Here is a 57,236-nt window from a genome sequence, read left to right as displayed (position 1 = left end):
GGCGGCCGGCGGCACGCTGCTGTCGGCCGGCATGGCACCGGCCGTGCATCTCGCGCTTGCGGCGGCCGTCAGCGCGGCGGTGCTGCTCGCCGCGAGCCCCTCCGTGCTGCCGCACGTCCCGCATCACGAACACGCGCACGGCGGCGGCAACCGCTGGCGCTCGCCCGCGCTGTGGATGCTCGGTGGCATCGCGCTGATCGCGCTGATCGCCGAAGGTGCGATGTACGACTGGGCGACGGTCTATATGCGCGACGTCGTCGCGGCGAGCCCCGCGCTCGCGAGCGCCGCCTATGCGGCGTTCTCCGGCGGGATGGCGATCGCGCGTTTCGCCGGCGACGCGGTGCGCGCGCGTTTCGGCGCGCCGCAACTCGTGTTCGCGAGCGCGTCGCTCGCATGCGCCGGGATGATCGGCGCACTGCTGTTGCCGAACCCGATCGCCGTGCTGACGGGCTTCACGCTGATGGGCCTCGGCCTCGCGAACATGATGCCCGTGCTGTTCGCCGCCGCTGCACGCGTGAAAGGCATCCACGCGGCCGAAGGCCTCGCGCACGTGGCCGGGCTCGCGTATTTCGGACTGCTGTTCGGTCCGGTCGTGATCGGCGCGGTCGCGCAGACCGCGAACCTGACCGTCGGCCTGTCCGTCGTCGCGCTGTGCGCGGCGCTCGTCGCGGCCGTCGCGCCGAAGGTCCTCGCACACCTGAAGATCTGACCGCACGGCGGGCACGCCGCCCGCTGCGAGGCCGCCAAAAAGAAAGCGCGCCTGCGTTGCCGCAGGCGCGCTTTCACCCCTTCTGTCGACCGCTTTTCAGCTTACATCTTCACTTCGTCGAGCAGCGTCTTCTTGCCGCTCTTGTAGTTGTACAGCGAGATCACGCCGTGCTGCAGGTCGCCCTTCGAGTCGAAGGTCGTCGTGCCGATCACGCCCGTGTAGTTCGTCGCCGGCATCGCGGACAGGATCTTCGCCGGATCCGTCGAGTTCGAGCGCTTCATCGCGTCGACGACGATGTACACCGCGTCATACGTGAACGGCGCGTAGATCTGGATCGGCTGGCCGAAGCGCTTCTCGTACTTCGCCTTGAACGCGCCGCCGCCCGGCATCTTCTCGAGCGATGCACCGGCTTCCGAGCACACGATGTTGTCGGTCGCGTCGCCGGCCAGGTCGGCCAGCTTCTCCGTGCACACGCCGTCGCCCGCGAAGATCTTCGCGCGCAGGCCGAGCTGCTTCGCCTGTTTCGCGAACGGGCCGCCGGTGGCGTCCATGCCGCCGTACATGATCGCGTCCGGATTCTCGCCCTTGATCTTGGTCAGAATCGCGCGGAAGTCGACCGCCTTGTCGTTGGTCGCGTCGTGCGACAGCACCTTCAGGCCGAGCGCCTTTGCCTTCTTTTCGAATTCGTTCGCGAGGCCCTGGCCGTATGCGGTCGAATCGTCGACCACCGCGACGCTCTTGATGCCCTTCGAGTGCGCGTAGTTCGCGAGTGCCGGGCCTTGCTGCGCATCGGTCGCCACCACGCGATACGTGGTCTTGAAGCCTTGCTGCGTGTAAGCCGGGTTGGTCGCCGACGGCGAGATCTGCACGATGCCCGCATCGCTGTAGATCTTCGAGGCCGGGATCGACGTACCCGAGTTCAGGTGGCCGATGACGGCGACGACCTTGTCGTCGACGAGCTTCTGCGCAACCTGCGTGGCCTGGCGCGGGTCGGCCGCGTCATCCTGCGCATCGAGTTGCAGCGTGATTTTCTGGCCGCCGATCGTGAGACCCTTGGCGTTGACCTCCTCGACTGCGAGACGCGCACCGTTTTCGTTGTCCTTGCCCAGGTGTGCAATGCCGCCCGTCAACGGCGCGACGTGGCCGATCTTGACGACTTGATCGGCGGCTGCGTTGCCTGCAGCTGCAGCGCACAGCATCGCAGCTGCGGTGATCGGCAACAGCTTTTGCATCTTGATATTCATGTAAGTCTCCAGTTTCGGTCCCAATAAACGCCATCGCCCGGTGCCCCGCTGCCATCCCTGTGTTTGCATCACTGGACGATTCGCCGGTTGCATCGTTCATGCACTTGGCCTCAAGCACGTGGGAAGCAGCCGCTTTTAGCAGCCGCCCACCCGTACTTGCGCGCAAGTGTAGGTGATCAAATTAATTTGTGGGACTTTTTTAGGGTAGTGGTAACACTACCGATACGGGCACTTTGGAATGACTGCTCGAATATCGCCGCGAGCCCCGCCGGATAAGGGTTTCCGCTAATTCCGGACGGCCGGATGAAAGGTTGATTTAAAGCATTCCCGTGTCATTTCGATTCGGTATTTTGTGCGCGGGATCATTGAATGAAACGCGCGTGACAACGCGCGCGTTTCGGGTTTCGATACGAACCGGTCAGGCGGCCGTTGCACGCCATTCGGCGTCGAGCGCGTCAACGAGTTGCGACGTCGTCAGCGCGGCGTCGCGCCGCCGCGCGAGCGGCGCGCCCTGCCCGGCCCACAGCGACAGGTAGTCGCCGTCGTTCGCGCGCGCGGCTGCCTGGCGCAGCGGCTGGGTCAGCGCATTCTGCACCGGATACGGCGCGGCATCGGCCACGCGTTCGCCGAGCCGCATCATCAGCGTATTGCGCAATCCGCGCGCATGGCGGCCGGTGATCGCGCGCGTGACCTGCGTCGACGTATCGGCACTCGCGAGCAGCCGCGCTTTCCAGTCCGCCGCGATCGCGCTTTCCGCACACGTCAGGAACGCGGTGCCGAGCTGCGCGCCCTGCGCGCCGAGTGCGAGCGCGGCCGCGATCCCGCGGCCATCCATGATGCCGCCCGCGGCGAGCACGGGCAGGCCGGTCGCATCGACGAGCTGCGGCACCAGCGCGAGCGTGCCGATCAGCGCGTCGTCGGCCGAGCCGATGAAGGTGCCGCGATGGCCGCCAGCTTCGGCGCCCTGCGCGGACAGCGCGTCGGCGCCGGCCGCCTGCCACGCGAGCCCTTCGGCGACGTGCGTCGCGGTACCGATTACATAGGTGCCGGCGGCCTTCAGGCGCTCGACGTCGGCCGCGTCGAGCACGCCGAACGTGAAACTCGCGACCGGCACGCGCAGCGCGACGAGCGCGTCGAGCTGCGCGCGGAAGTCGGGCGCGTAACGCGCGGGCACGGTGCCGGGCGGCAGCCCGAGCGTCGCGTTCAACGGATCGATCGCGGCGAGCGCGCGTGCGACGGTCGCCGCGTCGGGCGCGGCCTCGGGCAACACGAACAGGTTCACGGCGAACGGACGCGCGGTCGCCGCGCGAATCGCGGCGACTTCGGTCGCGAGACGGTCCGGCTCGAACGCGCCGGCGCCGAGGCTGCCGAGCGCGCCGGCATTGGATGCGGCCGCGACCATCGCGGCCGTGGTCGCGCCGACCATCGGTGCCTGCACGAGCGGCAGGCGCAGGCCGAAGCGTTCGGAAAACGGGGTGGAAAATGCACGGGCTGGCATGGCGAATCCTTCGATGACGATACGCGAAAGCGCTTTGTAAAAGCCGACATATCGACTCTATCGAAGCCGCTCACCGCCGAAAAATGAATAATCGAGATCAAAACGATCGCTGCGCGAGAAGCGCGTTCGGGACGCGGATTCGACACGCGCGCACGCCCGGCAGGCGCGCCGCTTGCGCGCGCTGCAGCGCCACAGGATTGGTGGCACACTAGGCCGCCCCTTTTTCCATCCGCGGCGCGCAGGTCGCGCGCCCGTTCGCCAGGAGTTCAAACGTGACTGCCCAATGGATCGACATCCCGACCGGTAACGACAGCTTCGGCGGCTATCTCGCGCTGCCCAAGCGCGGCAAGGGCCCCGCCGTCATCATCATCCAGGAGATCTTCGGCGTGAACACGCACATCCGCGCGGTCGCCGACCAGTACGCGGCCGACGGCTTCGTCGCGCTCGCGCCGGACGTGTTCTGGCGCACGCAGCCGCGCGTCGAGCTGACCTATGAAGGCGCCGATCGCGACAAAGGCATCGAGCTGATGAAGAAGACCGACGTCGGCCTCGCGGTCGCGGACATCGGCGCGGCCGCCGATGCGTTGCGCGCGCGCCCCGAGGTCGCCGGCAAGGTCGCCGCGATCGGCTACTGCTTCGGCGGTCAGCTCGCGTACCGCGCGGCCGCTGCTGCCAAGGTCGATGCGGCGGTCGCCTATTACGGCGGCGGCATCCAGAATGCGCTCGACCTCGCCGGCAAGGTCACGCAGCCGATCCTGTTCCACTACGCGGAGAACGACCACGGGATCCCGCTCGACGCCGTCGAGCAGGTGAAGGCCGCGTTCGCGGGCCGCCACAACGCGTCGTTCCACCTGTACCCGGGCGCCGAGCACGGCTTCAACTGCACCGACCGCGCGTCGTACAACCAGCGCGCATCGGCGCTCGCGCACGGCCGCACGCTGACGTTCCTCGCCGAGCACCTGTAAAGGCAGTCGGCAGCGGGCCCGGTGCGCCGGGCCCGCGTTATCCTCCTTTCATCGCCACAGGTCGCAACGGGGGTGACCGCGATGCACTCGGACTATCTCGCGCATGACGCGATCGGCCTCGCCGCACTCGTGCGCGAGCGCAAGGCGAGCCCGCGCGAACTGCTCGACGCCGCGATCGGCCAGGCCGAAGCGGTGAACGGCGCGATCAACGCAGTCGTGCTGCAGGACTACGATGCCGCGCGCAAGCGGACGGAGGCGGCACGCGATACCGGCACCGACGCGCCCTTCGCGGGCGTTCCGTATCTCGTCAAGGATCTCGGCGCGGCGGTCGCCGGGCTGCCGCTGTCGATGGGCAGCCGCCACTATCGCTACTTCATCCCCGCCGACGACTCACCGGTGATCGCGCGCAGTCGCGCGGCGGGGCTCAACGTGTTCGGCAAGACCAACACGTCGGAAATCGGCCAGATGCCGTACACCGAACCCGAACTGTTCGGCGCGTGCCGCAATCCGTGGAACCTCGATCACACACCCGGCGGCTCGAGCGGCGGTGCGGCCGCAGCCGTCGCGGCCGGCATCGTGCCGCTCGCGCATGCGTCGGACGGCGGTGGCTCGATCCGGATTCCGGCGTCGTGTTGCGGGCTGTTCGGCCTGAAGCCGAGCCGCAATCCGGTACTGGTCGACCTGCCGTCGAACGGCGAGCTGGTCGTCCAGCATGCGGTTTCGCGCAGCGTGCGCGACAGCGCGCTGCTGCTCGACGTGACGACCGGCCAGACGCTGCCGCCCGGCGCGCCCGGCACCTTTCTGGGCGAGCTCGACACGCCGCCCGGCCCGCTGCGGATCGGCCTCATCGTCGACCCGATGCTCGCGCCGGCGCTCGCCGACGACGTACGCGCGGCGCTCGACGATGCGGCCGCGCTCGTCGAATCGCTCGGCCATCACGTCGAACCGGCGACGCTGCACATCGACTACGCGCGCGCGGCCGAAACCTTTCTCACGCTGTGGGCGACGATCGCCGAGGAGATGGTGCTCGGCGCGCGCGCGCTGACCGGGCGCACGCCGATGCGCGCGGAGTTCGAGCCGGCGACGTGGGCGATGGCCGTCGTCGGCAGGCGCGTCGCCCGCGCGCGCCTGCCGGACGTGCTCGAATGGCAGCGCCAACTCACCGTGCAGGTCGCGGGCCTCGTGTCGCGGTACGACGCGATCCTGTGCGCGACGCTCGCGGGGCCGCCGGTCAAGATCGGCGAGCTGCAGCCGACGCCGCTCGAAGCCGCGCAGATGAAGCTGCTCGGCGCGCTGCCGGTGAAGCCGCTGCTGCGCGAAATGCTCGCGAAGGCGTCGGAGAAGGCGTTCGCATGGGCCGGCTGCACCGAGTTGTTCAACCTGACGGGCCAGCCGGCGATGTCGGTGCCGCTCTGGTGGAACGCGCGCGGGCTGCCGATCGGCGTGCAGTTCGTCGCGCGCCACGCCGACGATGCGTTGCTGCTGAAACTCGCGCGCCAGCTCGAACAGGCGCGGCCGTGGTTCGACCGGCGCCCGCCGCTGATGCAGGCGCAGCGCTGACGCCGGCGCCATCGGCCGGCCGCGAAAAAAAGCCCCGCCGGTTTTGCCGGCGGGGCTTTTACGCATGCAACCGCGTGATGACGCTTACATGGAGAGCCGTTCGCAGATCGTCCGCGTCGCGGTCGCCGCGTTCAGCGTGTAGAAGTGCAGGCCCGGCACGCCCGCATCGATCAGGCGCTGGCACAGGCTCGTGACGACGTCCGCGCCGAACGCGCGGATCGCCTCGCGATCGTCGCCGAAGCTTTCGAGCCGGCGCGCGACCCAGCGCGGCACTTCCGCGCCGCACATTTCCGAGAAGCGCATCAGCTGCGAGAAGTTCGTGATCGGCATGATGCCCGGCACGATCGGCACGTCCACACCCAGCTTGCGCGCATCGTCGACGAAGCGGAAATACGCGTCGGCGTTGAAGAAGTACTGCGTGATCGCGGAATTCGCACCGGCTTTCACCTTGCGCGCGAAGTTCTCGAGATCGGCCTTCGGCGAACGCGATTGCGGGTGGTATTCCGGATAGCCGGCGACTTCGATGTGGAACCAGTCGCCATGCTCGGCGCGGATGAAGCTGACGAGCTCGGACGCATAGCGCAGCTCGCCGACCTCGCCCATCCCCGACGGCAGGTCGCCGCGTAGCGCGACGATATGCCGGATGCCGTGCGAGCGGTACTGGTCGAGGATCGCGCGCAGGTTGTCGCGCGACGAGCCGATGCACGACAGGTGCGGCGCGGCCTCGAGGCCGTCCTTCTGCATGTCGAGCACGGTGTCGAGCGTGCCTTGCTGCGTCGAGCCGCCGGCGCCGAACGTCACGGAGACGAATTTCGGCTTCAGCGGCAGCAGCTGTGCACGCGTCGCGCGCAGCTTCTCGACGCCGTCCGCCGTCTTGGGCGGGAAGAATTCAAACGAGAGTTCGATCGGTTTCATGATTCGCAAGAGTGGGCCCGGCCGTCAGCCGATGTCGCGCTGCCCGAAGATCAGCGCGGACAGCAGCCACGACACGATGCTGTACAGGATCGAACCGAAGAACGCCGACCAGAAACCCGACACCTCGAAACCCTTCAGCAGCGACGACGCGAACCAGAAGCACAGCGCGTTCACGACGAGGATGAACACCCCGAGCGTGACGATCGTGACCGGCAGCGTCAGCAGGATCAGCACCGGACGGATCACCGTGTTGATCAGGCCAAGCACGACCGCGATGATCAGCGCGGTGCCGAAGCTCTTGATGTGAATCGACGGCACGAGGTACGTGATGATCAGCAGCGCGAGGGCGTTGATGACCCAGGTGAGGATGACGCTCATGGAGGGCTCCGGTTCGGTTGTCGATCTGTACGGTCGATGCGTTCGGTAACCGCCGCCGGCCGCCACGCATGCCCGCGGGCACGACGCGACGGCCGGCGATCCGGCACCGTGCCGCCGACCCGCGCACGCCCGATGCGGGGCACGCGCGGCACGGCGGCGGCGGCGCATCAATAGCGGTAGTGGTTCGGCTTGAACGGGCCGTCCTTCTGCACGCCGATGTACGAAGCCTGCTCGTCCGACAGCACGGACAGGTTCGCGCCGATGCGCGCGAGGTGCAGGCGCGCGACCTTTTCATCGAGATGCTTCGGCAGCACGTACACCTTGTTCTCGTACTCGCCGCCGCGCACGAACAGCTCGATCTGCGCGAGCGTCTGGTTCGCGAACGAGTTCGACATCACGAACGACGGGTGGCCGGTCGCGCAGCCGAGGTTCACGAGGCGGCCTTCGGCCAGCAGGATCACGCGCTTGCCGTCCGGGAAGATGATGTGGTCGACCTGCGGCTTGATGTTTTCCCACTGGTACTGGCGGGTCGACGCGACGTCGATTTCCGAGTCGAAGTGGCCGATGTTGCAGACGATCGCGTTGTGGCGCATCGCCTTCATGTGATCGTGGTTGATCACGTGATAGTTGCCGGTCGCCGTCACGAAGATGTCGGCCTTGTCGGCCGCATATTCCATCGTCACGACGCGGTAGCCTTCCATCGCCGCCTGCAGCGCGCAGATCGGATCGATTTCGGTGACCCACACGGTCGCGCCGAGGCCGCGCAGCGATTGCGCGCAGCCCTTGCCCACGTCGCCGTAGCCCGCGACGACCGCGACCTTGCCCGCGATCATCACGTCGGTCGCGCGCTTGATGCCGTCGACGAGCGACTCGCGGCAGCCGTACAGGTTGTCGAACTTCGACTTGGTGACCGAGTCGTTGACGTTGAACGCCGGGAACGGCAGGCGGCCGTCTTTTTCCATCTGGTACAGGCGGTGCACGCCGGTCGTGGTTTCTTCGGTCACGCCCTTGATGTGCGCGAGGCGCGTCGAGTACCAGGTCGGGTCGGCGTCGAGGTGCTTCGCGATCGACTTGTACAGCGCGACTTCTTCCTCGTTGGTCGGCTTCGCGATCACCGAACGGTCCTTCTCCGCCTTCGAGCCGAGGATCAGCAGCAGCGTTGCATCGCCGCCGTCGTCCAGGATCATGTTCGCGAATTCGCCGTTCGGCCATTCGAAGATGCGGTGCGAGAACTCCCAGTATTCGTCGAGCGACTCGCCCTTGAACGCGAACACCGGCGTGCCGGCTTCAACGATCGCGGCAGCGGCGTGGTCCTGCGTCGAGAAGATGTTGCACGACGCCCAGCGGACATCGGCGCCGAGCGCCTTCAGCGTCTCGATCAGCACGCCGGTCTGGATCGTCATGTGCAGCGAACCTGCGATGCGCGCGCCCTTCAGCGGCTGCTGCGCCTTGTATTCGTCGCGGATCTGCACGAGGCCCGGCATTTCGGTCTCGGCGATGTTCAGTTCCTTGCGGCCCCAGCCGGCAAGCGCCATGTCGGCGACGATGTAATCCTTGGAAGCCTGGGAATCGATAATGGCGTTCATCACGCCCTCCTTTCTAAAAAAGTTCTAGAAATTGGTGACGTGAGCGCCGTTCAGGAAGCGGGGCCGGCGCGAATGTCGCCGCACGGCTGCTTGGTGAAGCTTTCCGAGCCTGGCGGACGCAGGATGGTCCGTCGCAACGCTCCTCGGAAAACGGGAGGGATTGTAGCAAATCGGCGCGGGAAATGCGCGCCACGCGCGGCGTCGGCGCGCGTGGCCGCAATGAAAGGGTCAGTTCTCCGCGCCGACCCACGCCTGTTCGCGCAACCGCGCGCGCAGGCGCGCGACGGCCTGGCTGTGCAGCTGGCACACGCGCGACTCGCTGACCTCGAGCACCGCGCCGATCTCGCGCAGGTTCAGCCCGCGCTCGTAGTACAGCGACATCAGCAGCTTCTCGCGCTCGGGCAGCCGGTCGATCGCGTCGACAAGCGCCTCGCGCAGGTGGTCGTCCAGCAGCGACGACAGCGGATCGGCATGATCGACGCGATAGCGGTCGAGGAACGGCTCGTCGTCGGCCGCGCGGTCGAAATCCTCGTAGTAGATGAGCTGGCTGCCGTGCAGGTCCTGCAGCATCCCCTGGTATTCGTCGAGCGGCATCTTCAGGTGCTGCGCGATCTCGGTCTCGCTCGCCGAGCGGCCGAGCTGCTGCTCGACCTGGTGCACCGCGGACTCGACCTCGCGCGACGTCTTGCGCAGGCTGCGCGGCAGCCAGTCGTTGCTGCGCAGCTCGTCGAGCATCGCGCCGCGGATGCGCTGGGTCGCGTAGGTCTCGAACTGCGCGCCCTGGTCTTCCTTGTAGCGGCCGGCCGCGTCCATCAGGCCGATCATGCCGGCCTGGATCAGGTCGTCGAGATCGACGCTCGCCGGCATCTTCGCGACGAGCTGCAGCCCCAGGCGCCGCACGAGCGGCGCGTATTGCGCGAGCACGTCGGCCTGGGTCATCTTTCCTTGAGCGTTGTACATCATGGCTCTCTCCTTCCGGTGGCGCTCACGCGGCGTGCGCCGCACCCGCCTCGTACGACGGCTTGCCGCCCGCATGCACGGCGCGGCCGGCGCCCAGGCCGGGGCGCATCGGCCAGTAAAGCAGGTCGGCGGCAATCTGCCGGTAATCGCGCGCGGCGGCCGACGACGGGAACGCGTCGACCACGGCATGCATCAGGTCGCGCGCATGCTCGACGAGCGGATCGGCGCTCACGCAGCCGGCGTCGGCGATCGACACCGTCAGGTAGCGGCTCGCGACGCCCGCGAGGTTGTCGAATGCGGTCCTGGCGTCGGCGTGACTGCCGACGTGATTGGTCAGCACGCGGAACTGCGCGACCGCGTGCGCGAAATGCAGGCGCTTCATGCACGCATACGCCTCGGTGATCGCCTGCGCGGCGACCCGCGTGACGATCAGCACGTCGTGCGCCTCGCGCGCGAGCGCGGAGAACGCGCCGTCGGCACCGAGCTGCGCGTCGACCAGCACGATGTCGGCCTGGCCGTCGATGAAGTCGCTCAGTTGCGTGTCGCTGTAGCCGTCGCGCGCGAGCCGCGCGGCCGCGCACAGGCCGAACCCGGCGGCGACGCGCGTGCGTTCGCCGTCGCGCAGCCAGGCGCCCGCGAGCGTCGCCGCGGCCGAATCCACATCGGCGCGCTCGTCGACGACGAGCACGTCCTTGCCGAGCGCGGTCAGCGCGGCCGCGACGTTCACGACGGTGGACGTGCAGCCGACACCCGCCGGCCCGCCCGTCACCGCGACGATGCGCGACGCGCGCCCGGCCAGCAGGCGCCGCAGCCCTTCGGCCTGGTCGATGATCCGTTTATCCAAATCGCACCTCGTGCAGCTCGGCGGTGGAACGTGCGGTCAATGCGGAAAGCAGCGTCGGCATGTCCTCGTCCTGCGGCACGAAGGGCGAGCCGTCGCGCGGCACACAGAACGCGCTTTTCAGCAGGAATTTGGTCGACGCGACGTACAGGTTCTCCGGCACCTTCTGGCCGGTCGACACGTAGTGGACCGGCAGCTTGTAGCGGATCACCGTGTCGAGCACGCCGCCCAGGTGGGTCGCCTCGTCGAGCTTGGTCAGGATGCAGCCGGCGAGATCCGGGGTAGGCCCCTGCGGATGCTCGCCCGCGCCGCGGTACGCCTGGACGACCTCGTTGAGCGTGTCGCCGTGGCTCGTCGCGTTGAGCAGCAACAGACGCTGCACCGGCGCGTTCGCGCCGTGCAGCATCGCGATCTGGTCCGACAGCGCGCGGTCGCGCTGGCTCATGCCGATCGTGTCGATCAGCACGATGTGCTTGTTGCGCAGCTCGGACAGCGCGAGCTCGAGGTCGCCCGCATCCTTCACCGCGTGCACCGGCACGCCGAGGATCTTGCCGAAGATACGCAGCTGCTCGTGGCCGCCGATCCGGTAGCTGTCGGTGGTCAGCAGCGCGACCTTGCTCGCGCCGAAGCGCATCACGCAGCGCGCGGCGAGCTTCGCGGTGGTGGTCGTCTTGCCGACACCGGTCGGCCCCATCAGCGCGAACACGCCGCCGCGCTCCATCAGCGCGTCCTCGCTCTCGAGCACCGGCAGGTTCGCCGCGAGCACCGACTGCGCCCATTCGGCAGCCTGCTCGAAGGTCTGCTCACCGTCGCCGCTCGGCAGGTTGTCGACCAGCATGCGCACCAGCTGCGCGGAGAAGCCGGCCGAGAACAGGTGCTTGGTCAGCGCGCCGTGCACCGGGCTGCGGCGCTGGCGATCGTGCCACATCAGGCTGTCGAACTGCTCTTCCATCATCCCGCGCATCGCGCCGAGCTCGTGCATCACCGTGTCGTTGACGATGCTCTCGATGCGCGCCTTCACCGCGTCGGCCACCGCGGCGGCCGCGTCGGCGGACAGGCGCGTGCGTTCGGCCGGCTTCGCGGCGCTCGTTTCGCTCTGGCGGGCTGCTGCGGCGGCGGACGGCATCCGGCGTTCGGCATCGCGCACGATGTCGCGCGCCCAGCCGGCCGGCGTCGCGGGTGCGGCGTCCTGCTGCGGGCGGGCCGGTGCTTGCGGTGCGGCCGGTGCCGCGTGCGCGCGGGCGATCAGCGCTTCGCGCTGCTGCGTCAGGCGCTTCGCGTGCTCGACGAGCCACGGCGCGGGTTCGGACGATGCCGCCGGCGTGCCGGCAGCGGGCGCCGGCGCGGCCGGCGACGGCGATGCCGCGTCCGTCGCGTGCGCGTCGGCGTCGAAGGCGGCCGGTTCCACGGCCGGCTGCGTCGCCTCGGCGCTCGCGCCGAACACCGACGAGAACACGTCCGGGAGCCCGCCCTCGCCTGCCGCATACGGATTGGCGGCCGGGCGCGCGAGCGCGGCAGCCGGGCGCGACACGATGCCCGGGACGGCTGCGGCCGGCACGGATTCCGGCGCGCGCGGCGCGAGACCGCGCACTCGGGCGGCGGCCGGCGGCGTGACCGCGGCGAGGTCCGAATCGGCGAGTGCGACGATTTCGACGCTGCCGTCATCGAGCGTGCGGTTCGACAGCACGACGGCATCGGCGCCCAGTGCCTCGCGCACGAGGCGAAGCGCGTCGCGGCTGGTCGCGCCGGTGAATTTGCGAATGTTCAAGCGGAACCCCCGATGACGTTAACGACTTTGATCGTGCGCGTGTCCGGCACTTCGGCATACGACAGCACTTTCAGTTGCGGCAGGCTGCGGCGCAGGAAACGCGCGAGCATCGCGCGCAGCGCGTGCTGCACCAGCAGCACGGGCGGCAGCCCGAGATTCTGTTGACGCAGCATCGCCTGTTGCGTGCCGGTCAGAAGGTTGTGCGCGAGGCCGGGTTCGAGGCCCGGGTTCGCGCCGGTGGCGAGCGCCTGCGACAGCACGCGCTCGAGATTCGAATCGAGGCCCATCACCTGCATCTCGCCCGAGCCCGGATACCACTGCTGCGTGATCGCGCGGCCGAGCGACAGCCGCACCGCGGCGGTGATCTCGTACGCGTCGCCGCGGCCCGCGTGTTCGGACACGGCCTCGAGGATCGTGCGCATGTCGCGGATCGGCACGCCTTCCTCGAGCAGGTTCTGCAGCACTTTCTGCAGCGTCGTCAGCGAGATCGTCTTCGGCACGAGATCCTCGACGAGCGACGGCGCATCCTTGCCGGTGCGCTCGACGAGCGCCTGCACTTCCTGGCGGCCGAGCAGTTCGGCCGCGTGCTGCACGACGAGATGGTTCAGGTGCGTCGCGACGACCGTGCTCGCATCGACCACCGTATAGCCGTACACCTGCGCCTGCTCGCGCATCGCGACGTCGATCCACACGGCCGGCAGCCCGAACGCCGGGTCCTGCGTCACGACGCCTGGCAGCGCGGCCGTCACCTGGCCCGGGTTGATCGCGAGCCACTGGCCCGGGAACACTTCGCCCACGCCGATCTCGACGCCCTTCAGCGCGATCCGGTATGCATTCGGCCGCAGCTCGAGGTTGTCGCGGATGTGGATCACCGGCGGCAGGAAGCCGATTTCCTGCGCGAATTTCTTGCGGATGCCCTTGATGCGCTTCAGCAGCTCGCCGTCGCTGTTCTTGTCGACGAGCGGAATCAGCCGGTAGCCGACTTCGAGGCCGAGCGGATCGATCAGCTGCACGTCGTCCCAGGTCGCCTCGTGGCTGTCGCCCGGCAGCGCGGCGGGTGGTGCGATATCGGTCACGTCGCCGGCCGCCACGCGGGCCGCCGCGCGGCGGATCTGCGTGCGGGCCAGCCAGATCGCGCCGCCGCCGAGCGCGAGGAACGCGAAGTGCGGCATGCCCGGGATCAGCCCCATCAGCACGATGATCGCGCCGGTGATGGTCAGCACGCGCGGGTTGGTGAACAGCTGGCCGGTGATCTGCGTGCCGATGTCCTCGTCGGTCGCGACGCGCGACACGATCACGCCGGCCGCCGTCGAGATCACGAGCGACGGGATCTGCGCGACGAGGCCGTCGCCGATCGTCAGCAGCGTGTAGTTGGTGCCGGCCGCGGCGAAGCTCATGTCATGCTGCACCATCCCGACGATCAGCCCGCCGATCACGTTGATCGCCATGATGATCAGGCCCGCGATCGCGTCGCCGCGCACGAACTTCGACGCGCCGTCCATCGACCCGTAGAACTCGGCTTCCTGCGACACGGCGAGGCGCCGCTTGCGTGCCTGTTCCTCGTTGATGAGGCCCGCGTTCAGGTCGGCATCGATCGCCATCTGCTTGCCGGGCATCGCGTCGAGCGTGAAGCGCGCGGACACTTCGGCGATCCGCCCCGCGCCCTTCGTGATCACCATGAAGTTGATGATCATCAGGATCACGAACACGACGATGCCGACCGCGAAGTTGCCGCCGACGAGGAAGTGGCCGAACGCCTCGATCACCTGGCCGGCCGCGTCGGGGCCGGTGTGGCCCTCGAGCAGCACCACGCGCGTCGACGCGACGTTCAGCGACAGCCGCAGCAGCGTCGAGAACAGCAGCACGCTCGGGAACGCCGCGAAGTCGAGCGGCTTCATCGTGTACATGCTGACGAGCAGCACCATCACCGACAGCGCGATGTTGAAGGTGAACAGCAGATCCAGCAGCAGCGGCGGCAGCGGCAGGATCATCATCCCCAGGATCATGCAGATGAGGATCGGACCCGCGAGCGCGCGCAGGTTGGTGCCCGCGAACGGGTTCGGGCGTTTGGCGAACAGGCCGGTGGTCGGGGTGCTCATGCTGCGTTCCCTTGCTTGCCGAGCGTGTCTTCGGCTTCTTCACGCTCGTCGTCGGCCGATACCGACGACCCCTTGTCGAGTTCGGCCGGCACGTCGAGATCGACCGGCGCGGCGGGGAAGGCGCCGCCTTCCGAGCGGAAGCGCCGCAACTGGTAGACCCACGCGAGCACCTCGGCGACGGCCGAGTACAGCGAGCCGGGAATCTCGCGTTCGAGTTCGACGTTGTGATACAGCGCACGCGCGAGCGGCGGCGCCTCGAGCAGCGGCACGTTGTGCTCGGCCGCGAGTTCGCGGATGCGCGCGGCGACGAGGTTCACGCCCTTCGCGACGACCTTCGGCGCGCGCATCTCGCCGTCCGTGTACTGCAGCGCGACGGCGAAGTGCGTCGGGTTCGTGACGACCACGTCGGCCTTCGGCACGGCGGCCATCATCCGGCGCCGCGCGATCGCGCGCTGCTGCTGGCGAATACGGCCCTTCACGTGCGGATCGCCTTCGTTCTCGCGATGCTCGCGCTTCACTTCTTCCTTCGTCATGCGCAACTTCTTGTTGTACTGCCAGAGTTGGTAAGGCACATCGAGCGCGGCGACCACCAGCATCCCGGCGACCGTCGTGCCGCAGCACACGGCGACCAGATGCATCGCATCGGCGAGCGCCGAGCCGAGCGGCTGGGTCGCGAGACCGAGCAGTTCGTCCTTGCTGCGCCAGATCGCGATCCCGCCGATCCCGCCGACGACGAGCGTCTTCGCGAGCGACATCCCGAGCTGGATCGGCCCCTGGATCGAGAAGATGCGGCCGAGGCCCGAGATCGGGTTCAGGCGGTCGAACTTCAGCTCGAAGGTCTTCTGCGAGATCAGCCAGCCGCCGAGCGCCATCGGCGCGAGCAGCGCGGCGAGGCCGGTGAGCGCGAGGATCGGCAGCAGCGCGGCGAAACCTTCGAGGCTCGCACTGCCGGCCGCCGACAGCATCCGGTGCGTGTCGAACGCGGTGGCGCGGTCGAACGCGAACGCGCCGCGCAGCATCGTCTGGAGGTGCGCACCCGACGGACCCGCGAGCAGCCACGCGCCGTAGAACCCGGCCGCGAGCAGCGCGAACGAAGCCAGTTCGCGCGAACGCGCGACCTGCCCTTCCTCGCGCGCCTTCTCGCGGCGCCTCGGAGTGGCGGCTTCGGTTCTGTCGAGATCGCTCTCGTCTGCCACGGGGCCTCCAGTCGGGTACGGCGAAATGCCGCTTTCCAGTGACACCGATTATTCATGCGCACGTCAAACACCGATCGGTCGAGCAAAGCCGGGAAAGGGGGGTATTTCGGGGAATCGGGCGAGCGGGTGCGGCGGGCGGTGGCGGGCAGGTGCGGCGCGCGGGGGGAGACGATGGAAACCGCGTTCGCGGGCGGGCGCGGTGAAGCGGATGAAGGGGTGAAGCGGATGAGGGGGTGAAGCGGATGACGGGGGAAGCGGGGAATCGAGGCGGCCGTGAAGCGATCCGAGCCCGCCCCACCCCGACGCGACGGCGTCGCGCGTCGGGGCGGGCGGCGCTCAGATCGCCGGAATCGGATCCGAGCCGAAACGGTTCGGGCCGTTGGTGCCGCGCGAGCACATCCATACGAGCAGCAGGATCCCGCCGACGATCGGAATGAACGCGATCAGCAGGAACCAGCCGGAGCGGCCCGTATCGTGCAGGCGTCGGACGGTGACCGCGAGGCTCGGCAGCACCAGCGCGAGCGACACGACGGCCGCGACGATCATCAGCAGCAGCGAGATTGCGCTCGCTTCGCGCCCCACCATGGTGATCACCTGGCAGAGGATCGACACGACGCTCGTGAGCAACGCGAAATACCAGTATTCCGCGCGGCGCGCGCGGCCCTCGAATTTCGCGTATTGATTGAGTGCGGAACGAACGGCTTCACTGAAATTCATCTTATTGCCCTCATGTTTTATATCTGCGACCCCGGAAACAACGCGGGCATTATAAGTTTGATTTTCTTCGCATTGCATCTCTTTTCGTGCGCCGACCGGTTCGCACGCCGGCTCTCGCAGCACTGGAGCGGCCGCGGTGGTGGCATGCCGTATCACCGATGCGCATGTCACATCATTTTTATAATCGTTATTCCCTGATAGAAACAACAGCCTGATAATCCACGACTTGATTACACCAGCATGAAACTCGTCGCGATCGATAATCGAATCGATCGTTCGGCACGCATTTACCGGCCGGCCGGGAATATCGCCGGGCGTCGCGTTCACACGTCGAAAGCGGCGCGTCCCGGCCGGTGTTCGCGCTAGCCGGCCGCCGCCTGCTCGAGCGCGCGGAGATCGAGCTTCTTCATCTGCATCACCTGCGCCATCACGCGTTCGGCGCGCGCCGGGTCGCCCGCCATCAGTTCGGGCATCTGCACGGGCACCACCTGCCACGACACGCCGAAGCGGTCGCGCAGCCAGCCGCACTGCTGCGCGCGCTCGTCGCCGCCGTCGGCCAGGGCCGCCCAGTAGCGGTCGATCTCCCGCTGGTCGCGGCAGTTGACGACGAACGACACTGCCGGCGTGAGCGGGAACGCAGGGCCGCCGTTCAGCGCGAGAAACGCCTGTCCGTCCAGCTCGAACGACACCGTCATCACCGTGCCCTCCGCCCGCCCGGACGCCTGTGCACCGGACTTGCCGTAGCGGGAGACGTGCAGGATGCGCGCGTCGTCGAACACCGACACGTAGAAGCGGGCGGCCGCCTCGGCGTCGTGGTCGAACCACAGAAACGGCGTGATGCGTTGAATACGCTGGCTCATGGCGCTGTCTCCTCGATGTCGTGCCGGCACCGGTGCCGGTCTTGTATCGTAGGCGCTGGCGCGGCGGCCCGATGCGTGACGCTCGAAGCCCGGCCGCGAACGGCGCAAAAAAAGGGGCGATCGCTCGCCCCCTTCCTGCTGCTGCCGTTCGTGCGCGATCAGAACGCGACGTAAGGCTGCGCGCCGCCGCTCCCGGTCCGGTCCATCCCGAAGTAGATCGTCTTGCCGTAGAAGTGCGGCATGCCGAGATCGAGCCAGCCGGCCGTGCCGAACGGGCCGGCAATGTCGTTGAACGCGAACGTCGACGAATTCGCGAACAGCGCATCTGCGTTCGCGACGGGCATCGACACGCCGCCCGTCTTGCCGTTCTGGCCGGTCAGCGTCGCCGTATAGGTGGTCGTCGACGACGGGCAGTAGAACTGCGTGCTGGTCGTGCAGGTCTTCTGCGCCGAATCGTTGAAGAAGTACGCGTTCGAGCCCGTATCGAAGAACGCGGTCACGGCGCCGCCGAGGAACGTCGCAGCGACGTCGCCCGTCGTCGTCGATGTCAGCACCGTCGACGCCCCGAGCGCGTTGTTGCTCTGCGTGCCGATCCCGAACGTCAGCTGGCCCGTCGCGCTGCCCTGCCCGCTGCTCGAGATGTTTGGCATCTGCACGATCACGCCGTTGTTGTCGGTCGCGAAGTGATGGACCGGGTTGGCCACCTGCTGCGCAACCGGCACCAGCGCCACCGCGCAGCTCGAATTGCCGTTCGGGCACGCGTAGTAGTTGTTGGACGTCGCCGACGTCGACGTCGCGCAGCTCGTGCCGCAATCGACCGGCGCCGGCCCGATGCCGAGGATGCCGTTCGCGCCGAGGTCGCTTGCCGTGTTGGCCGACGTCCTGGCACCGTTGTTCGAGCACGAGCTCGGCACGTTGGTCGTGCCGAGATCGCCGATGATCTGCACCGGCAGCGAACCCGCCTGCTCGGTACCGATCGACAGGTCGACGGTACGCACCGAGCCCCAGGTGAAGCTCGTCACGAACTTGCCGCACTCGGCGACCGGCGCGCCGCCGCTCGTCGTCTGCGGCAGGTTGTTCAACACGCCCGACGACAGCGCACTGCTGACCAGTCGCAGCCCGTACGACGCCGTATCGACGAGCACGTTGTTGACCACCTGGCAGTTCGTCGTGCCCGGCACGCAGATCTTCACGTTGACGGTCGGGATGTTGATCACGTGCGCGACGCCGGTGCCGACCGTGATCACGGCCGTGTTCGCGGTATTGCCGTCCGATACGTTGGAGCCGCCGCCACTGCCGCCGCTGCCGCCGTTGTTGCCGTCGCCGCCGCCGCAGGCGGTCACGAGCATGGCCGTCGCGGCCGCGACGCTCAGCAGGCCGAGCCAGCGCTTGAAGGTTTGAGGAATTCTCAAGATCGCTCTCCCGCTGTCACTGGATGTCGTTGCCGGTCAGCCCGGCGGGCAGCACCGTCGGCAGCCACGCCTGGCCCGCGAAGGCGCCCATGTGGCCGCCCGTGCGGATCACGAGGCCGCTCGTCTCGACGGACACGGGCGCGCGCCAGCCGCGTGCCGCATGCGCGGCCTGCACGCCGGCGGTGTACTGCGGGAAATAGCTGCCGAGCAGCGACTCGAGGTCCGGCATGCTCGGCCCGCGCCAGGCGAGGCCGAACACGGTGCCGGCCGTGGTCGTGTATTCGTGGATGACGGTGCCCGATGCGAGCGTGATCTCGCGGACGGTGTAGGCGGCCGCGCTCGCCTGCGCGCCGTCGGCGGAACGCATCGCGCGCTGCAGCGCGCGTACCGTGGCGGCATGATCGTCCGCCGGCGGCGACATCGGCGCGCCGCCCAGTTCGGCCTGTGCGTGGACGGCCCACAGCACACCCATTGCAGCCGTCGCGTGCGCGGCGGCCCAGCCCAAGCGTTTCAGCTTCACGTTCCCCCCCAAGGGACTGGCTTTGTTGCCTGGCGTCGCCGCTATCAGGCCCGGCCCGGCAGGTCAACAAATGAAAGTCTTAAGAATGACGCTTCGTTGCTGCTGACACGTAGTATGCCTGCTGAGTGTGTCGGAGTGTCAAATCAACATTGCATGACGCGGCGCAGCATGACATGCGGCACCGCCCGCGCGCGGGGATCAGCGGAAGAAGCATGGTGAAAGCCACGCGCACCGGGCCACTCCGCGATCGGGCGCGGCGCCGGCGCGACGCGGCAGGATCAAAAGCCGAGACTCGCGAGCAGGTCGTCGACCTGCGCCTGGTCCTGCACGACGTCGGACTTGCCTTCCGGTGCGATCTGCGGCCCGTTCAGCAGCGACTCGGGGCTGCCGGTCGCGCTGATCTGCTCAGCCGCGAGCGCGGCCGCGGTCGCCGCGAACTGCTCGCGCCGCTCGGGCGCGATGTTCTCGACGAGCACGGTGAGCAACTGCTGCTCGATCAGGTAGACCATGTCCATGATCTTCTTGATCACCTGCCCGGTCAGGTCCTGGAAGTCCTGCGCGAGCATGATCTCGAGCAGCTGCGCACTGGTCGCCGACGCGGCTTCGGGCAGCGCGCGCAGGAACGTGCGCGTGTCGTCCATCAGCTCGCGCACCTCGGCGTGCTCGATCGGCGCCGCATACCACTGCGCCCAGCGCGCGTCGAGCGCCTCGGCCTCGTTCTGGATGCGCTCCTGCACCGGCTTCGCGACCTCGATCGCGTTCAGCACGCGCTCGGCCGCCTGCTCGGTCATCGTCGCGACGTAGCGCAGCCGGTCGCGCGCATCGGGCACGGCTTCCGCCGCGCGCTCGACATGCTTGTCGAGCCCGAGCTCGCGCATCGAGTCGCGCAGCGTGCGCGTGACGTGGCCGATGCGCGCGAGGATCCGGTCGCTCGCGTAGTCGGCGCCTTCGGCGTGGCCGTCGGCGCTGAACGCCGCGCCGGCGAGCGCCGCATGGATCGGCTCGTTCACGTCAGCTCCCGGCCTTGGCCATCTTGTCGATGATCTTGTTCAGCTTCTCGTCGAGCGTCGCGGCCGTGAACGGCTTCACGACGTAGCCGCTCGCGCCCGCCTGCGCGGCCGCGATGATGTTCTCCTTCTTCGACTCGGCCGTGACCATCAGCACCGGCAGGTGCGTGAGCGTCGCGTCCGCGCGGATTTCCTTCAGCATCGCGAGGCCGTCGAGGTTCGGCATGTTCCAGTCGGAGATCACGAAGTCGAAGCCGCCGCCGCGCAACCGCGCGAGGCCGGCCGCGCCGTCCTCGGCTTCGTCGACGTTCGTGTAGCCCAGTTCCTTGAGCAGGTTGCGGACGATCCGGCGCATCGTCGGGAAATCGTCCACCACCAGGATTTTCATGCTCTTGTCCATCGTCGTTCCTTTGCAGATTCGTTACCGTCGGAGCCCGCAGCTTCGCACGTGCCCCGTGACATTTCATTCAGACGCGTTGCACGCGGTCGCCCATCGTCGCCAGTCGCGCCATCACGCGCCGGCTCATCTCGGCAAGCGGCGCGATCTCGTCCGCGCCGCCGAGCGCGATCGCCTCGCGCGGCATCCCGAACACGATGCAGCTCGCCTCGTCCTGCGCGAACGTGTGGGCGCCCGCGCGCTTCATGTCCAGCAGGCCGGCCGCACCGTCGCGGCCCATCCCCGTGAGGATCACGCCGATCGCGTTCTTGCCCGCGTGCTGAGCCGCCGAGCGGAACAGCACGTCGACCGACGGCCGGTGACGGTTCACCGGCGGCTCGTCGGACAACTGCGCGATGTAGTTCGCGCCGCTGCGCGCGAGCAACAGGTGCGCATGGCCCGGCGCGATGTACGCATGGCCCGGCAGCACCCGCTCGCCGTGCTCGGCTTCCTTCACCGCGATCCGGCACAGGCCGTTCAGCCGCTGCGCGAAGGACTTCGTGAAGCCGGGCGGCATGTGCTGCGCGATCAGCACCGCCGGCGCATCCGGCGGCAGCGGCGTCAGCACCTCGCGGATCGCCTCGGTGCCGCCCGTCGATGCGCCGATGATGATCAGCTTCTCGGTACTGACGAGCGGGTTGTTGACCATCGGCGCGGCCGGCTGGCCGCTCGCGGTGCGCGCGGCGGCCTGCGGCTGCGGCGCCTGGCGCACGCGGGCGCGCGACGCCGCGCGGATCTTGTCCGCGAGCTTTTCCGCGTAGTCGAGCATGCCGTCGCGAATCCCGACGCGCGGCTTCGTGACGAAATCCACCGCGCCGAGTTCGAGCGCGCGCAGCGTGATCTCGGAGCCGCGCTCGGTCAGCGACGACACCATCACGACCGGCATCGGCCGCAGGCGCATCAGCTTCTCGAGGAAATCGAGCCCGTCCATGCGCGGCATTTCGACGTCCAGCGTCAGGACGTCCGGGTTGTGCTGCTTGATGAGCTCGCGCGCGACGAGCGGATCGGGCGCGGTCGCGCACACCGTCATGTCGGGCTGGCTGTTGATGATCTCCGTCATCAGGCTACGGATCAGCGCCGAGTCGTCGACGCACAACACTTTGATCTTCTGCACTGCGGTCATGCCTCCTGCTTTCTCGAAAGGTTGGCCGCATACGGGCTGCCGGCGCTCGGGCTGCCGGCCCTCGCGTTCGTCGCCTGCGCGCCTGCGCCGCCGCGTGCGCCGAACAGCTCGATGCGAGGGCGTGCCGGCGGCGGCGCGGCCGGCCGCTTCGCCGCGAACAGCTCGACGTGCGCGCGCGTCCGGGCGGCGCGCACGCGGTCGGCCTCGCTCGCCAGCGCGGCTTCGCGCTCGGTCACGCCCGGCACCTGCAGCCGCAGTTTCTTCACCATCGCGCGGCCGGTGCGCGGCATGAACGCGACCTTGCGCGGATGCACGCCCTGCAGATCCTCCGCGGTGATGCGGATGCGTTCGAGCGCCAGATAGCGGCGTACGAAATCCGCGTTGCGGTCGCCGATGTTGATGGTCGTCATCCCCGCCAGCACGGCCGCGCCGCCGAACACCTTCGCCTCGATGCGCTCACGGCGCCCGCCGGCCTTGATCAGTTCGTTGATCAGCACTTCCATTGCGTACGCGCCGTAGCGCATCGACTCCGATGCGGCCGCGCCGGCGTCGGCGCCGTCGTCGGGCAGCATGAAGTGATTCATTCCGCCGATGCCCGCGAACGGGTCGTGCAGGCACGCGGCGACGCACGAGCCGAGCACGGTCATCAGCACCATGTCCTCGGACGTCGTGTAGAACTCGTTCGGCAGCAGCTTCACGCCGGGGCGTTCGAAGTGGTTGTCGAAGTAGCGATTGGTGGCGATCGGCAGCGCGCTCATCCGCGTTCTCCGTAAGCGGGTGCGGCGCCCGCGGCACGCGCATGGGGGCGCGGCGGCACCGCCGCGGCCGGCGCCGCGCCGCGCGCGCGCAGGCCCGGCGCGGCATCGCGCGTCAGTTCGTACACCGTCTGCCCGCGCAGCCGGAACGCCTGCGAGACGTAGGTGAAATTCTCCGAATGCCCGGCGAACAGCAGCCCGCCCGGCTTCACGAGCGGCTCGAAGCGCGACAGCACCTGCCCCTGCGTCGGCTTGTCGAAATAGATCATCACGTTGCGGCAGAAGATCGCGTCGAACGGCTTCGCGATCCCGTAGTCGGCATCGGTCAGGTTCAGCTGCTCGAAGCGGATCATCGCGCGCAGCTCCGGGCGCACCTTCACGCGGCCGGCCTGCGCGCCGGTGCCCTTCAGGAAGAAGCGCTTGAGCCGCTCCGGGCTCAGGTGCTTGACCTGGTCGATCGTATAGATGCCGGCCTCGGCCTTCGCGAGCACCTGCGTGTCGAGGTCGGTCGCGAGGATCGACGCGCCGCGCGCGGCCGACTCGCCGAGCGCCTCGATCAGCGTGATCGCGATCGAGTACGGCTCCTCGCCGGTCGACGCCGCCGAGCACCACACCGACACGGGCGCCGCGCGCCCCTTCACGAAGTCGGCCAGGATCGGGAAGTGGTGCGACTCGCGGAAGAACGCGGTCAGGTTCGTCGTCAGCGCGTTGGTGAACGCTTCCCACTCGAGCGGATCGTCCTCCTGCTCGAGCAGGTCGAGGTAGTCGCGGAACGTGTCGAGGCCGCGTGCGCGCAGCCGGCGTGCCAGCCGGCTGTATGCCATGTCACGCTTGTGCTCGGACAGCGAGATGCCCGCGCGTTGATGAATCAGCGCGCGGATGCGTGCGAAATCCGCGCTGGTAAACGCGAAGTCGCGCCCCGGCTCGCCCGCGCGGGGCGAGGCATCCGGTGCATCGGGTCGAAACGGTGCGCGCGCGGACGGCATGGCTTAGAAGGTCTCCCAGTCGTCATCGGACGTGCCGGCGGCCGCCAGCGCCGGCTTCTCGCCGTTCAGCGCGGGGCGCACCAGGGCGGGCTTCTCCGCCGGCTTGTGCGCCGGTGCGGCGGCAGCCTTCGCGAGACGCGGGCCGTAGCCGCCCGCGGCCGGCGCGTCCTTCGATGCGCGTGCAGCAGCATCCGTCGCGCGCTTCGCCTCGTGGCTCGCGGCCGGTGCCGCGGCATGCGGCGCCGGCGCGGGCGCGGCGCGGCGTGCCGGGTGCGCGGCAGCCTGCGGTGCCGGCAGTGCGGCCGGCGCGGCTTCGTGACGGCGCTCCGACGGCAACGCCGGCGCCGGTGCGTGCGCGGCCGGGCCTGCTGCGCCGCGCGCCGGCGCGAGCACGATGCCGCCCGCGACGCGCCACGCAGACACGACCGACTTCATCTGGCGCGTCTGCTCCTCGAGCGACGCGGCCGCCGCCGCGGCCTGCTCGACGAGCGCCGCGTTCTGCTGCGTGACCGCATCCATCTGGCCGACCGCGCGATTGACCTGCTCGATGCCGGTCGACTGCTCGTCCGACGCGGCGCTGATCTCGCCCATGATGTCGGTCACGCGGCGCACGGCCTGCACGATCTCGTCCATCGTCGAACCGGCCCGCGCGACGAGCGCCGACCCGCTGTCGACCTTCTCGGCCGAATCGCCGATCAGCTGCTTGATTTCCTTCGCGGCGCTCGCGCTGCGCTGCGCGAGCGAGCGCACTTCGCCCGCGACCACCGCGAAGCCGCGGCCCTGCTCGCCCGCACGCGCGGCTTCGACCGCCGCGTTCAGCGCGAGGATGTTGGTCTGGAACGCGATGCCTTCGATCGTGCCGATGATGTCGACGACCTTGCCCGAGCTCGCCGCGATGTCCTGCATCGTCGACACGACCTGGCCGACCACGTCACCGCCCTGCGTCGCGATGTCGGACGCGTTCACCGCGAGCTGGCTCGCCTGCCGCGCGTTCTCCGCGTTCTGCCGCACGGTGCCGGTCAGCTGCTCCATGCTCGATGCGGTTTCCTGCAGCGACGCCGCCTGCTCCTCGGTGCGCTGCGACAGGTCGGTGTTGCCGGTCGAGATCTCGCGCGCGCCGACGTCGATCGACTCGGTGCCGCGATGCACGGCCTGCACCATCGTCGTCACGGCGTCCTGCATCCGCTTGATGCCGCCGAACAGGCGCCCGATCTCGTTGGTGCTGAACACGTTCACCGGCTGCGTGAGGTCCCCGCCGGCGATGCGCTCGAAGTGCGCGATCGCGTCCTCCAGCGGCTTCACGATCAGTCCGCGCAGCGCGAAGCGGATCGCGATCACGACGACGAACGCGATCGCGATGCCGGCCGCGATCAGGCCGATCATCACCGAGATCTGCGACTGCGTCGCGGTCTGGCGATCTTCCGCGCGCTTCTGCAGCGACGCGATCACGGCCGATGCCGCCTGGTCGTACGCGACGAACATCGGGCTGATCTTCGTGTCGGCGATCGCGTGATAGGCCGCCATGTCGCCCGCGCGCGCGGCCGCGAATTCCGGCTCGACGCCTTCCTTCACGATCGTCGCGTAGCGCGCGGCGAGCTCGTCGACGAGCGCCTGCTCGACGCCGAGCTTCGGCGTGGACTGGAACGCCTGCCAGTTCTGGTTCGACTTCGCGTACAGCTCCTGCGCGCGGTCGAGCACCTTGGCGGCATCGGCCGTGTTGCCGGCCTCGGTCAGCGAGCGGAAGCGGTCGAGCGACACGCGCGCGCGCAGCAGGTACGCCGACGTGTCGTCGAGCGTGTGGATCGCCGGCAGGTCGACGTGCGCGATCTCGTCGAGCGAGCGGCTCGCCTGATTGAGCGCGTAGAGGCCGAGCCCGCCGACCGCGGCGGCCAGGCACACGAGAATGAGTCCGACCGCCGTGAGCGTCGTGCGGATCGACCAGTTATGCAACATTGCAGATTCTCCCGAAGTTCCTGCGTGCGCGGCGCACTTATGCGCCGAGCGACTCGATCAGCGCCATTTCCCGGCTCGACATCAGCTTCTCGATGTCCATCAGGATCAGCATCCGGCCGTCGACCGTGCCGAGGCCCGTCAGGTACTCGGTCGTCAGCGTCGCGCCGAATTCCGGCGCCGGCATGATCTGGTCCGTCTGCAGCGTCAGCACGTCCGACACGCCGTCGACCACCATCCCGACCACGCGGTTCGACACGTTCAGGATGATCACGACGGTCTGGTGGTCGTACTCGACGCGGCCGAGATGGAACTTGATCCGCATGTCGACGATCGGCACGATGATCCCGCGCAGGTTGATCACGCCCTTGATGAAGTCCGGCGCGTTCGCGATGCGCGTGACGCTGTCGTAGCCGCGGATTTCCTGCACCTTCAGGATGTCGATCCCGTATTCCTCGTCGCCGAGCGTGAAGACGAGGAACTCCTGGCCCGTCGCATCGCCGTGCTCGGCGGCGCGGCGGCTGGTGGCCGCGTTCGCCGCGGCCGGATTGATCATTTGGACTTCAGCAGACACGTTTGCCCCCAATCGGTTGAATGGCGAGAGTCAGAAGATCGCGAGCTCGGCGCCGGCTCGGGCGCCGTGCGTCGCACGGGTTTCGCGGTTCAGCGCCGCGACGTCGACGATCAGCGCGACGCTGCCGTCGCCGAGAATGGTCGCCGCCGAGATGCCGTGCACCTTGCGGTAGTTCGTTTCGAGGTTCTTCACGACCACCTGCTGCTGGCCGACCAGCTCGTCGATCAGCATCGCGAAGCGGCGCCCCTCGGTTTCCATGATCGTGACGATCCCCTGGGTCGGGTCGGTGCGCGCGTCCTCGACCGAGAACACCTCGTGCAGCGCGACGAGCGGCAGGTACTCGCCGCGCACGCGCACCACGCGCTCGCCGTTGCCGACCGTGTAGATGTCGTCGTTCGACGGCTGCAGCGACTCCATCACGAAGTTCAGCGGCAGGATGAAGATCTCGCTTCCGACCTTCACCGACATCCCGTCGAGGATCGCGAGCGTGAGCGGCAGCACGATCCGCGTGGTCGTGCCGCGGCCGGCCTGCGACGTGATCTCGACGTGGCCGCCCATCGACTGGATGTTGCGCTTCACGACGTCCATCCCGACGCCGCGGCCCGACACGTCGGTCACCGTCTCGGCGGTCGAGAAGCCCGGCGCGAAGATCAGCTGCCAGACTTCGTCGTCGCTGATGGTGTCGGACACCTGCATGCCCTGCTTCGCGGCCTTCGCGAGAATGCGTTCGCGGTTCAGGCCCGCGCCGTCGTCGCTGACCTCGATCACGATGTTGCCGCCGTGATGCGCGGCCGACAGCACGAGCTGGCCGACCCCGTCCTTGCCGGCGGCGACGCGCTTGTCGACCGTCTCGATCCCGTGGTCGAGGCTGTTGCGCACGAGGTGCGTGAGCGGGTCGATGATCCGCTCGATCAGGCTCTTGTCGAGCTCGGTCGCCTGGCCGAACGTGACGAGCTCGACCTGCTTGCCGAGCTTGCCGGCCAGGTCGCGCACGAGCCGCGGGAAGCGGCTGAACACGTAGTCCATCGGCATCATGCGGATCGACATCACCGCTTCCTGCAGGTCGCGCGCGTTGCGCTCCAGCTGCGCCATCCCGTTGAACAGGCGGTCGTGCAGCGCCGGATCGAACGCGCTCGCGGTTTCCGCGAGCATCGCCTGCGTGATCACGAGCTCGCCGACCAGGTTGATCAGTTGGTCGACCTTTTCAACGCCGACGCGGATCGAGCTGCCTTCGGCGCCCGATGCGGCGGCGGCCGGGCGCGGACGCTTGTCGTCGTGGTGCGCGGCGGCCTGGGCCGGTTGCGCGGCGGGTTGCGCGGCGGGTTCGGCGTGCGGTTGCGGCGCCGGTTGCGCGGCGGCGCTCGGCTGCGGCGCGGCGGCGGCCGGCGCGGCACCGGCGGCTTGCGCGAATACCTCGACCCGCGCGGCCGGTTCGGGCGCGGCGGTCGGCTCGACGGTGGCAGGTTCGGCGGCGGCCGGCGTAGCGGCAGGCGCAGCCGGCGCGGTACCGCGCGCGATGCGGATCTGGCTGTCGTCGATCACGAAGCAGCACACGGCGACGATGTCGTCGGACGACACGTCCGATTCGAGCCACAGCGTCAGGTCGGCGCCCGCTTCCTCGCGGCCGACGACCCGGCCGAGATTGCCGAGTTCCTCGGTGAGCAGCGCCTGGTCGTTGACGTCGACGCCGACGAGCGTGATCTTCAGGTGCGGACCGTCCATGCCCGCATCGGCCGCCGGATGCGCGGCCGCGACGGCCTGTTCGACCACGTGATCGGGCGCGCGATCGCCGTCGCCAGCGGCTGGCGCCGGTGCCATCTCCACGGCCGGCGCGGCAGGCGCGACGTCCGCGGGCGCACCCGCGCCGCTCTCGGCCTTCAGGCGCTCGAGCTTCGCGCAGATCGTCGCGGCAGCCGCCGCATCCGGTTCCGCGCTCGCGCGATAGTCGACCAGCTGGTCGGACAGCACGTCCTTGGTCTCGAGGAACGCGTCGACCATTTCCTTGGTCAGCGTCAGCTCATGGTTGCGCGCGCGGTCGAGCAGCGACTCGAGGATGTGGGTCGTCTCGGTCAGCGCGGAAAAGCCGAATGTCGCCGCGCCGCCCTTGATCGAATGCGCGGCGCGGAAGATCGCGGCCAGGTCCTCGGGGTCGGGCGAGCCGACGTCGAGGTTCAGCAGCAACTGCTCCATCTGCGCGAGCAACTCGTCCGCTTCGTCGAAAAAGGTCTGGTAGAACTGCGTGATGTCGAGAGTCATGCCCGGTCACCGGTTGGATTCGTCGCGTTCATGTCAGGAGGCGGTCTGCTCGGACAGCGTCGCGACCAGGTCGACCAGCACGGCCGGGTCGATCGGCTTTTCGATCCAGCCGGTCGCGCCCGCGTCGCGCGCGGCGTTCTTGAAGGCATCGCTGCCTTCGGTTGTCAGGACGAGAATCGGCGTGTCCGCGTACGCCGTCAGCTTGCGCAGCGCGGCGATCACCTCGAGCCCGTTCTTGCGCGGCATGTTCTGGTCGGTCAGCACCAGGTCGTACGGCACCGTGGCCGCCATGTCGAAGCCGGCTTCGCCGTCCGGCGCCACCGTCACGTCGTAGCCTGCCTGCGCAAGCGTCGCCTGCAGCAGCGCGCGCATGGTCGCGGAGTCGTCGATGGCGAGAATGGTTCGGATCATGTCTGTCTCGGAATCTTGGAAACGTCAGGGTTTCGGCGCCACGGCGACGGCACTCGCGAGCGCCGGTCGCGCGACCGGCGCCGGGCCGCCGAGCTGCTGGGCCAGCAGCTTCGAGCCCGCCGCGTCGGCCGACAGCGTCGTGGTCGTCGCGTCGTCGCGCATCAGCGCGTCTTCGGATTTGCGGTTCAGCACGATCACGCTGATCCGGCGGTTTTCCGGATCGAGCGGATCGGCCTTGTTCAGGTTCTGCGTCGACGCGAGGCCGAGCACGCGCAGCACCTTCGCCTCGTCCATGCCGCCCGCGATCAGCTCGCGGCGCGACGCGTTCGCCCGGTCGGCCGACAGCTCCCAGTTGCTGTAGCCGCCCTCGCCGCCCGCGTACGGCACCGCGTCGGTGTGGCCCTGGACGATGATCCGGTTCGGCACGTCGTTCAGCGTCTTGCCGATCTCGCGCAGGATGTCGCGCATGTACGGCTCGACGTGATCGCTCGACATCGCGAACATCGGCCGCTTCTGCGTATCGACGATCTCGATGCGCAGCCCCATCAGCGTCGAATCGATGCGGATCTGCTGCTTGAACTGGCGCAGCGTCGGATTCGCCTCGATCGCGGCCATCAGCTTGATCTGCAGGTCGTGCAGGCGCGTCTGCTCGAGCCGGTCCTGCGCGCCCTGCGCCTGCGACCGCGTATGCTCGTCGCCCGCCTTCGCGACGCGATCGGCGAGCGACGTCGTGCCGTCGGTGCGGCGCAGCGTGCCGGCGTCGACGCTCGACAGGTCGCGGCCGCCGCCGTTGATGATGCTCGAATCCTGCGAGTTGCGATCGCCGCTGCCGAACAGCGCGGCCTTCAGCGGCGTGTTGAAGTACTCGGCGATCCCCTTCAGCTGCACCGGCGTGACCGAGCTCAGCAGCCACATCAGCAGGAAGAACGCCATCATCGCGGTCATGAAGTCCGCGTAGGCGAGCTTCCATGCACCGCCGTGGTGGCCCTTCTTCTGCGGGGCCACCCGTTTCACCACGATCGCGCGATCCTTGTTCTTGCTCATCGAACGCTCCGCGTCACTTCGCCTTCACGCGGCGCACATGCTCTTCGAGCTCGGTGAACGACGGACGCTCGGTCGAGAACAGCACCTTGCGGCCGAACTCGACCGCGATCGCCGGCGCATAGCCGTTCAGGCTCGCGAGGATCGTCACCTTGATGCACTGGAACATCTTGGTCGACTCGGCGACGCGCTGCTCCGCGAGGCTCGCGAGCGGCCCGATCAGCCCGTACGACAGCAGGATCCCGAGGAACGTGCCGACCAGCGCCTGCGCGATCATCGCGCCGAGCACCGCGGGCGGCTTGTCGGCCGACGCCATCGTGTGCACGACGCCCATCACGGCCGCGACGATCCCGAACGCCGGCATCGCGTCGCCGACGCGCATCAGCGCGTGCGCGGGGCCTTCGCCTTCCGCGTGGTGCGTCTCGATCTCCTCGTCCATCAGGCTCTCGATCTCGAACGCGTTCATGTTGCCGCCCACCATCAGGCGCAGGTAGTCGGTCAGGAATTCGACGATGTGGCGATCGGCGAGGATCTTCGGGTATTGCGTGAAGATCGGGCTCTTGTCCGGATCGTCGATGTCGGCCTCGAGCGTCAGCGTGCCTTCCTTGCGCGCCTTCGCGAGCAGCACGTACAGGAGCGCCATCAGCTCCATATAGACGTCCTTGGTGTACTTCGAGCCCTTGAAGAGCGTCGGCAGCACACGCAGCGTCGCCTTGATGGTCTTCATGCCGTTGCCGAGGATGAACGCGCCGACACCCGCGCCAGCGATCATCAGGATCTCGAGCGGCTGGACCAATGCGCCCAGATGCCCGCCTGCCAGCGCGTAACCGCCGAAGACGGACAACAGCGTCACGAGTGTTCCCACGATAATCAGCACTGCCTGTCCCTCACGAATGACCGGCGGGGAGACCGCCGTTAATCAGGTTTACGGCAGTCGGCAGGAAAACTTTCGCGATCGCGCCGCGGCGGTGCGGCGGTGTTTACCAGCAGGCTCCGGCCAGTTCGCGCGGCAGCCGTCCGGCTCCCGCTCGCCCCCGCCCGGCGGCGTTCAGGCCGCGGCGGCCGCCAGCTCGGCGCGCGCGGCGGCCGCCTTGCGGGTCTTGCCCGCGCGCGACGGCGGCTGGCACAGGCCGCACACGAAACCTTGATGCGGATCATGCGCATGCGCGACGAAATGGCCGCCGCAGCGCGTGCACGGGGTCATCTGCAGCATCCCCGAGTCGAAGAAGCGCACCAGCGTCCACGCGCGCGTGAGACTCAGCGCGGCCTCGTCGCCGGACAGGTTCACGTGCTCCAGATAGAGCCGGTACGCCTTCACGATCGACTGGATCGGCTCGCAACGGCCATGGTCCTGCATGAACCGGTAGATGTTGTAGAACAGCGACGAGTGGATGTTCGGCTGCCACGTCATGAACCAGTCGGTCGAGAACGGCAGCATCCCCTTCGGCGGCGACGCGCCCTTCAGTTCCTTGTACAGCTTGATCAGGCGGTCGCGCGACAGGCTCGTCTCCGCCTCCAGCAGTTGCAGCCGGGCGCCCAGTTCGATCAGTTCGATGGCGAGGGTGATTTCCTTCACCTCGATCACGACGCTTTTGCTTGCCATGGTGAATAACCGTCCGCTTGACGTGGTTCGGATGAGTGGCCAATACGCCGCCAGCCGGCGCGGCGCGCCGGGACGAACGCAAGGCGGGGAAGGATCAGCGGACGCTTTCGGCCGGCTGGCCGGCCATCAGGATGGCCGAGTGTGCGTGCGTGACGACGTCGCTGCGACCCTTGTCGGCGAGCGACGACAGCAACGCGTGATCGTCGAAGCGGAAACGGCACAACATCTGGTTCGACGCGGCGAGCTTCACGGTCTGGGCGAGCGTGAGGTTCGCGAGCACATCGGCCAGTTCCTGGGAAACTCCCATGCGGAACATGCCCATCGCCTTGTCTTCCCGCAGCAGGCGCTGCGCGAGGAGGAGGTACGACAGGTTCACCTCTTTGATCTCACTGAGCATTTCGCTGGTGGCGCTCATGATTCCCCCGTTAAAGAGCTTTGCTTTGGCCTTTCATTATGAAAACGTTTGCTCGATCAGGCGCACTCAGCGCGCACCGTCGGCACGTTTATAGTCTTACAGGGCGAATTTTGGCCAAACGGCATTTATGCCGGTATCAGCGAAGTGGCGTATGCCATGCAGGATTTGTCTGTAAACCGTGTAGGAATTTTTCCGACAAAGCGGATTGAAAGGGAGCAAACAGCGGGGCGAATGTGGCGCGAATTCGTCGACGATGCGGTCCCGCATGGGACGAATCCGGCTGAAAGCCATCCGGCAAGGCTGCCGGAAAGTGAATCGGTAAAAATTATAGTGGTTTTTCACGATAGCGCAACAATAGTTGTGGCTATCTCGTTTTATGTTTCCGCACCCTTTTTGTCGGGGTTTTCGCGTATTTCATGGTGTAACAAGCCTTAAGTGTTTGAAAAAACACTCGAACCCCTGAAGGCGATATCGATAATGGACTCCACTGGGCAGCGGCGGGAGCCGCGCCGGCCCGCCCCGCAGCTTGCCGCCCGGGGTCCCGCGCACTGCGCCACGGACCCGGCCACGTACCGCAGACAGCGTGCGTCGGCGAGTTCCGCAACCCTGCATCGGACCAGCATGCGCACTCGAGCGCCGCCCGCTGGTCGACACCGGAGAACGCCCCATGCGTATTGCCCAGATCGCGCCCCTTTACGAAGCCGTCCCGCCGAAACTCTATGGCGGCACCGAGCGTGTCGTGTCCTACCTCACCGAGGCGCTCGTCGAGCTCGGCCACGACGTGACGCTGTTCGCGAGCGGCGACTCCGTCACGTCCGCCCGTCTTGAGGCGGCATGGCCGCGCGCACTACGGCTCGACCCGTCGATCCGGGACTCGATGGCGCCCCATATGCGTCTGATCGAGCAGGTCGCCCGTGTCGCGCATGAATTCGACGTGCTGCACTTCCACCTCGACTACCTGCCGTTTCCGCTGATGTCGCGCCTCGACACGCCTTACGTGACGACGCTGCACGGCCGCCTCGACCTGCCGGAGCTGCAGCCGGTGTTCGACGCCTTCCCGGACGCGCCGGTCGTGTCGATCTCGAACAACCAGCGCAAGCCGCTGCCGCAGGCCGCCTGGGCCGGCACCGTGTATCACGGGCTGCCCGACACACTGCTCACGCCGCAGCCGGACGTGAAGCCCGAATACCTCGCGTTCCTCGGTCGGATCTGTCCCGAAAAGCGGGTCGACACCGCGATCCGGATCGCCGCGCAAAGCGGGCTGCCGCTGAAGATCGCCGCGAAGGTCGACAAGGCCGACGCCGACTACTTCAAGGAAGTGATCGAGCCGCTGCTCGGCGAGGCGCATGTCGAGTTCATCGGCGAGATCAACGAGGCGCAGAAGCCGGCGTTCCTGTCCGGCGCGAAGGCGCTGCTGTTCCCGATCGACTGGCCGGAGCCGTTCGGCCTGGTGATGATCGAGGCGATGGCCTGCGGCACGCCGGTCGTCGCGTTCAACCGCGGCTCGGTGCCGGAAGTGATCGAGGACGGCGTGACCGGCTTCATCGTCGAGGACGTGCAGGGCGCGGTCGGTGCGCTGCACCGGATCGACAGTCTGTCGCGCGACGCGATCCGCGCGCGCTTCGATACGCGTTTCAGCTCGAAAGCGATGGCGCGGCGTTATGTCGAAACTTACGAATCGCTTTGCACGACGGCAAAGCAGCCGACCTTGCGTCGCGTCGCGGGCGCCTGACGTCGAAATTCGTCAGGAAATATCCCGTAAAATTCGCGCCGAAATCGGCGTGGAAAACCAAAGAGCCGCAGTCGATGCGGCTCTTTCTTTTTGCGCGCTCATTCGATCAGGAAACGATCGCGGTTTTTCCCGACGATCCAATTCGGCGGCTTGCCGCGCCCGCTCCAGGTTGCACCCGACTTCGGGTCGCGGTATTTCGGGGGCAGCGGCGCCTTTTTCGGCGGACGGCCGCGCCGCGCTCGCTCCGCGAAGCCCAGATCCTGGGCCGTCAGGCCATATTCGGCAATCATTCGCTGGACGTCGGCGATCACCGCCGCCACTTCCTGGCGACGCACGTCATCCGCTTGGGCCTGCAGATCGGCGATCTGCGCCTTGAGTTTCGCGTATTGAGACATTTTTCGACTCCCTTTTTCCATGATGCAGCTCCGGCGAGTCCGGCCGGAACGCCAACACCCGCTACGCCATCCGCACTGCCGCCCTGCTCTTCGAAATTAATGCTGCCATCTTTAACCGATTCGGCTATATCGAGAATGCGGACTTATTCTAATAAAAGCCATTCGCCAGCCATTCAAATTTAACAATCGTTGACCCTCCCGAAGCCGTTTCGTTTCCTATAATCCAGACCAATTCGGGACGACGGAATAAAGCAGGCGGTCGTCCGATTGTCTTCAACCCACTTGAACGAGGTCCTTACATGAATCTTTCTCAGCGTCTGGCTGCAGAGGCATTCGGCACGTTCTGGCTGGTGCTTGGCGGGTGCGGAAGTGCCGTGCTGGCCGCCGCCTTTCCGGGCCTCGGCATCGGCTTTGCCGGCGTCGCACTCGCATTCGGCCTGACCGTGCTGACGATGGCATTCGCGATCGGCCATATTTCGGGTTGCCATTTGAATCCGGCTGTGAGCGTGGGCCTGACGGTCGCCGGCCGCTTCCCGGCACGCGATCTCGCGCCGTACATCGTCGCGCAGGTGGTCGGTGCGACGCTCGGCGCGTTCGTGCTGTACCTGATCGCGACCGGCAAGCCGGGCTTCGACGTCGTCGGCAGCGGCTTTGCGACGAACGGCTTCGGCGAACGCTCGCCCGGCCACTACTCGCTTGGCGCTGCGTTCATCTGCGAAGTCGTGATGACGGGCTTCTTTCTGTTCGTGATTCTCGGCGCCACCGACAAGCGCGCGCCGGCCGGCTTCGCGCCGATCGCGATCGGCCTGTGCCTGACGTTGATCCACCTGATCTCGATCCCGGTCACCAACACGTCGGTGAACCCGGCCCGCTCGACCGGCCCCGCGCTGTTCGTGGGCGGCGAGGCGATCGGGCAGCTGTGGCTGTTCTGGGTCGCGCCGATCATCGGTGCGGCCATCGCGGGGATCATCTACCCGCTGATCGCGGGGCGCGACGATGTCGTCGGCCTGCTGCCCGCATCCGCTCGCACTATTGAATAAAAACGCTACGGGGTCACGCGAGCAGAACAGCGAGCCTCACGCTGTCGAACAACATCGAGGCAGGTAATTTGAACGGGCGCCGCTGGCGCCCGTTTTTCATTTCCGCTCAGTTTCCGCTCAGGAAGCGGCGACGCCGTCGAGGGTGTCCTCGAGCGCGAACAGCGTGCGCAGGTGGCGGGCGACGCCAGCGTCGAAGTTGTTGCCGATCCGCGGGATGTACGGCAGGTGCGCGATCAGGTCGGGGTTTGCGTTGTTCATCATGAACGCGTGACCGGCCGTTTCGAGCAGGTCGATGTCGTTCATGTTGTCGCCGAACGCGATGCAGTGGCCGGCATCGACGCCGAGCCTCGCGAGCACCGCACGCAGCGCGCGGCCCTTCGACACGTTGGCGGCCATCACTTCGAGACAGTCGGGCAGCGAGTACGTGACGTACAGCGCATCGCCGAACTGCACGCGCATCTGCTCCGCGACCACCGCCAGATCGGCCGGCTCGCCGATGTACAGCACCTTCGCGATATCGGCGCCGTCGTGCGCGGCCACGTCGATCACGTCGTACCGGAAGCCCGAATCCTGGTGGAATTCGAGCAGGTGCGGCGCATCGCGGTCGATCAGCCAGCCGCGGTCGGTGAACAGGTTGACGATCACGCGCCCGTGCGCACCGGTCACGCCCGGCTGCACGAGGCCGCGGACGATCGCGGGATCGATGTCCTGCGCATGGATCGCCGTGTCGTCCGGCGCATGCACGCGTGCGCCGTTCGACGTGATCAGGTATGGCCGGATGCCCAGCACGTCGCGGATGCCCGCGACGTCCGCGTAGTGGCGCCCCGTCGCGATCACGAACTGCAAGCCGTCGCGGTCGAGCCGGCGGACGGTCTCGATCGTGTACGGATCGAGCTGGTGGTCGCTGTTCAGCAGGGTGCCGTCGAGATCGGTGGCGATGACTTTGTACATGGGGACGGGTGAATGGCAGCACAGGGCGCTGCGGAACCGCCATTTTAACTTCGTGCTCGGCAGCGCGCCGGGGGGGTTGGGGAATGGGGGCGGGTTTCAGGCCGTTCGGCCCCGGCGCGTTGCGGGTTCGATCGGGTCAGCCTGTTCAGGCTGCTCGGGCTGCTCAGACTGCACGGTCTGGTTTGCTCGCTCACCCCTGTCCGCCCCGCTTTACCCGCTTTACCCGCTTTACCCGCTCGGCCCGCTCACCGCATGCCGCCCATTGGAACCTCTCACCCCGCGTCAGCTGCCCTCAACGCCTGCAGCGCGAGCCGCAACGCGCCGTGCGCGGAATCATCGAGCGGCGCGCGCAGCCGCGCCGCATGGCGTGCCGGCACGGCCGGTGCCAGCGCGTCGGCCAGCCCGCCGCACAGCGCGACCGGCAGCGCCCGCTGCGGATCGAGCGCGTCGATCATCTTGCCGATCTCGTCGCCGGCCTGCGCGATCAGCGCCGCCGCATAAGGATGGTCGCGGTACGCGAACACGATCGGCGCGAGACGCGCGTAGATCGTCTGGTTCGCATCACACGACCACTGGACGAGCGCGTCGCGATCGTGCACACCCGTTTCCGCGAGCAGCGCGTCGGCGAACGCGTCGCGCGGCGCGCGGCCGTCGAGCGCCTGCTGTGCGTACGCAAGCGCGCGCATGCCGAGCCACGCGCCGCTCGCCTCATCACCGGACGGAAAGCCGAAGCCGCCCGCTATACGGCAGTCGCCCGCCGCGTCGAGCGCCGCCGCGATGCTGCCCGTCCCGAGCGCGACGATGAGCCCCGGCGCGCCGCCGTGCGCACCGACGACGGTCGTATAGGCGTCGCTCTCGATCGCGAGCGCGTCAAGCGGCGCCTGCGCGCGGAACGCGGCAAGCCACGCGCCATTGTTGACGCCCGCGAGCCCGCAGCCGAGCGCGCACTGCGACCAGTCGAACGCGAGCCCCGCCCGCGTGAATGCGTCGGCACAGGCCGCGCCGATCGATGCCCATGCGCGCTCGATACCGAGGCCGAGCCCCGACGGGCCGCCGCGCCCCTGCGCGAGCTCGCGCCCGTGCCGGTCGGCCAGTACCGCACGGGTGCCGGTGCCGCCGCCGTCGATGCCGATCGCAAAAAGGAATGCCGTCATGCGTTGATCCTGCTGATTCGAACAGGCGCCAAGCTTAACCGGATCGGCGCCGCGCGCCCATCTGCCGTTCGGCCAGCTATGCCGTGAATGGGCCTTCCGTTATGCTGGCACGATCGAATCGACACTGGAACGGGGCTGACGATGTCGCAGCGGTGCAACTGGGTAAAGACGGAAGCGGATGCTCACTATCACGATACCGAGTGGGGCGTGCCGTCGCATGACGATCGCCATCTGTTCGAAATGCTGATTCTGGAAGGCGCGCAGGCGGGGCTGTCGTGGTCGACGATCCTGAACAAGCGCGCCGGCTATCGCGAAGCGTTCGCCGACTTCGATGTCGACGCGGTCGCGCGCTTCACGCCGAAGCGCATCGAGAAACTGCTGGAGAACCCCGGCATCGTGCGCAATCGCGCGAAGGTGGAATCCGCGGTCACCAATGCACGGGCCGTGCAGCGCATTCGCGACGAACACGGGTCGCTCGCGCAATTCCTGTGGTCGTTCGTCGACCACACGCCGGTCCAGAACGCATGGCAGTCGTATCGCGACGCGCCCGCGTCAACCGCCCAGTCGGATGCGCTCAGCAAGGCGCTGAAGGAATACGGCTGCAAGTTCGTCGGCTCGACGATCTGCTATGCGCTGATGCAGGCAACCGGGATGGTCAACGACCACGAGGTCGGCTGCCCGTGCCATGCGCAATGCGCAACGCTCGGCGGCAAGCAGCCCGCGCGGCAACGCAAGGCCGGCTGACGGCGCCGAATCCGCCCGGCCCGTCCGGCCGGCTTTCCGCACCGATGCGTCGGCGCGTCGGTGCGTCGGCGAGTACCGCGCACGGCGAGTTCGTGCCGCGCAGATCGATTTCCGGGTGAAAAGGCCCAGCAGCCTTACCCGCTGGCCGCCGGCGGAACCACGATGCCATCGCCTGACGCTCGATCGACCACCTTCCCCGCCGCGATTCGCAACGTTTTCCAGCCCCGAAAAGCGAAACGGCGGAGCGGCTTCTTTCGAAGCACGCTCCGCCGTTTCGCGGCAAACCGTAGACGCTCTTAGTGGAGCTTCTTCGGCAGCATCTGGCTGCGCAGGCGCTTGTGCAGGCGCTTGACGGCTGCTGCCTTCTTGCGCTTGCGGACTGCGGTCGGCTTTTCGTACGACTGGCGTTCGCGCAGTTCAGCGATCAGGCCATTTTTTTCGATAGCACGGCGAAAGCGGCGAATCGCCACTTCGAACGGCTCGTTTTCCTTCAGAAGAATCGTCGTCATGTCGTTCCTAAATTGCTTAAACGGTCAAAAACGTAGCGGCCAAGCGCCACGCACCGGCCATCCGGGCGTCCCCACAACAGGCGAAACGAGCGGAAATACGGCCTCGGAGGCCGGAAAAGAGAGGCGGAAAGCACCGCGAGTACGCTTCACAGCCGCGTGCAGCGCCGCGTTTGACTGCCAGCAGACATGCCGAAAACGGCACGGACGTGACAGAAATCTCAATTCAGCCCGCCATGATAGCAGGGAATCACAGACAAAACCACCCTTTTGTCGGTTGCGTGTGCACAGGCGAACGACTGCGTGGCCGGGCCGCGCTCCGGCCCCGCCGATCGCGCGTCGCGCCCGGCCCGTTCGAAATGACAAAGATGGATAAAAAATCGGGCCGAATCTCAACGCACCCCTCAAGTTTTGTTTTGGTGCGCCGAAATCCTGCTCTGAGGCGGCCAGCAATGAACGAGTGCTTCCGCCGACGCCAAAACGGCTTTCCAGGGCTTTCGGCTCAAACAGGAGAATTTCCATGCTCGGAATCAATAGCAACATCAACTCGCTGGTTGCTCAACAGAACCTCAACGGCTCGCAGAGCGCACTGTCGCAAGCAATCACCCGCCTGTCGTCGGGCAAGCGCATCAACAGCGCAGCGGACGACGCAGCAGGTCTCGCGATTTCGACCCGGATGCAAACGCAGGTCAACGGCCTGAACCAGGGTGTGTCGAACGCGAACGACGGCGTGTCGATGATCCAGACCGCATCGAGCGCACTGTCGTCGCTGACCAACAGCCTGCAGCGTATTCGCCAGCTGGCCGTGCAAGCATCGAGCGGCTCGCTGTCGTCGAGCGACCAGGCAGCACTGCAACAGGAAGTTTCGCAGCAAATCTCCGAAGTGAACCGTATCGCGTCGCAAACGACGTACAACGGCAAGAACATTCTCGACGGTTCGGCAGGCGTGGTGAACTTCCAGGTCGGCGCGAACGTCGGCCAGTCGATGAGCCTGAACCTGACGCAAAGCCTGTCGGCAGCGTCGCTCGGCGGCGGCCTCGCACAAGCGGGCAACGTCCTGGGTTCGTTCACGGGCCTGAGCCTGACGTCCGCAGGCGCGGCAACGGCAGCAGGCGCGACGCCGGCGATCACGCAGATCAACGTGCTGGCAGACGGCAAGGGTGGCTTCACGTACACCGACCAGAACAACCAGGCGCTGTCGTCGACGGCCACTACGGCACTGTTCGTCACGGCGGCTGGCACGGGCGGCGCAATGACGCTGTCGGCAAAGGCCGGCAGCGCACTCGATCCGGCGACGCAGCTCTCGGGCATTTCGACCGCTAACGCAGCGACGCCGCCGACCGCGGCAGGCGTCGTGCTCGGCACGATCCAGGGTATCAACGTCAGCGGCTCGACGGGCCTCGACGTGGCGGTTGGCACGGCTGGCGCGATCACGTCGGTCACCATCAAGTCGGACGGCAGCGGCGGCTTCACGTTCGCCGACCAGAACGGCAAGACGCTCAGCTCCGGCGCAGCCACCGGCCTGTTCAACGTCACGGCGGGTACCGCACCGGCAGGCTCGACCATCGCGTTCGCGACGGCTCCGACGAGCCAGTTCGCGACGATCGACACCAACAACCAGCTGAGCACGGTTGCGAACGTCAACGTCAGCACGAGCCTCGGTGCAAACCAGGCGATGGAAACGATCGACAACGCGCTCGCCACGGTGAACAACATCCAGGCACAGCTGGGTGCGGTGCAGAACCGTTTCACGGCAATCGCCACGACGCAGCAAGCTCAGTCGACCAACCTGTCGCAAGCGCAATCGCAAATCCAGGACGCCAACTTCGCGCAAGAAACGGCTAACCTGTCGAAGGCGCAAGTGCTGCAGCAAGCCGGCATCTCGGTGCTCGCGCAAGCGAACTCGCTGCCGCAGCAAGTGCTGAAGCTGCTGGGCTAAGCATCGCCCGACGACGCTCCGCGCACGGCACGCTTCACGCCGCGCGCGGAGCGCGACGTTTACCTCGCGGGTGGCCCGCGCCGCCCGCGATTCGCCGACAGGCGACACACCGTAAAGAATCCGAAACAAACGGGGCCTCACCATGTCCACGATTTCCACGACCGGCGTCTCGACCACTTCCACCTCCACGAGCGCCAACTCCGCCCTTCAGCAAGCCGCACAGTCGATCATCAGCGGCTCGACCGGCAACTCGTCGATGGATGTCAACTCGCTGGTGACGGCACTCGTCAACGCAAAGACCGCCGGCCAGTCGGGAGCGCTGACCGCGAAGCAGACGTCGGACAAGACGCAGATTTCCGCGCTCGGCACGCTGAGTTCGGCACTGTCGGCACTGCAGGCCGGCCTCTCGTCGCTGTCGGACGGCACGATGCTGTCCAAGTTCAGCGCGACGGCCAGCGGCAGCGGCCTGACCGCGACCGCAGGCGCCGGCGCGGCCGCCGGCAGCTATTCGATCAACGTCGCGCAGATCGCGACCTCGCAATCGCTGACGTCGGGCGGCTTCAACGCCACCAAGGCGCTCGGCACCGGCACGCTGACGATCGGCCTCGGCAGCCAGTCGATGAACGTCACGATCGACGGCAGCAACAACACGCTGTCCGGCATCGCCGCAGCCATCAACTCCGCGAGCGGAAACCCGGGCGTCACGGCCGCCGTCATCACCGATTCAAGCGGCAACGCGCACCTGATGCTGAATTCGTCGTCGACGGGCGCCGCGAACGTGATCAACGTTTCGGTCGGCAACCTGCAGAACGACGCGGGCCTGTCGAGCCTCGGCGTGACCTCGACCGCCGGCACGGGCGCGGGCACCTCGACGATCACCTCGTCCGGCGCGATCGCATGGACGCAGAGCACCGCCGCGCAGAACGCGTCGTTCACCATCGGAGCCACCAACGGCATCCCGGTCACCAGCGCGACCAACTCGGTCACGACCGCGATCAGCGGCGTGACGCTCAACCTGACGTCGGCGGCGGTCGGTACGACGCAAACGCTGACGGTCGCGAAGGATACGTCGTCGCAAGCTACCGCGATCACGAATTTCGTCAACCTGTACAACACGCTGGTCACGACGATGACCACGCTCTCGTCGTTCGACAAGACGCAGTCCGCCAGCGCACAAGGCCCGCTGCTCGGCGACTCGACGCTCAACACGATCCGCAACACGCTCGGCTCGGTCGTCAGCAACGGCGTGCGGAGCGGCAACACGAGCACGAGCCTCGCGTCGATCGGCATCACGCTGCAGGCCGATGGCACGCTGCAGACGGACACGACGAAGCTGAACAGCGCGCTGCAGAACAACCCGACGACCATCACGACACTGTTCGCATCCGGCACGGGCGTCGCGGCGCAACTCAACACGGACATCACGTCTTACGTCAGCTCGACCGGCATCATCGCGACGCGCACCGCCGCGCTCAACAAGGACCTGACGAGCATCTCGACGCAGCAGACCGCGCTGTCGGCCTATGCCGCGCAGCTCACGAGCCAGTACCAGGCCCAGTTCACCGCGCTCAATACGCTGATGGCGACGATGAACAACAACCAGCAATATCTGACGCAACTGTTCGGCGGCTCAAACAGCCAGGGTGCGATGTCTGCCAACAAGGGCTGATAAAACGGGGAAACACTGCCATGGACCAAGCCACGCTGATCGAACGCCTGACATCGCTGACCCGCGCCATCGAACATGCCGCCTCGATGGCCGACTGGCCCGAGGCCGCGCGCCTCGCCGAGGCGCGCTCGCCGCTGTTTGCGATGCTGACGTCGACGCAGGACCCCGCAGTGCTGGATGCGATCCGCAAGATCCAGGCAGCAGACGCGGCAGTGTTCGCGAACGCGCAGATCACGCGGACCGAGTTGTCGGCGGAATACCAGGAAGCACTGGGCCGCGTCAGCTCGGTCAGCCAGTATCAGCAAGTCGCGCAGATCTGATGCCGGCGGCTTCTCTACAACGCCCCGGCCGAAAAAGACAACTAATACATACGCGCTGAAGTCATTGCGCGCTCGTTCGCCTCAAGCCCGCTTCGTGCGGGCTTTTTTATTGCCGGGTGCGCCACCATACCGGGCCGGGCGCCGCCCAGGGTCGCGCGCGAGGCACCCTCGGCCGCGTGGGCCGCTGCGCCGCACCGAACCTTCAAACAGCCGGGTGTTTCTGCTTCATCTCGCACCTTCGGCGAAACACGCCCCGCCGCATAATCGGCTTCAATCCCGCCACTCCGCGCATCGATTTCATGACGCTCACTCCGCCCCCGCCCGAGGTCATCCTCCTGCCCGAGGAGATCCAGTTCGAATCGGATCTGCAGACCGTTCTTCAAAGCGCGCTCGACGAACATCGGCGCGGTGCGTTCGACGAGGCGGAAGCGCTCTACAGGATCGTGCTCGATGCGCGCCCGCAGCACGCGGATGTCAACTACAACCTCGGCTTGATGGCCATCCAGCGCGGCAGGCACGAGGATGCGCTGCCCTATCTGGAAACGGCGCTGGGCGCGAATCCGAACGAGCTTCAGTACTGGGCCAGCTACATCGATGCGCTGCGGCGCGCCGGCCAGACCGATGCCGCCTGGCTGATGCTGGAGATGGCCCAGAAACGCGGGCTACACGGGCCGGCGGTCGATACGCTGATCTATCAGATGTCCCGGCCCGCGCAATCGACGCAGGACGCACCGAGCACGGGCGAGCCGGCGCCGCAGCCGGAATTCACGAAAGAAGCCGTTGCCGCGCGTCCGGATTTCGACCCGCGCAAGCGCGCGAAAGCGCCGAGCCAGAGGCAGGTCGACGAGCTGAACCGGATCTATGACAGCGGTCGAATCGACGATGCGCTCGTCCTCGCCCAGTCGTTCACCCAACGCTTCCCGGACGATCCGGTCGGATGGCGCGCCGTCGGCATCGCATTGCACGCGAAAGGCCGCTACGACGACGCCATTCCGCCGCTGCGCCGGGCGCTCGGCCTGTCCCGCGACGATAGCCTGGTCGCCACGACACTCGCCGACATCCTGCGCATGAAAGGTGCGCTGGACGAAGCGGAAAGGCTGTGCAGCCGCGCAATCGAACTCACGCCGGAATACGCGGATGCACACCGTATCCTCGGTATGACGCTGCTCGCGCGCGGCCGCGCCGCCGACGCCGAAACCCATTGCCGGCGCGCAGCGGAACTCGCGCCCCGGATCGGCGAAATGCACAACACGCTCGGGGTCGTGCTTTCCGACCAAGGCCGCACCCTGGATGCGGAAGCCTGCTTCCGGCACGCGCTCGACTGCCAGCCGAACAACGCGTGCGCCTTCCACAACCTGCTGTTCTCCCTGACCCACAATCCGGAGATCGATGGCAAGACACTGTTCGAGCAGCATCGCCGCTTCGGCGAGCAGTGGGGGACGCCGCTGCGCCCGCACTGGCCACGCCACGACAGCCCGCGCGACCCGCAGCGGCCGCTCAAGGTAGGCTTCGTTTCCGCGGACCTGTTCCATCACGCGGTCGCGACGCTGTTCGAGCCGGTGCTCGCCGAACTTGCGCGCGAGGAACGCCTGATTCTCCACGTCTACTACAACTTCACGATCGAAGACGCGACCACGCAGCGGATGCGCAGCCACGTCGCGCACTGGCATTCGGTATGGGGCATGACCGACGAAGCGCTGGCGGAAAAGATCCGCGCCGACGGCATCGACATCCTGATCGACCTGTCCGGCCATACCGCGCGCAACCGCCTGATGACCTTTGCGCGCAAGCCGGCGCCCGTGCAGGCGAGCTGGATCGGCTACCCGGGCACGACCGGGCTTGCCGCGATGGACTACTATCTTGCCGACCGCCACCTCGTGCCGCGCGGCGAGATCGAGGCCCAGTTCACCGAGAAGGTCGTCCATCTGCCGGCAATCGCGCCATTCCGGCTGACGGAATCCGCACCGCCCGTGAACCTGCTCCCGGCGTTCCGCAACGGTCACGTCACGTTTGGCAGCTTCAACCGCCTGAACAAAATGCACCCGGAGGTGATCGCGCTCTGGTCTGAACTCCTGAAGGCGGTGCCGAATGCGCGAATGCTGATCGCCGGCATGCCCGAGGACGGCAGCGACGGGGGCGTCGGCGCATGGTTCGCGGCCGAAGGCATCGCCCCCGACAGGCTCGACTTCCGCCCGCGCGCACCGCTCGCGGCCTATCTGCAGCAGCATCATCACGTCGACATCTGTCTCGATACGTTCCCGTACGCGGGCGGCACCACGACGCTGCACGCCATGTGGATGGGCGTTCCGACGATCACGCTGCCCGGCGCGACCGCTGCCAGCCGCGGCGGCGTCATGGGGCAACCGCATGCGGGGCTCGACGCATTCGTCGCGCGCGACCGCGACGACTTCGTGCGCATTGGCGTCGACTGGTCGAACAACCTGCTCGCGCTTGCCGACGTGCGCAGCACGCTGCGTCAACGCAGCGCCGCATCGCCGATGTTCCGGCCAGAAATCGTCGCGGCGGGGCTGTCGGCCGCACTACGCACGATGTGGCGCCGCTGGTGTGCCGGCGCACCGCCCGCGCCGTTCGATGCGATGCCCACGAGCGACGAACACGACGCCAGCGTGGCGCCCGGCGTGGCACAACCCGCGTAACTGCCAAGTGATATCCAGGAGAAACGCATGAGCGCGCTTCCGCTTCGGGCCATCACCCCGCAGGCCGACGAACGCATCTACGTCACGCAACCGCACCTGCCGCCGCTCGAAGACTTCGTGCCGTACCTCGAAAAGATCTGGGAAAGCCGGACGCTGACCAACGGCGGCCCGTTCCATCAGCAATTCGAGCGTGCGCTGTGCGAGTATCTCGGCGTGCCGCACCTGTCGCTGTTCACGAACGGCACGCTCGCGCTCGTCACCGCGCTGCAGGCGCTGCGTATCAACGGCGAGGTGATCACGACGCCGTACTCGTTCGTCGCCACCGCGCATTCGCTGCTGTGGAACGGCATCAAACCCGTGTTCGTCGACGTCACACCCGGCACACTCAACCTTGATCCGGCGCGCATCGAGGCGGCGATCACGCCGCAGACCACCGCGATCATGCCCGTGCACTGCTACGGCAATCCGTGCGACGTCGACGCAATCCAGAAGATCGCCGACAACTACAACCTGCGCGTGATCTACGACGCCGCCCACGCGTTCGGCGTGCAGACCGGCACCGGCAGCGTGCTCGCTCACGGCGATCTGTCGGTACTGAGCTTCCATGCGACGAAGGTCTTCAATACGTTCGAAGGCGGCGCGATCATATGCCCCGACGCGAAAACGAAGCAGCGCATCGATCACCTGAAGAACTTCGGTTTCGTCGACGAGGTCACGGTCGTCGCGCCTGGCATCAACGGCAAGATGAGCGAGATCAACGCCGCGTTCGGCATGCTTCAGCTTCAGCACATCGACAGCGCACTCGCCCGCCGCCGGGAAATCGACGCGCTGTACCGCGCGCTGCTGCGCGACGTGCGCGGCATCCGCTGCGTGCCGCACGGCGGCCAGACCGTTGCGAACCACGCGTATTTCGCGATCCTCGTCGACGAAGACCATCCGCTCGATCGCGACGCGCTCTACCGCAAGCTGCGTGAATACGACATTTATGCGCGGCGGTATTTCCATCCGCTGATTTCTGAATTCCCGATGTATCGCGGGCTGCCGTCCGCGAATCGCGACAACTTGCCCGTCGCCAGCGACGCCTCGCGCAAGGTGCTGTGCCTGCCGATCTATCCGGCGCTCGCCGACGACCAGATCCATCGCATCGTCGAGCTGATCGCCAACTGACGCGACTCGCTCACATGTAACGCTCGCCCACGTCGCGGTCGCGGATCCGCCGCGCCGGATTGCCGTACGCGACGGTGTACGGCTCGACGTCGCGCAGCACGACCGCGCCTGCGCCGACCACGCTGTGCTCGCCAACCGAGATCCGGTGCCGCAGCATCGCCCCGAGGCCGATCGCCGCACCGCGTCCGATCCGGCAATTGCCGCCTGCGACGGCGCCGGGCGCAACGCTCGAGAAATCGTCCATCACGCCGTCGTGATCGAGCGACGCATGCGTGTTGACGATGCACCCTTCGCCGATCATGCAGCATGGATTGATCACCGCACCGGCCATCACGACCGTGCCTGCACCGATCGTCGACGCCTTGCCTACGCGCGCAGCCGGGTGCACGGCCGACACGTACGGCACGCCGGGCGCGATGGCCGCAAGGCCGGCCGTCACCTTTTCGCGCGCGTAGTTGTCGCCGATGGCAACGAGCAGCCCCGCAATCCGGTGCGCGTCGATCAGGCGCGGCAGGTCGTGTTCCGTGCCCAGCACTGCATAGCCGAGCGTCTGCTCGCCGCAGGGCCGGAACGAATCGATCAGTCCGGCGATCCGGTATCGGCCTGCCTGCTCGACGATGTCGATCACGACTTTTGCGTGGCCGGACGAGCCGACGATGACGATGTTTTCCACAAGAACCTCGACGATACGAAAAGACTGCACGGCAGCCCGCGAAATGCGTCGCTAATGCCGCCTGCGTCCGCTCCCTCCTCCATTATCCGGTTGTCGTGGCGCCCTCGCCGGGGCGGCGGGCGGTGTGCCGTCAGGAGCAGACATCGCGATGGAAGGCCGACAGAGCCACGGTTCGTCACGGAGGAGCGGCACGGGCGAGTCCAGGCGAAACGAAGCGCGGTTTCGGCGCGAGCGGCCTCCGATGACAGAGTAACGAAGCGCGTGCGACAGCGATGCGCCGATCTGAGCCCGTTACGCGCGGCTGTTCGGGCAATGAAACGCGCCGCGCTGCCGATGGCAGCCCGTGGCGGGCGATGCCGGGCCCGTCAGCTGTTCGATGAGCATCCGCCGCAACTGCTCGAGTTGCACGAGCTGGAGCTGCACGAACTCGACGACGAGCAATTCGCTCCGTAGTCGCTCGAACTGTACGTGGGACCGGTAGACCCACCGCCGCGCACCGCCGTCGGCGGCATCGGCGGCGGCTCCACGAGGACGATCGAATATGCGGCCCACGCGGCGCCTGCCAGTACACCGGCACCCGACAGCGCGGCCGCCGATAACAGCGCGTCCGCCGATTCGGGTGCGTCGCGATGTGCGCTTCCGTGCGCGTCGAGCGCCACTCGTGCCCCCACCGTCAGCCCACCCTGCCCGAATCCGGTCAACCGCCCTGCGACGATTCGGTAGGCAATTGCAAACGCCGCCATGCTGATCACGAGCAGCGGCACGGCCCGCCCGCGGCTCAGTCCGACGGCGAGCTTCGCCGCACCCGTGCCGAGCACGATCAGCGCGATCGCGCGCGCAACCAGCCGCGCCCGCATCTCGCCCGGGGCCCAAAACCAGTCGCGGTCACGCAACGCGTTCGCGTATTCGGATACACGGCAGTCAACCAGCTGACGGAATGCACCGAAGCTGGCTTCGCCGCCCGGCTGCGCGGCCAGCCATTCGCATTCGTCCGCGTACGCGCCAGCGCGGGTCGCGTCGATGCGGGCCTTGGGGCGCCACGTGGATCGCCTGCTGCAAGCAACTGCACCGGGGTGGCGCATTCAACTGCGCATCATTAAATCTTTCCCGATACATATTATTATCATGATTAAATTTTCCGTGCATCGGGATAGCACTGCCCCTAACAACTCCACCCGCGACGAAAAATCAAAATGAAACTTCTTGTAACGCACCCTATTCTTAAAGCTAACAAGGCCAATTGGAGGCCACCCCCTCAAAGACAATTCATCACCCACTTTTGTCGACACCTCATCAGGCAATACCCAACCCCCGTATGCGACCCGTTCAATTCAGGCGCGGTAGCGCGCAATGGTTATTTTTGAAATTCCAATAATCCAACAATACCTTCTGCCAACTTGTTGCGCCACTACCGCTCGGCACATCATCACAAATAGTTGCAGATATTATTATTACAAAACCAGACCAATTATTCGGATGATTGAAGCACGAGTTTTGGCTTAGAAAATTTAATGATAAAAGCCATATCGATGACGATTCACCGTCAAGGAGAGTCTATGGAAAAACCTTCTTATCAAATATGGAAGTGCTGAATCCAGGCTTGCTTAAGTGGTGTGGGCAAGCGTGACTTTGATGTTTCACTTTCTGTGTGCGAGGCTCATATGAAACGAATAACAATAGCGGCGGCTCTTGCCGTTGCTGCGGCTACGGCTTTGGCCGCGACAGCAGGGGCGCACTTCATGAGTGCGACCGAGAGTGTTGCCGACAGTGGGGCGCTTGTTGTCGCCTTCGATGAAGCCGGTCTCGGAAACCAGAACGTAAATTACACGCTGACCGCGCAGGCCACCGCCGTGTATGCATGCTTCAATGGCGGCGGCAACCATCCTGCGGCCAGCAACAAGGTGGGCCCATCGGCTCTCAGCGCATCTCTCAGTAACGTACAGCCCAAGAATGGTCGGGTCATAGCCAGCATCACAGTCGGGCCGCCGGCGAACACAACGCTCTCTTGCCCATCTGGGCAAACCCTCGCGCTGGCGTGCGTGAGTTACACCGACGTTACACTGATAGATACGACAAATCAGGTCGATGCCGATGGCGTGCTATCCGGAACGACCAGCCGGACATTTGTGAGCGGCAAGGGAATCAGTTGTAGTTGATGCAACCCGGTTCCGCAAAGCAAGTAGACTGAAATGAGCCACGCCCCTCGCGAGCATGGCGACAGAATACGATGCCCCTTCTTCTGCAACCCTGGCCGAAAAGTTCAGGTCAGGGTTTTCCGCCTTCAATCGGTTGTCCCTCCTGGCCCGGGCGTTATATTCCGGCGGTAGCTCGGTCGACTGCGAGTAGAAGAATAGTCCACCCGGACTGCGGCTTTGATGCCGTGGGCATCAATTTCGGGATGTTCCATTTCCCGCACCACGAACAAGCACTCGTGGCCGCGCTTCTCGTCCCACGGCACGACGGCACGACGGCAGGACGGCACGACGGCAGGATTACCTTTACGGTCTGTGCGAGCCGCGATAAGTCCGTCGCGTTGGACAAAACGGCACGCCATAACACACGGCGTTCGCTTGCGCTCGCCCGTGCTACATCAAGCGCAGCCGTTCCCCGTGGGATACCTTTTGCACGAAGTACAAATGCGAAAGGCCGCCCACATACCCTTCAGGAAGTTCGGGCGGGCACAATGTGACAAATTCCTTCGTGTTGCACGCGAGGTGCTTTCCGACCCGACGAATTCGTGTGCTCGTCAATTCCTTCGGTCAGTTGTCACCGACATTATCGTTTGCCCACAGACTTGCCGCCTGCGTGGAAACCGTGCGCAGCTAGCCTCAACAATCTCGCATTGGAAAGGTACGGGCGAGGGGGAAGTGCCCAATGACGTATCAGATTGGCGCGCCCGGCTGGGATCGAACCAGCAACCCCTGCCTTCGGAGGGCGATTTTTGGAGTCCGCCGAAATACGCAGATGAATATTGATATTCTATAAATCAATGGGTTAGTATGAGTATCTCCATCGGCGTCCATGGGAGTACACTGCAGAAGAAGTCCACAGAAAGTCCACGACATGGGAACCGATATGAGGGCAAAGATTTCGCGGGAATTGCTCCGGACCGTCAAGCCGAGGGAACACGCTTTCGACATCCAAGACACCGAATTGCGTGGATTCGCAGTGCGTGTTACGCCGGGCGGGACGATCAACTATTCCGTTCGGTACACTGGTCCAGACGGCAAACAAGCGCGCAAGTCACTCGACCGATCGTTCCCCGCTACCTCCGTCAGTGACGCACGTGAGGCCGCCCGCATGCTTCTTGGGAAAATTGCGAACGGCCACGACCCGGCCGCCACCTCCCGCCAAAAGCGGCGTGCGACGATGACGCTCGAGGAGTTCATTGAAGAGCGCTATCGCGATTGGCTGACGACTAACTCGCACACTGCCACCGCAACGGAAAAACGAATTCGCGCGGCATTTGGCGAAGAACTTGCCCGACCTCTCATCGAATTCAATGCGTGGATCATCGAAAAGTGGCGCTCTGCGCGCGTCAAAGCGGGCAAGGCGCCCGCTACCATTAACCGCGATCTTGCAGCACTCGGGAGTCTGTTCTCGCGGGCGCTCGAGTGGGATCTCATCGACGCCCATCCCATGGCAACGATCAAGCAGCTGCGAGAGCCCGATGGTCGTGTCCGATGGCTTTCCGACGACGAGGAGGATCGCCTACGGGCGGCACTCGACGCGCGCGAAGCCCGCGAGCGCGCTGCGCGGGCAGAGACCTCGAAGGTGCAGTGAGACGCACTGTCATACTCGCCGAAGGATTCCAGATTCCAGATTTCAAGCTTGACGCGGGATTCTCCTCCCTGAGAGAAGCATATGCCGCTATGCGAGCGCATCAGGATATCCATGACCTCGCTAGGTCGCTGCGCGATCACAGCGAGGTGCCAGCAACGTTCGACGGAGAAGCCCCTGAGTTGGCGTTTTCGACAAACGAAGCGCGGCTTAGAGTTGGCTCGTGGTACGAGGTCCAAGTAGGGCCCGAAGGCGAAACGGCACCGGCCAAGCTGCTCCAAGGAATTGTCTCGGAACCTGAACAATCAGCAACGTGCATTTTTCAGTTGCAGGACGGGCAGCAAGTGATTGTGAGAGTCCCCCTTTCTGCAGCAGAGTTGCAAGCCTACAGACGGCATCCCGCAACGTTCTTTGAACGTATTGAGCCCTCCGCGGGGCAAACGATCGAGACGCCGTTCAAGATGTTTACGTGGTTGCTTGAAGCGCATAAAAATGCAACGCGCGCGCAGTTGCTCGCGAATATGGCCGGGTCGCCCAACTTCGACGTCCTTGAGCGACTTACTGATCGCGATCTTCTAGAGGAATATGCCGAACGGATGACGTGGACTATTTGGGCACAGACTTCGAAGAACAAATCGGAGACACCAATAGCGACCCAAAACGCCAACGCCAGAAGCTGAAAATCCCTCCGTGGATGCACGGGTGCAAAGGCAAACAGATGTCCAAGACTCCGGCCGCTTAACCAACATCAAATGGCTTCGAATGACCGAAACGCATCGAGGTTGTAGCGTTCCGTTTACAGGCCGTATAACTCCAGTTCTTCGACCGTGAGGTGCGGATTTTCCCGCTTGAGACGCGCTTTCAGTTCGTCCAGATTTAGGCTCGTCCTGCGCCTGCCTCGTCGGCGGCGCGGCCGGGGCCGGTGCCGGTTTTTCGGTCGTGTTGCTGGTTGGGTTTGTCATCGCTTTCCCCTGATGCAAACCTGCCGTTCTCGTCGCGCGGCTGATTCAGATTGCACTGATCGCCCGAAGGGCGCAACTGTCCCGCTGGCTCTTTCTGTGACGCGCACCGCACGGTTTCCCTTTGGGTGTCCGCCAGGACCGGTGAGTGTCTCGCCTGCCTCACTGTCATCACGGCCTGATGGCTCGCGTTCATGATCGCGAGACACGGGGGGCAGGACCTTACTGTCCTGTCCGAAATCGAACATATACGGTCGCCCCGCCGCAGCCCGCCCGAAATTGCGCCTAGCTATATTCCGGACAATGCGCATAATGCGGTCACGGGATACGGACACCCGCACCACCGGAGACACCCCATGCGCACCTTCATCTACGCCCGCGTCAGCACCGCCGAGCAGACACCCGAAAACCAAGTCCACGAGATCCTCACGGCGGGCTTCACGGTCGAGAAGAAACGGATCGTCACCGAGCACATCAGCGGCAGCGTCGCCGCGCTCGAACGCCCCGGCTTCGCCAAGCTGCTCGACCGGCTCGAAGACGGCGACGTGCTGATCGTCACGAAACTCGACCGCCTCGGCCGCAACGCGATGGACGTGCGCGCGACAGTCGAACTGTTGAGCCACGCAGGCGTGCGGGTCCACTGCCTCGCGCTCGGCGGCGCCGACCTGACCAGCGCCGCAGGCAAGATGACGATGGCGGTGCTGACCGCTGTCGCCGAGTTCGAACGCGACCTGCTGATCGAACGCACGCAGGCTGGCATCGCCCGCGCGCGCGCAGAAGGCAAACACCCCGGACGCCGCAACGCCCTGCCCGCTGCCGAGCAAGCCGACGTGCTCAAGCAACTGGCCGCAGGCACGTCGGTCTCGCAAATCGCCCGCGACCGCAAGGTCGGCCGCGCGACGATCATGCGCATCCGCGAGCGCGCGCTCAGTGCCCAATCGTCACCCCCGCTCGCCGGTTGATCGTCACCTGCACGGACGGGGGCTTTTTCTCGTCCGTGTCCAGCCCCCACGCCTTCCGCTCGCCGTCCTGCACGATCTTCAACGACTCGGCCACCACCTTCACGTGCTTGGCCTGCTCCATGTCCTTCGATTTGATCGATGCGTACGCAAGGTTCCGCACCGCGACCCACTCCTTGCGGTGCGTGTTGAGCAGTTCCGCACGCCGCGCCACGGCGGTGTCGACCGCGACCTGACGCGCCGCTTCCTCCGACACACCCTCGGGAGTGTCCGGCACGACCGCCGTCGGCCGGATCGGCTGTGTTCTGAACCTGGTGGGTTCGGCGTCCGGCCCCGATTCGAGCACTGCCGGCGCGTGATCGGCGCTCTGTGCAGTCCTCTCCTTCTGTTCCTGTTCGAAGCGCGAGTCAGCTGCGGCCTGCGCTTGCGCGGCGATCGTCTCGGGCGTGGGGCGCCTGGCCCAGTCGTTACGCGCGGCCTGCATGCTGACGGCGGACTTCGAACAGCCGAGGATCTCGGCGATCTGGCTGAAGCTGACGCCGGGATCGCCTTCCCAGATCGCCCGCGACACACTCCATTGGAGCGTCGTCGGGCGAGCGCGCCCGGACCGCACGCTAAGCGCAGCTTTCGAGCGTCTCGGCAAGTCGAGGCACTGTCCCATTGTGGAGCCTCAAGATTTCACGGGCTGGTCTTCACATGGCTCACCGAACCGCACCGGCGGCACCGTCCATTGGGTGATAGCGTCCTGCAGATCACGGCTTGGATGCCAGACACCGAATAGCGAGGGGCGCCACCCGGAGAGTTCACAGCCCGTTCGATACCGCTCGGCCAAGCAAGCGAGCAGCTTTGCCTCAATACGCTTGAGCTGGTCGTCGAGTGCCTCGATAGTTCGCGCGAGCTCCGAGCGCGCCAGCTCCCGCTCGGCATCTTGGACCGCTTGCTCGGCATGCGCACAAGCATGCTGCGTTTCTTCGGTTCTGCTGCGTGCCTCACCGATCAGCGAGTCAAGGTCCATCAGGTCGGCTCGCGCAGCGCTCATGCGAGCGCCGGCCACAGCTTCGTCAATCCGGCCCGCACGCAAAGCATCGAGCGCCCCGGTATGCCGTGCCTGTGCTTCACCTCGCCGTTCCTCGAGCACAGCGAGTTCGTGCTGACACGCGGCTACCGCTTGGGACGCCTGCGTCGCTTTGTGACGAGCGTTGGCCAACTTATGTGACGAGACACCTCGAGCATCGAGGGTTTCCGCAACGACGTCGAACTGTGAGAAAAACAGCTGTCGGCGTTCGTCGGCGGCTTGGACGAGTGCCTCGGCATCGGCCTTGATCTGCGCAAGTACTGAGCCAGCGGCATCGTGAATGGCGCGAGCGGTGGTGGATGCGACGTCAGTCGCCTCGGCCTCAAGCTGTTGCACCGTGTTTCGTACTTCACGCGTATCTTCGCCAGCGATGAGCGCGGCATTCAGCGCCTGGCGGGCGGCTTCGAGCGCTGTGCTCATCTGCCGCGCGTCCGCGAATACAAAGTCACCATGTCGGCAACGAGCCGATCGAAGGCGTCGGCAGAGCGACAGCCTTCGACACGCATTTCGCTCGTATTGGCGAGCGCTTTTCGCAGTTCAGTGCCAGACCCAAAGACCCGCGCAAGCACTGCGGCATCCGGCATCGCTCCGATGCTTAAGGCAGCCTCCAGACGGGCCGCTTCGGCACCACTGATTCGGCCGGCTGACAATGCGAAGCGGGCTTTGGCTAGTACTGCGCCCCGCGCTGCTAATCGATCGGTCATATGTCAATCTCAGTGTGTGTCACCAATGAACAGGGGCAATCGGGCGACACTCAGGCGCGGCCGGCGGATCGGCGTCGGCCCAATACCGAACGAGCGAGCATCCCGGCCAGCGTCTCTGTACCGCCCGCGCAGCTTCTGACGGTCCACTACAAAGTCCCAGATCAACTTGATGCATGCGGCCTTTCAGGCTGACCTCAGCGTGTCCGAAGCGTAACAATTCGCGCCATTTTTGAGGCTGGCCTCCCTTGGCGTTGCGTCCCCGTCGGATCTCGGCTTCCCGATTGAAACAGCTAATGCAGATCGTGTGCGAGCGCACCAATCGGATCATCAGCCGGCCGCATCGAACGCAGACTCCGGCTCGTGACGCAAGGCGTGCGGCAGCACCTGTTTGCTGTTTCGATGCTGACACTTCTCTCGAGGTGAGCATACTCGCGTGCTGTCGGCCGAGTTCACAACCTTGGCATGCAAAAGCAGCGCCACAAATGTAATTTCTCCCGCATGCAGCTTGGGAGAGACGTGCGCGCAGGCGCTCACAGACGAAGCTTGCGCTATCCGAGGGTTCCGGAGGCTGGACCATGCGTCCAATGCTGGAATCACGACTAAGCGACGCAAACTGTGTACGCCACGTCAACGAAATTTTTTCTCGCAAGTTTCGAGCACTGGCTCCGCAAATGCGAGCACTAGCGCGCATGGAGCTGAATCCGGAGCGGTCCGCCACGCCAGCCTCCCAGCCGATTCCTATTCAAGCCGTCCGTGATGTCTTTCCACCGAGAGCTGTAAACATTTGGCACCTAGTGGCCGTTCCCGCGCCGAAGAACGCGTCAAGAGCGGGAATCCCAGCAAATGCAAGTGGAATCCCCCGCTTTCGCCGCCAAACGGCATCTGGGAAGCGAGATCCGGATGGCGCAAAGAAATAGCCTTCGTCTACGTCGCGCCGTAGCAGCCGACAAGCCGCTGGTTATAGGACTGTCCGCGTGCACGCGCTCCCACTTACTCGTCGAACCCCCTAGGATGCTGAGGTCTATTGCGCGGTGCCGGCACGTAACCAGGCGCGAGATCGGCAAATTTGGCGAGCTCTCCAATGAAAGCAAGGCGTGTCATACCCGTCTCGCCATTGCGCTGTTTCGCGACGATGATTTCCGCTGTGCCTCGATACGGACTATCTGAATCATAGGCTTCGTCCCGGTACAGTAATAGGATCACATCGGCGTCCTGCTCGATCTCGCCTGAGTCCCGCAGGTCGGCCATTGAGGGGCGCTTGTTCGGGCGCGTCTCTACGCCACGGTTCAGTTGTGATAGTGCGATGACGGGCACACTGAGACGCTTCGCCAAACTCTTGAGCCCCCGGGTGAACGAGCCGATCTGCTGAGTACGACTTTCGCCGGAGCCGCCGCTCATCAAGCCGATGTAATCCACAATGATCAGACTGAGTCCGTGCCGGCGCTTTACAGCAAGGCTTCGGCTGGTGATTTCAGTCAACGAGAGGCCAGCGCTTTCATCTATCAGCATCGGTAGATTTGCCAAGTCATGGGCTGCCCGCGCCAGACCAGCGAAGTCCGCTTCCGTCATATCCGCACCGTTCCTAATGTGCGGCATAGGGATTCCGCCATCGCGTGCAAGGCTACGCTGGGTCAACTGACAGCCCGGCATCTCCATCGAAAACATCAGGACCGTCCCAACATGGCGGGCAACGTAAGCGCCGACGCCGATCACTAGCGCCGTCTTGCCCATCCCGGGACGACCTGCGATCACAATTAATTCGCCGGCGCTCATCCCGCCATTGAGTCTCTCGTCGACACTGTGCAAGCCCGTTGCGATTACCTTCGACGGCTCTCCGCGTGCTTGAGAATCGATTTCCTCTACGACGGGAAGCAAATACTCGCTTATGAACCTCGGGCCGTCGGAGCGCGATTCGGCAAGCGATTCAAACTTCGCCTGGGCCTCGGCAATAATGTCGGGGGCCACGCGGCCGCGTCTTTCGAACACGAGCGCGCGTACCTCATCGATCGCGGCAAGGATCCCACGCAACTTCCAGCGCTCGACGACGATCTCGGCATAGCGCCTGACATTCGCGCTGCCCGGAGTATTTTGCGCCAGCGTGTTGAGGTACGGCAGCCCCCCAGTCGACTCGATTCTACCGACAGCCCGTAGTTCTTCCGCAACGGTCAATATATCTGCGGAGCGATTGCCCACGATCAGCTTCGAAATAACCTCGAAGATGGTGCGATGCTCGGCGCGATAGAAGTGTTTCGCTTGCAGCTCTTGGAGATCGTCAATTGCTGCGTTGTCGAGCAGCAGTGCGCCGAGCACTGACTGTTCCATTTCGATGCTGTGGGGTACCTCGCGCATCGGGTCTTCGAGATACGGGTCTATTGCGCTCATACGCTTTCCCGGTGGTACTTGTTTTCAAGACAATGCGTGAAACCCGACGGCTTCATAAGGAAATCAATATCGGCAAAGAAGGGCGGCCGTCCCGCCTGTGCTGGAACCTGACCGGTCAAAAATGGTGAGTGGGCGCAGGTCTGGAAGAACACCCGCCATTTCGCAAGACCGTCCGTCTGGGTCTCATAGCCGCCTTCAAACGGCTTACAGGATAGCCGTGACGCTTGCCTCCAACGTGCTTTGATGGCGCGAGCGCGGGCATCATTCATGACCCTTACGCGCGGGTTGTTCGGCATGGCCTCGTGGTAGGCGTCAACGATCGCTTGTACCGGGCATGCCGGTGGATGACGCGACGACGGCGCGTCATCCATCTGGTGGTTGCTTTTACTGACGGTTATTGATGGTTCGGCTTGCGTGGGTGCAAGGGGGCTCGTGCGCCGGTGCAAGGGGCCTTGTGCATCCATGCAACCCCTCGCGTCAGCGTGACCCCTCGCATTAGCGTCCCCCCTCACGTCCGTGCAACCCGTTGCATCAGCGCCATGGGTCAACCTATCGAGACGAAGCCAATTGGGGGGCGACAATTATGTTGGCCGGTCGTTGACGTTTGTTTTGGCCGGTGGTGAGGAGTCGGAGGCGGCGTAGCCG

54 protein-coding genes, 1 tRNA gene, 1 pseudogene and 1 riboswitch (1 of these 57 running past the window's edge) are annotated in these 57,236 nt (G+C 66.2%); of the genes and pseudogenes, 17 read left to right on the top strand and 39 right to left on the bottom strand.

Translation table 11 applies throughout. The annotated features are described in order from the left end of the window. On the top strand, positions 1-709 hold the 3' portion of the coding sequence (locus DIE23_RS28500; protein ID WP_124615162.1) for an MFS transporter. Its footprint begins 506 nt before the window's first position; 709 of the gene's 1,215 nt are visible here — the last part of the coding sequence; the start codon falls outside the window, past its left edge; the stop codon is at positions 707-709. A gap of 101 nt (positions 710-810) precedes the next feature. Here the strand turns inward: DIE23_RS28500 and DIE23_RS28495 are convergent, their stop codons facing one another. Together DIE23_RS28495 and DIE23_RS28490 are read right to left on the bottom strand one after the other, a co-directional pair. Beyond that, positions 811-1,953 (bottom strand): branched-chain amino acid ABC transporter substrate-binding protein, encoded by a 1,143-nt coding sequence (locus DIE23_RS28495; RefSeq protein WP_124615161.1) that lies wholly within the window; start codon positions 1,951-1,953, stop codon positions 811-813. A 418-nt stretch (positions 1,954-2,371) separates the two neighbouring features. Beyond that, a complete protein-coding gene (locus DIE23_RS28490; protein WP_124615160.1) occupies positions 2,372-3,451 on the bottom strand; it encodes a nitronate monooxygenase family protein in 1,080 nt (359 codons plus the stop codon). Between the two features lie 272 nt (positions 3,452-3,723). On the opposite strand from DIE23_RS28490, the gene DIE23_RS28485 reads away from it, so the two are divergent. Both DIE23_RS28485 and DIE23_RS28480 read left to right on the top strand, forming a co-directional pair. Next, complete coding sequence (locus DIE23_RS28485; protein ID WP_124615159.1) at positions 3,724-4,416, top strand: dienelactone hydrolase family protein; 693 nt, start codon at positions 3,724-3,726, stop codon at positions 4,414-4,416. A gap of 81 nt (positions 4,417-4,497) precedes the next feature. Then, positions 4,498-5,976 (top strand): amidase, encoded by a 1,479-nt coding sequence (locus DIE23_RS28480; protein ID WP_124615158.1) that lies wholly within the window; start codon positions 4,498-4,500, stop codon positions 5,974-5,976. An 84-nt stretch (positions 5,977-6,060) separates the two neighbouring features. On the opposite strand, the gene metF is transcribed toward DIE23_RS28480, so the two are convergent. The 25 genes from metF to flhD form a co-directional block, all read right to left on the bottom strand. After that, positions 6,061-6,891: a methylenetetrahydrofolate reductase [NAD(P)H] gene (metF, locus tag DIE23_RS28475; RefSeq protein ID WP_124615157.1), complete on the bottom strand. Its 831-nt coding sequence runs from the start codon at positions 6,889-6,891 to the stop codon at positions 6,061-6,063. Between the two features lie 24 nt (positions 6,892-6,915). Beyond that, positions 6,916-7,269: a phage holin family protein gene (locus DIE23_RS28470; protein ID WP_006477367.1), complete on the bottom strand. Its 354-nt coding sequence runs from the start codon at positions 7,267-7,269 to the stop codon at positions 6,916-6,918. 167 nt (positions 7,270-7,436) lie between these two features. Then, positions 7,437-8,855 carry an adenosylhomocysteinase gene (gene ahcY, locus DIE23_RS28465; protein WP_124615156.1) on the bottom strand — a complete coding sequence of 473 codons (1,419 nt, stop codon included), beginning with the start codon at positions 8,853-8,855 and terminating at the stop codon, positions 7,437-7,439. Positions 8,856-8,889: 34 nt separating this feature from the next. Then, positions 8,890-9,006: riboswitch (S-adenosyl-L-homocysteine riboswitch) on the bottom strand. 77 nt (positions 9,007-9,083) lie between these two features. Further along, a complete protein-coding gene (locus DIE23_RS28460) occupies positions 9,084-9,818 on the bottom strand; it encodes an RNA polymerase sigma factor FliA (RefSeq protein WP_124615155.1) in 735 nt (244 codons plus the stop codon). Between the two features lie 22 nt (positions 9,819-9,840). Continuing rightward, the gene (locus DIE23_RS28455; protein ID WP_124615154.1) at positions 9,841-10,659 is read right to left on the bottom strand and encodes a MinD/ParA family protein; all 819 of its coding nucleotides are present in this window, start codon (positions 10,657-10,659) and stop codon (positions 9,841-9,843) included. Beyond that, complete coding sequence (flhF, locus tag DIE23_RS28450) at positions 10,652-12,424, bottom strand: flagellar biosynthesis protein FlhF (RefSeq protein WP_124615153.1); 1,773 nt, start codon at positions 12,422-12,424, stop codon at positions 10,652-10,654. The genes DIE23_RS28455 and flhF overlap by 8 nt, the downstream gene beginning before the upstream one ends. After that, positions 12,421-14,523 carry a flagellar biosynthesis protein FlhA gene (flhA, locus tag DIE23_RS28445; protein ID WP_124615152.1) on the bottom strand — a complete coding sequence of 701 codons (2,103 nt, stop codon included), beginning with the start codon at positions 14,521-14,523 and terminating at the stop codon, positions 12,421-12,423. Before flhA ends, flhF begins: the two co-directional genes overlap by 4 nt. Further along, positions 14,520-15,719, bottom strand: coding sequence for a flagellar biosynthesis protein FlhB (flhB, locus tag DIE23_RS28440; RefSeq protein ID WP_124615151.1), 1,200 nt, complete (start codon positions 15,717-15,719; stop codon positions 14,520-14,522). Before flhB ends, flhA begins: the two co-directional genes overlap by 4 nt. A gap of 336 nt (positions 15,720-16,055) precedes the next feature. After that, positions 16,056-16,763, bottom strand: a complete 708-nt coding sequence (locus tag DIE23_RS40405; RefSeq protein ID WP_260436181.1) for a DUF805 domain-containing protein — start codon at positions 16,761-16,763, stop codon at positions 16,056-16,058. A gap of 35 nt (positions 16,764-16,798) precedes the next feature. Continuing rightward, entirely contained in the window at positions 16,799-17,296 is a 498-nt protein-coding gene (locus tag DIE23_RS28430; protein WP_124615150.1) for a VOC family protein, read from the bottom strand. Positions 17,297-17,454: 158 nt separating this feature from the next. After that, positions 17,455-18,708 carry a DUF3443 domain-containing protein gene (locus tag DIE23_RS28425; RefSeq protein WP_124615149.1) on the bottom strand — a complete coding sequence of 418 codons (1,254 nt, stop codon included), beginning with the start codon at positions 18,706-18,708 and terminating at the stop codon, positions 17,455-17,457. Between the two features lie 16 nt (positions 18,709-18,724). Continuing rightward, positions 18,725-19,228, bottom strand: coding sequence for a DUF2844 domain-containing protein (locus DIE23_RS28420; RefSeq protein WP_124615148.1), 504 nt, complete (start codon positions 19,226-19,228; stop codon positions 18,725-18,727). Positions 19,229-19,506: 278 nt separating this feature from the next. Then, positions 19,507-20,238, bottom strand: coding sequence for a protein phosphatase CheZ (cheZ, locus tag DIE23_RS28415; protein WP_124615147.1), 732 nt, complete (start codon positions 20,236-20,238; stop codon positions 19,507-19,509). Position 20,239: 1 nt separating this feature from the next. Next, on the bottom strand, positions 20,240-20,635 hold the full coding sequence (gene cheY / locus DIE23_RS28410) for a chemotaxis response regulator CheY (RefSeq protein WP_006754880.1): 396 nt from the start codon (positions 20,633-20,635) through the stop codon (positions 20,240-20,242). Positions 20,636-20,702: 67 nt separating this feature from the next. Further along, entirely contained in the window at positions 20,703-21,794 is a 1,092-nt protein-coding gene (locus DIE23_RS28405; RefSeq protein ID WP_124615146.1) for a chemotaxis response regulator protein-glutamate methylesterase, read from the bottom strand. Further along, the gene (cheD, locus tag DIE23_RS28400; RefSeq protein WP_124615145.1) at positions 21,791-22,552 is read right to left on the bottom strand and encodes a chemoreceptor glutamine deamidase CheD; all 762 of its coding nucleotides are present in this window, start codon (positions 22,550-22,552) and stop codon (positions 21,791-21,793) included. Before cheD ends, DIE23_RS28405 begins: the two co-directional genes overlap by 4 nt. Then, entirely contained in the window at positions 22,549-23,535 is a 987-nt protein-coding gene (locus DIE23_RS28395) for a CheR family methyltransferase (RefSeq protein WP_124615144.1), read from the bottom strand. Before DIE23_RS28395 ends, cheD begins: the two co-directional genes overlap by 4 nt. Positions 23,536-23,538: 3 nt before the next feature. After that, complete coding sequence (locus tag DIE23_RS28390) at positions 23,539-25,488, bottom strand: methyl-accepting chemotaxis protein (RefSeq protein WP_124615143.1); 1,950 nt, start codon at positions 25,486-25,488, stop codon at positions 23,539-23,541. Between the two features lie 37 nt (positions 25,489-25,525). Beyond that, positions 25,526-26,041, bottom strand: a complete 516-nt coding sequence (gene cheW / locus DIE23_RS28385) for a chemotaxis protein CheW (RefSeq protein ID WP_124615142.1) — start codon at positions 26,039-26,041, stop codon at positions 25,526-25,528. 48 nt (positions 26,042-26,089) lie between these two features. Next, positions 26,090-28,315, bottom strand: coding sequence for a chemotaxis protein CheA (cheA, locus tag DIE23_RS28380; protein ID WP_124615141.1), 2,226 nt, complete (start codon positions 28,313-28,315; stop codon positions 26,090-26,092). 33 nt (positions 28,316-28,348) lie between these two features. Beyond that, positions 28,349-28,726 carry a response regulator gene (locus DIE23_RS28375; protein WP_124615140.1) on the bottom strand — a complete coding sequence of 126 codons (378 nt, stop codon included), beginning with the start codon at positions 28,724-28,726 and terminating at the stop codon, positions 28,349-28,351. Positions 28,727-28,750: 24 nt separating this feature from the next. Beyond that, positions 28,751-29,770 (bottom strand): flagellar motor protein MotB, encoded by a 1,020-nt coding sequence (gene motB / locus DIE23_RS28370; RefSeq protein ID WP_124615139.1) that lies wholly within the window; start codon positions 29,768-29,770, stop codon positions 28,751-28,753. A 13-nt stretch (positions 29,771-29,783) separates the two neighbouring features. Continuing rightward, complete coding sequence (motA, locus tag DIE23_RS28365) at positions 29,784-30,644, bottom strand: flagellar motor stator protein MotA (protein WP_124486860.1); 861 nt, start codon at positions 30,642-30,644, stop codon at positions 29,784-29,786. 171 nt (positions 30,645-30,815) lie between these two features. After that, positions 30,816-31,370 carry a flagellar transcriptional regulator FlhC gene (flhC, locus tag DIE23_RS28360; RefSeq protein ID WP_124500307.1) on the bottom strand — a complete coding sequence of 185 codons (555 nt, stop codon included), beginning with the start codon at positions 31,368-31,370 and terminating at the stop codon, positions 30,816-30,818. A 94-nt stretch (positions 31,371-31,464) separates the two neighbouring features. Next, on the bottom strand, positions 31,465-31,785 hold the full coding sequence (gene flhD, locus DIE23_RS28355) for a flagellar transcriptional regulator FlhD (protein ID WP_260433658.1): 321 nt from the start codon (positions 31,783-31,785) through the stop codon (positions 31,465-31,467). Between the two features lie 48 nt (positions 31,786-31,833). On the opposite strand from flhD, the gene DIE23_RS28350 reads away from it, so the two are divergent. Together DIE23_RS28350 and DIE23_RS28340 are read left to right on the top strand one after the other, a co-directional pair. Beyond that, entirely contained in the window at positions 31,834-32,220 is a 387-nt protein-coding gene (locus DIE23_RS28350) for a hypothetical protein (protein ID WP_124615137.1), read from the top strand. 232 nt (positions 32,221-32,452) lie between these two features. Continuing rightward, a complete protein-coding gene (locus DIE23_RS28340) occupies positions 32,453-33,517 on the top strand; it encodes a glycosyltransferase family 4 protein (RefSeq protein ID WP_124615136.1) in 1,065 nt (354 codons plus the stop codon). A 98-nt stretch (positions 33,518-33,615) separates the two neighbouring features. Here DIE23_RS28340 and DIE23_RS28335 read toward each other — a convergent pair whose 3' ends face one another. Further along, positions 33,616-33,912, bottom strand: coding sequence for an H-NS histone family protein (locus DIE23_RS28335; RefSeq protein ID WP_006489320.1), 297 nt, complete (start codon positions 33,910-33,912; stop codon positions 33,616-33,618). A gap of 299 nt (positions 33,913-34,211) precedes the next feature. On the opposite strand from DIE23_RS28335, the gene aqpZ reads away from it, so the two are divergent. Beyond that, entirely contained in the window at positions 34,212-34,952 is a 741-nt protein-coding gene (gene aqpZ / locus DIE23_RS28330) for an aquaporin Z (RefSeq protein WP_124615135.1), read from the top strand. Positions 34,953-35,069: 117 nt separating this feature from the next. Here aqpZ and DIE23_RS28325 read toward each other — a convergent pair whose 3' ends face one another. Together DIE23_RS28325 and DIE23_RS28320 are read right to left on the bottom strand one after the other, a co-directional pair. Next, on the bottom strand, positions 35,070-35,903 hold the full coding sequence (locus DIE23_RS28325; RefSeq protein ID WP_124615134.1) for a Cof-type HAD-IIB family hydrolase: 834 nt from the start codon (positions 35,901-35,903) through the stop codon (positions 35,070-35,072). Positions 35,904-36,175: 272 nt separating this feature from the next. Then, positions 36,176-37,057, bottom strand: a complete 882-nt coding sequence (locus DIE23_RS28320; RefSeq protein ID WP_124615133.1) for a BadF/BadG/BcrA/BcrD ATPase family protein — start codon at positions 37,055-37,057, stop codon at positions 36,176-36,178. 141 nt (positions 37,058-37,198) lie between these two features. Between DIE23_RS28320 and DIE23_RS28315 the strand changes: the two genes are divergently transcribed. Then, positions 37,199-37,801, top strand: coding sequence for a DNA-3-methyladenine glycosylase I (locus tag DIE23_RS28315; RefSeq protein ID WP_124615132.1), 603 nt, complete (start codon positions 37,199-37,201; stop codon positions 37,799-37,801). Positions 37,802-38,097: 296 nt separating this feature from the next. On the opposite strand, the gene rpsU is transcribed toward DIE23_RS28315, so the two are convergent. Next, complete coding sequence (gene rpsU / locus DIE23_RS28310) at positions 38,098-38,310, bottom strand: 30S ribosomal protein S21 (protein ID WP_006401410.1); 213 nt, start codon at positions 38,308-38,310, stop codon at positions 38,098-38,100. 24 nt (positions 38,311-38,334) lie between these two features. Continuing rightward, a complete protein-coding gene (locus DIE23_RS28305; protein WP_124615131.1) occupies positions 38,335-38,829 on the bottom strand; it encodes a hypothetical protein in 495 nt (164 codons plus the stop codon). Between DIE23_RS28305 and DIE23_RS28300 the strand changes: the two genes are divergently transcribed. The 5 genes from DIE23_RS28300 to vioA all read left to right on the top strand — a co-directional run bounded on the left by DIE23_RS28300 (position 38,828) and on the right by vioA (position 46,059). Further along, on the top strand, positions 38,828-40,246 hold the full coding sequence (locus tag DIE23_RS28300) for a flagellin (RefSeq protein ID WP_124615130.1): 1,419 nt from the start codon (positions 38,828-38,830) through the stop codon (positions 40,244-40,246). The genes DIE23_RS28305 and DIE23_RS28300 overlap by 2 nt on opposite strands. A gap of 151 nt (positions 40,247-40,397) precedes the next feature. Beyond that, entirely contained in the window at positions 40,398-41,915 is a 1,518-nt protein-coding gene (fliD, locus tag DIE23_RS28295; RefSeq protein WP_409364259.1) for a flagellar filament capping protein FliD, read from the top strand. A 20-nt stretch (positions 41,916-41,935) separates the two neighbouring features. Continuing rightward, positions 41,936-42,235 (top strand): flagellar protein FliT, encoded by a 300-nt coding sequence (fliT, locus tag DIE23_RS28290; protein WP_124615128.1) that lies wholly within the window; start codon positions 41,936-41,938, stop codon positions 42,233-42,235. A 299-nt stretch (positions 42,236-42,534) separates the two neighbouring features. Further along, positions 42,535-44,892: a tetratricopeptide repeat protein gene (locus DIE23_RS28285; protein WP_124615127.1), complete on the top strand. Its 2,358-nt coding sequence runs from the start codon at positions 42,535-42,537 to the stop codon at positions 44,890-44,892. Between the two features lie 27 nt (positions 44,893-44,919). Further along, the gene (vioA, locus tag DIE23_RS28280; RefSeq protein WP_124615126.1) at positions 44,920-46,059 is read left to right on the top strand and encodes a dTDP-4-amino-4,6-dideoxy-D-glucose aminotransferase VioA; all 1,140 of its coding nucleotides are present in this window, start codon (positions 44,920-44,922) and stop codon (positions 46,057-46,059) included. A gap of 10 nt (positions 46,060-46,069) precedes the next feature. On the opposite strand, the gene DIE23_RS28275 is transcribed toward vioA, so the two are convergent. Beyond that, positions 46,070-46,732 carry an acetyltransferase gene (locus DIE23_RS28275; protein WP_124615125.1) on the bottom strand — a complete coding sequence of 221 codons (663 nt, stop codon included), beginning with the start codon at positions 46,730-46,732 and terminating at the stop codon, positions 46,070-46,072. A gap of 365 nt (positions 46,733-47,097) precedes the next feature. After that, positions 47,098-47,754 (bottom strand): annotated as a pseudogene (locus DIE23_RS28270) (TIGR04222 domain-containing membrane protein); the annotation flags it as partial. 19 nt (positions 47,755-47,773) lie between these two features. Here DIE23_RS28270 and DIE23_RS39720 point away from each other — a divergent pair. Next, complete coding sequence (locus tag DIE23_RS39720; RefSeq protein WP_185646552.1) at positions 47,774-47,929, top strand: hypothetical protein; 156 nt, start codon at positions 47,774-47,776, stop codon at positions 47,927-47,929. Positions 47,930-48,471: 542 nt separating this feature from the next. Further along, positions 48,472-48,888, top strand: a complete 417-nt coding sequence (locus tag DIE23_RS28265; RefSeq protein WP_124615123.1) for a hypothetical protein — start codon at positions 48,472-48,474, stop codon at positions 48,886-48,888. A gap of 732 nt (positions 48,889-49,620) precedes the next feature. Here DIE23_RS28265 and DIE23_RS39715 read toward each other — a convergent pair. Next, positions 49,621-49,694, bottom strand: a tRNA-Arg gene (locus tag DIE23_RS39715). A gap of 101 nt (positions 49,695-49,795) precedes the next feature. Here DIE23_RS39715 and DIE23_RS28260 point away from each other — a divergent pair. The 3 genes from DIE23_RS28260 (at position 49,796) to DIE23_RS28250 (ending at position 52,433) form a co-directional block, all read left to right on the top strand. Continuing rightward, on the top strand, positions 49,796-50,515 hold the full coding sequence (locus tag DIE23_RS28260) for an integrase arm-type DNA-binding domain-containing protein (protein WP_185646550.1): 720 nt from the start codon (positions 49,796-49,798) through the stop codon (positions 50,513-50,515). Beyond that, positions 50,512-51,192: a hypothetical protein gene (locus tag DIE23_RS40400; RefSeq protein ID WP_260436180.1), complete on the top strand. Its 681-nt coding sequence runs from the start codon at positions 50,512-50,514 to the stop codon at positions 51,190-51,192. Before DIE23_RS28260 ends, DIE23_RS40400 begins: the two co-directional genes overlap by 4 nt. 635 nt (positions 51,193-51,827) lie before the next feature. Further along, positions 51,828-52,433 (top strand): recombinase family protein, encoded by a 606-nt coding sequence (locus DIE23_RS28250; protein ID WP_124615121.1) that lies wholly within the window; start codon positions 51,828-51,830, stop codon positions 52,431-52,433. Here the strand turns inward: DIE23_RS28250 and DIE23_RS28245 are convergent. From DIE23_RS28245 to DIE23_RS28230, 4 genes are all read right to left on the bottom strand, one after another. Next, complete coding sequence (locus DIE23_RS28245; RefSeq protein WP_124615120.1) at positions 52,399-53,001, bottom strand: hypothetical protein; 603 nt, start codon at positions 52,999-53,001, stop codon at positions 52,399-52,401. The genes DIE23_RS28250 and DIE23_RS28245 overlap by 35 nt on opposite strands. Positions 53,002-53,100: 99 nt before the next feature. Beyond that, positions 53,101-53,925 carry a hypothetical protein gene (locus tag DIE23_RS28240; RefSeq protein ID WP_124615119.1) on the bottom strand — a complete coding sequence of 275 codons (825 nt, stop codon included), beginning with the start codon at positions 53,923-53,925 and terminating at the stop codon, positions 53,101-53,103. 1,274 nt (positions 53,926-55,199) lie between these two features. After that, positions 55,200-56,591: a replicative DNA helicase gene (dnaB, locus tag DIE23_RS28235; RefSeq protein WP_124615118.1), complete on the bottom strand. Its 1,392-nt coding sequence runs from the start codon at positions 56,589-56,591 to the stop codon at positions 55,200-55,202. Then, on the bottom strand, positions 56,588-57,055 hold the full coding sequence (locus tag DIE23_RS28230) for a hypothetical protein (protein WP_124615117.1): 468 nt from the start codon (positions 57,053-57,055) through the stop codon (positions 56,588-56,590). The genes dnaB and DIE23_RS28230 overlap by 4 nt, the downstream gene beginning before the upstream one ends. Between the last annotated feature and the right edge of the window lie 181 nt (positions 57,056-57,236).

It is taken from the genome of Burkholderia sp. Bp9143 (genome assembly GCF_003853645.1).
GTDB lineage: Bacteria > Pseudomonadota > Gammaproteobacteria > Burkholderiales > Burkholderiaceae > Burkholderia.
The sequence above is the reverse complement of the archived record's forward strand: the minus strand, read 5'-3'. Positions and strand labels throughout refer to the sequence as shown.

Excerpts from the sequence above, each read along its gene's own strand:
- DIE23_RS28495 (WP_124615161.1), bottom strand. The coding sequence starts at position 1,953 with ATGAATATCAAGATGCAAAAGCTGTTGCCGATCACCGCAGCTGCGATG.
- DIE23_RS28490 (WP_124615160.1), bottom strand. The coding sequence starts at position 3,451 with ATGCCAGCCCGTGCATTTTCCACCCCGTTTTCCGAACGCTTCGGCCTG.
- DIE23_RS28480 (WP_124615158.1), top strand. The coding sequence starts at position 4,498 with ATGCACTCGGACTATCTCGCGCATGACGCGATCGGCCTCGCCGCACTC.
- metF (WP_124615157.1), bottom strand. The coding sequence starts at position 6,891 with ATGAAACCGATCGAACTCTCGTTTGAATTCTTCCCGCCCAAGACGGCG.
- DIE23_RS28470 (WP_006477367.1), bottom strand. The coding sequence starts at position 7,269 with ATGAGCGTCATCCTCACCTGGGTCATCAACGCCCTCGCGCTGCTGATC.
- ahcY (WP_124615156.1), bottom strand. The coding sequence starts at position 8,855 with ATGAACGCCATTATCGATTCCCAGGCTTCCAAGGATTACATCGTCGCC.
- DIE23_RS28460 (WP_124615155.1), bottom strand. The coding sequence starts at position 9,818 with ATGATGTACAACGCTCAAGGAAAGATGACCCAGGCCGACGTGCTCGCG.
- flhA (WP_124615152.1), bottom strand. The coding sequence starts at position 14,523 with ATGAGCACCCCGACCACCGGCCTGTTCGCCAAACGCCCGAACCCGTTC.
- DIE23_RS28430 (WP_124615150.1), bottom strand. The coding sequence starts at position 17,296 with ATGAGCCAGCGTATTCAACGCATCACGCCGTTTCTGTGGTTCGACCAC.
- cheY (WP_006754880.1), bottom strand. The coding sequence starts at position 20,635 with ATGGACAAGAGCATGAAAATCCTGGTGGTGGACGATTTCCCGACGATG.
- DIE23_RS28405 (WP_124615146.1), bottom strand. The coding sequence starts at position 21,794 with ATGACCGCAGTGCAGAAGATCAAAGTGTTGTGCGTCGACGACTCGGCG.
- cheD (WP_124615145.1), bottom strand. The coding sequence starts at position 22,552 with ATGAGCGCGCTGCCGATCGCCACCAATCGCTACTTCGACAACCACTTC.
- DIE23_RS28395 (WP_124615144.1), bottom strand. The coding sequence starts at position 23,535 with ATGCCGTCCGCGCGCGCACCGTTTCGACCCGATGCACCGGATGCCTCG.
- DIE23_RS28390 (WP_124615143.1), bottom strand. The coding sequence starts at position 25,488 with ATGTTGCATAACTGGTCGATCCGCACGACGCTCACGGCGGTCGGACTC.
- cheW (WP_124615142.1), bottom strand. The coding sequence starts at position 26,041 with ATGATCAATCCGGCCGCGGCGAACGCGGCCACCAGCCGCCGCGCCGCC.
- cheA (WP_124615141.1), bottom strand. The coding sequence starts at position 28,315 with ATGACTCTCGACATCACGCAGTTCTACCAGACCTTTTTCGACGAAGCG.
- DIE23_RS28375 (WP_124615140.1), bottom strand. The coding sequence starts at position 28,726 with ATGATCCGAACCATTCTCGCCATCGACGACTCCGCGACCATGCGCGCG.
- motB (WP_124615139.1), bottom strand. The coding sequence starts at position 29,770 with ATGAGCAAGAACAAGGATCGCGCGATCGTGGTGAAACGGGTGGCCCCG.
- flhC (WP_124500307.1), bottom strand. The coding sequence starts at position 31,370 with ATGGCAAGCAAAAGCGTCGTGATCGAGGTGAAGGAAATCACCCTCGCC.
- flhD (WP_260433658.1), bottom strand. The coding sequence starts at position 31,785 with ATGAGCGCCACCAGCGAAATGCTCAGTGAGATCAAAGAGGTGAACCTG.
- DIE23_RS28340 (WP_124615136.1), top strand. The coding sequence starts at position 32,453 with ATGCGTATTGCCCAGATCGCGCCCCTTTACGAAGCCGTCCCGCCGAAA.
- DIE23_RS28335 (WP_006489320.1), bottom strand. The coding sequence starts at position 33,912 with ATGTCTCAATACGCGAAACTCAAGGCGCAGATCGCCGATCTGCAGGCC.
- aqpZ (WP_124615135.1), top strand. The coding sequence starts at position 34,212 with ATGAATCTTTCTCAGCGTCTGGCTGCAGAGGCATTCGGCACGTTCTGG.
- DIE23_RS28325 (WP_124615134.1), bottom strand. The coding sequence starts at position 35,903 with ATGTACAAAGTCATCGCCACCGATCTCGACGGCACCCTGCTGAACAGC.
- DIE23_RS28320 (WP_124615133.1), bottom strand. The coding sequence starts at position 37,057 with ATGACGGCATTCCTTTTTGCGATCGGCATCGACGGCGGCGGCACCGGC.
- DIE23_RS28315 (WP_124615132.1), top strand. The coding sequence starts at position 37,199 with ATGTCGCAGCGGTGCAACTGGGTAAAGACGGAAGCGGATGCTCACTAT.
- rpsU (WP_006401410.1), bottom strand. The coding sequence starts at position 38,310 with ATGACGACGATTCTTCTGAAGGAAAACGAGCCGTTCGAAGTGGCGATT.
- DIE23_RS28300 (WP_124615130.1), top strand. The coding sequence starts at position 38,828 with ATGCTCGGAATCAATAGCAACATCAACTCGCTGGTTGCTCAACAGAAC.
- DIE23_RS28305 (WP_124615131.1), bottom strand. The coding sequence starts at position 38,829 with ATGGAAATTCTCCTGTTTGAGCCGAAAGCCCTGGAAAGCCGTTTTGGC.
- fliT (WP_124615128.1), top strand. The coding sequence starts at position 41,936 with ATGGACCAAGCCACGCTGATCGAACGCCTGACATCGCTGACCCGCGCC.
- DIE23_RS28285 (WP_124615127.1), top strand. The coding sequence starts at position 42,535 with ATGACGCTCACTCCGCCCCCGCCCGAGGTCATCCTCCTGCCCGAGGAG.
- vioA (WP_124615126.1), top strand. The coding sequence starts at position 44,920 with ATGAGCGCGCTTCCGCTTCGGGCCATCACCCCGCAGGCCGACGAACGC.
- DIE23_RS28265 (WP_124615123.1), top strand. The coding sequence starts at position 48,472 with ATGAGTGCGACCGAGAGTGTTGCCGACAGTGGGGCGCTTGTTGTCGCC.
- DIE23_RS28260 (WP_185646550.1), top strand. The coding sequence starts at position 49,796 with ATGGGAACCGATATGAGGGCAAAGATTTCGCGGGAATTGCTCCGGACC.
- DIE23_RS28250 (WP_124615121.1), top strand. The coding sequence starts at position 51,828 with ATGCGCACCTTCATCTACGCCCGCGTCAGCACCGCCGAGCAGACACCC.
- DIE23_RS28240 (WP_124615119.1), bottom strand. The coding sequence starts at position 53,925 with ATGAGCACAGCGCTCGAAGCCGCCCGCCAGGCGCTGAATGCCGCGCTC.
- dnaB (WP_124615118.1), bottom strand. The coding sequence starts at position 56,591 with ATGAGCGCAATAGACCCGTATCTCGAAGACCCGATGCGCGAGGTACCC.
- DIE23_RS28230 (WP_124615117.1), bottom strand. The coding sequence starts at position 57,055 with ATGGATGCACAAGGCCCCTTGCACCGGCGCACGAGCCCCCTTGCACCC.